At 52.9% G+C, this 57,671-nt stretch carries 43 protein-coding genes and 1 tRNA gene (2 of these 44 running past the window's edge); 23 read left to right on the top strand and 21 right to left on the bottom strand.

Annotated elements, in window-relative coordinates; all coding sequences use genetic code 11:
• Positions 1–1,303, bottom strand: partial view of an ATP-dependent Clp protease ATP-binding subunit gene (locus J3P35_RS08315; RefSeq protein ID WP_246850030.1) — the 5' portion only. The gene continues 1,295 nt to the left of window position 1, outside the view; 1,303 of the gene's 2,598 nt are visible here — the first part of the coding sequence; it begins with the start codon at positions 1,301–1,303; its stop codon lies off the left edge, out of view.
• 97 nt (positions 1,304–1,400) lie between these two features.
• Positions 1,401–2,018 (bottom strand): WbqC family protein, encoded by a 618-nt coding sequence (locus tag J3P35_RS08320; RefSeq protein ID WP_210463862.1) that lies wholly within the window; start codon positions 2,016–2,018, stop codon positions 1,401–1,403.
• A 509-nt stretch (positions 2,019–2,527) separates the two neighbouring features.
• Between J3P35_RS08320 and J3P35_RS08325 the strand changes: the two genes are divergently transcribed.
• Together J3P35_RS08325 and J3P35_RS08330 are read left to right on the top strand one after the other, a co-directional pair.
• On the top strand, positions 2,528–3,541 hold the full coding sequence (locus J3P35_RS08325) for an LLM class flavin-dependent oxidoreductase (RefSeq protein ID WP_210463863.1): 1,014 nt from the start codon (positions 2,528–2,530) through the stop codon (positions 3,539–3,541).
• Positions 3,542–3,736: 195 nt separating this feature from the next.
• Positions 3,737–4,663: a lysophospholipid acyltransferase family protein gene (locus J3P35_RS08330; protein ID WP_210463864.1), complete on the top strand. Its 927-nt coding sequence runs from the start codon at positions 3,737–3,739 to the stop codon at positions 4,661–4,663.
• A 169-nt stretch (positions 4,664–4,832) separates the two neighbouring features.
• Here the strand turns inward: J3P35_RS08330 and J3P35_RS08335 are convergent, their stop codons facing one another.
• Together J3P35_RS08335 and J3P35_RS08340 are read right to left on the bottom strand one after the other, a co-directional pair.
• On the bottom strand, positions 4,833–6,272 hold the full coding sequence (locus J3P35_RS08335) for a SusD/RagB family nutrient-binding outer membrane lipoprotein (protein WP_210463865.1): 1,440 nt from the start codon (positions 6,270–6,272) through the stop codon (positions 4,833–4,835).
• Between the two features lie 11 nt (positions 6,273–6,283).
• Complete coding sequence (locus J3P35_RS08340; RefSeq protein WP_210463866.1) at positions 6,284–9,499, bottom strand: SusC/RagA family TonB-linked outer membrane protein; 3,216 nt, start codon at positions 9,497–9,499, stop codon at positions 6,284–6,286.
• Positions 9,500–10,513: 1,014 nt separating this feature from the next.
• On the opposite strand from J3P35_RS08340, the gene J3P35_RS08345 reads away from it, so the two are divergent.
• The 4 genes from J3P35_RS08345 (at position 10,514) to J3P35_RS08360 (ending at position 16,902) form a co-directional block, all read left to right on the top strand.
• On the top strand, positions 10,514–13,693 hold the full coding sequence (locus J3P35_RS08345; RefSeq protein WP_210463867.1) for a SusC/RagA family TonB-linked outer membrane protein: 3,180 nt from the start codon (positions 10,514–10,516) through the stop codon (positions 13,691–13,693).
• 18 nt (positions 13,694–13,711) lie between these two features.
• Positions 13,712–15,238: a SusD/RagB family nutrient-binding outer membrane lipoprotein gene (locus tag J3P35_RS08350; protein WP_210463868.1), complete on the top strand. Its 1,527-nt coding sequence runs from the start codon at positions 13,712–13,714 to the stop codon at positions 15,236–15,238.
• A gap of 27 nt (positions 15,239–15,265) precedes the next feature.
• On the top strand, positions 15,266–15,859 hold the full coding sequence (locus tag J3P35_RS08355; protein ID WP_210463869.1) for a hypothetical protein: 594 nt from the start codon (positions 15,266–15,268) through the stop codon (positions 15,857–15,859).
• Between the two features lie 113 nt (positions 15,860–15,972).
• The gene (locus J3P35_RS08360; RefSeq protein ID WP_210463870.1) at positions 15,973–16,902 is read left to right on the top strand and encodes a M28 family peptidase; all 930 of its coding nucleotides are present in this window, start codon (positions 15,973–15,975) and stop codon (positions 16,900–16,902) included.
• Between the two features lie 227 nt (positions 16,903–17,129).
• Here the strand turns inward: J3P35_RS08360 and J3P35_RS08365 are convergent, their stop codons facing one another.
• On the bottom strand, positions 17,130–17,759 hold the full coding sequence (locus tag J3P35_RS08365) for an L-threonylcarbamoyladenylate synthase (protein WP_210463871.1): 630 nt from the start codon (positions 17,757–17,759) through the stop codon (positions 17,130–17,132).
• Between the two features lie 279 nt (positions 17,760–18,038).
• Between J3P35_RS08365 and mltG the strand changes: the two genes are divergently transcribed.
• From mltG to J3P35_RS08390, 5 genes are all read left to right on the top strand, one after another.
• Entirely contained in the window at positions 18,039–19,127 is a 1,089-nt protein-coding gene (gene mltG / locus J3P35_RS08370; RefSeq protein WP_210463872.1) for an endolytic transglycosylase MltG, read from the top strand.
• A 73-nt stretch (positions 19,128–19,200) separates the two neighbouring features.
• Complete coding sequence (locus J3P35_RS08375; protein WP_210463873.1) at positions 19,201–19,848, top strand: DUF6624 domain-containing protein; 648 nt, start codon at positions 19,201–19,203, stop codon at positions 19,846–19,848.
• A 121-nt stretch (positions 19,849–19,969) separates the two neighbouring features.
• On the top strand, positions 19,970–20,383 hold the full coding sequence (locus J3P35_RS08380; protein ID WP_210463874.1) for an acyl-CoA thioesterase: 414 nt from the start codon (positions 19,970–19,972) through the stop codon (positions 20,381–20,383).
• Positions 20,380–21,309 carry a YihY/virulence factor BrkB family protein gene (locus J3P35_RS08385; protein ID WP_210463875.1) on the top strand — a complete coding sequence of 310 codons (930 nt, stop codon included), beginning with the start codon at positions 20,380–20,382 and terminating at the stop codon, positions 21,307–21,309. The genes J3P35_RS08380 and J3P35_RS08385 overlap by 4 nt, the downstream gene beginning before the upstream one ends.
• Positions 21,310–21,528: 219 nt before the next feature.
• Positions 21,529–21,613: transfer RNA gene (locus J3P35_RS08390), tRNA-Ser, on the top strand.
• 607 nt (positions 21,614–22,220) lie between these two features.
• Here the strand turns inward: J3P35_RS08390 and J3P35_RS08395 are convergent.
• Positions 22,221–22,655 carry a response regulator gene (locus tag J3P35_RS08395; protein ID WP_210463876.1) on the bottom strand — a complete coding sequence of 145 codons (435 nt, stop codon included), beginning with the start codon at positions 22,653–22,655 and terminating at the stop codon, positions 22,221–22,223.
• A 428-nt stretch (positions 22,656–23,083) separates the two neighbouring features.
• On the opposite strand from J3P35_RS08395, the gene J3P35_RS08400 reads away from it, so the two are divergent.
• The 5 genes from J3P35_RS08400 to J3P35_RS08415 all read left to right on the top strand — a co-directional run bounded on the left by J3P35_RS08400 (position 23,084) and on the right by J3P35_RS08415 (position 31,400).
• Positions 23,084–24,754 carry a hypothetical protein gene (locus J3P35_RS08400; RefSeq protein ID WP_246850032.1) on the top strand — a complete coding sequence of 557 codons (1,671 nt, stop codon included), beginning with the start codon at positions 23,084–23,086 and terminating at the stop codon, positions 24,752–24,754.
• A gap of 170 nt (positions 24,755–24,924) precedes the next feature.
• On the top strand, positions 24,925–25,206 hold the full coding sequence (locus J3P35_RS21965; RefSeq protein ID WP_246850034.1) for a CehA/McbA family metallohydrolase domain-containing protein: 282 nt from the start codon (positions 24,925–24,927) through the stop codon (positions 25,204–25,206).
• Between the two features lie 990 nt (positions 25,207–26,196).
• The gene (locus J3P35_RS08405; RefSeq protein ID WP_210463877.1) at positions 26,197–26,646 is read left to right on the top strand and encodes a hypothetical protein; all 450 of its coding nucleotides are present in this window, start codon (positions 26,197–26,199) and stop codon (positions 26,644–26,646) included.
• Between the two features lie 9 nt (positions 26,647–26,655).
• Complete coding sequence (locus J3P35_RS08410; RefSeq protein ID WP_210463878.1) at positions 26,656–29,826, top strand: T9SS type A sorting domain-containing protein; 3,171 nt, start codon at positions 26,656–26,658, stop codon at positions 29,824–29,826.
• A gap of 1,388 nt (positions 29,827–31,214) precedes the next feature.
• A complete protein-coding gene (locus tag J3P35_RS08415; protein WP_210463879.1) occupies positions 31,215–31,400 on the top strand; it encodes a hypothetical protein in 186 nt (61 codons plus the stop codon).
• Between the two features lie 187 nt (positions 31,401–31,587).
• On the opposite strand, the gene J3P35_RS08420 is transcribed toward J3P35_RS08415, so the two are convergent.
• On the bottom strand, positions 31,588–32,547 hold the full coding sequence (locus J3P35_RS08420) for an Ig-like domain-containing protein (protein WP_210463880.1): 960 nt from the start codon (positions 32,545–32,547) through the stop codon (positions 31,588–31,590).
• A gap of 52 nt (positions 32,548–32,599) precedes the next feature.
• Between J3P35_RS08420 and J3P35_RS22185 the strand changes: the two genes are divergently transcribed.
• Positions 32,600–32,980 (top strand): hypothetical protein, encoded by a 381-nt coding sequence (locus tag J3P35_RS22185; protein WP_210463881.1) that lies wholly within the window; start codon positions 32,600–32,602, stop codon positions 32,978–32,980.
• Positions 32,981–33,494: 514 nt separating this feature from the next.
• Here J3P35_RS22185 and J3P35_RS08430 read toward each other — a convergent pair.
• The 8 genes from J3P35_RS08430 to J3P35_RS08465 all read right to left on the bottom strand — a co-directional run bounded on the left by J3P35_RS08430 (position 33,495) and on the right by J3P35_RS08465 (position 40,759).
• Positions 33,495–33,893 (bottom strand): hypothetical protein, encoded by a 399-nt coding sequence (locus J3P35_RS08430; RefSeq protein WP_210463882.1) that lies wholly within the window; start codon positions 33,891–33,893, stop codon positions 33,495–33,497.
• A gap of 27 nt (positions 33,894–33,920) precedes the next feature.
• Positions 33,921–34,433, bottom strand: coding sequence for a GAF domain-containing protein (locus tag J3P35_RS08435; protein WP_210463883.1), 513 nt, complete (start codon positions 34,431–34,433; stop codon positions 33,921–33,923).
• 520 nt (positions 34,434–34,953) lie between these two features.
• Positions 34,954–35,376: a hypothetical protein gene (locus tag J3P35_RS08440; RefSeq protein WP_210463884.1), complete on the bottom strand. Its 423-nt coding sequence runs from the start codon at positions 35,374–35,376 to the stop codon at positions 34,954–34,956.
• 5 nt (positions 35,377–35,381) lie between these two features.
• Positions 35,382–35,810 carry an STAS/SEC14 domain-containing protein gene (locus J3P35_RS08445; protein ID WP_210463885.1) on the bottom strand — a complete coding sequence of 143 codons (429 nt, stop codon included), beginning with the start codon at positions 35,808–35,810 and terminating at the stop codon, positions 35,382–35,384.
• Positions 35,811–36,098: 288 nt separating this feature from the next.
• Positions 36,099–36,431 carry a CZB domain-containing protein gene (locus tag J3P35_RS08450; RefSeq protein ID WP_210463886.1) on the bottom strand — a complete coding sequence of 111 codons (333 nt, stop codon included), beginning with the start codon at positions 36,429–36,431 and terminating at the stop codon, positions 36,099–36,101.
• A gap of 82 nt (positions 36,432–36,513) precedes the next feature.
• Entirely contained in the window at positions 36,514–37,809 is a 1,296-nt protein-coding gene (locus tag J3P35_RS08455) for a PAS domain S-box protein (RefSeq protein ID WP_210463887.1), read from the bottom strand.
• Positions 37,810–38,839: 1,030 nt separating this feature from the next.
• Complete coding sequence (locus J3P35_RS08460) at positions 38,840–39,262, bottom strand: hypothetical protein (RefSeq protein WP_210463888.1); 423 nt, start codon at positions 39,260–39,262, stop codon at positions 38,840–38,842.
• Positions 39,263–39,436: 174 nt separating this feature from the next.
• The gene (locus J3P35_RS08465) at positions 39,437–40,759 is read right to left on the bottom strand and encodes a hemolysin family protein (RefSeq protein WP_210463889.1); all 1,323 of its coding nucleotides are present in this window, start codon (positions 40,757–40,759) and stop codon (positions 39,437–39,439) included.
• A 305-nt stretch (positions 40,760–41,064) separates the two neighbouring features.
• Here J3P35_RS08465 and J3P35_RS08470 point away from each other — a divergent pair, with 305 nt between their 5' ends.
• Positions 41,065–42,321 (top strand): MFS transporter, encoded by a 1,257-nt coding sequence (locus J3P35_RS08470; protein ID WP_246850036.1) that lies wholly within the window; start codon positions 41,065–41,067, stop codon positions 42,319–42,321.
• Between the two features lie 268 nt (positions 42,322–42,589).
• On the opposite strand, the gene J3P35_RS08475 is transcribed toward J3P35_RS08470, so the two are convergent.
• A complete protein-coding gene (locus tag J3P35_RS08475; protein ID WP_210463890.1) occupies positions 42,590–42,958 on the bottom strand; it encodes a hypothetical protein in 369 nt (122 codons plus the stop codon).
• Positions 42,959–43,263: 305 nt separating this feature from the next.
• Here J3P35_RS08475 and J3P35_RS22290 point away from each other — a divergent pair, with 305 nt between their 5' ends.
• A complete protein-coding gene (locus tag J3P35_RS22290) occupies positions 43,264–43,431 on the top strand; it encodes a maltose acetyltransferase domain-containing protein (RefSeq protein WP_394371270.1) in 168 nt (55 codons plus the stop codon).
• A gap of 24 nt (positions 43,432–43,455) precedes the next feature.
• Here the strand turns inward: J3P35_RS22290 and J3P35_RS08485 are convergent, their stop codons facing one another.
• The 4 genes from J3P35_RS08485 to J3P35_RS08500 all read right to left on the bottom strand — a co-directional run bounded on the left by J3P35_RS08485 (position 43,456) and on the right by J3P35_RS08500 (position 49,591).
• Positions 43,456–45,399: a PAS domain-containing sensor histidine kinase gene (locus tag J3P35_RS08485; protein WP_210463892.1), complete on the bottom strand. Its 1,944-nt coding sequence runs from the start codon at positions 45,397–45,399 to the stop codon at positions 43,456–43,458.
• 386 nt (positions 45,400–45,785) lie between these two features.
• A complete protein-coding gene (locus J3P35_RS08490) occupies positions 45,786–46,175 on the bottom strand; it encodes a hypothetical protein (protein ID WP_210463893.1) in 390 nt (129 codons plus the stop codon).
• 387 nt (positions 46,176–46,562) lie between these two features.
• Entirely contained in the window at positions 46,563–46,775 is a 213-nt protein-coding gene (locus tag J3P35_RS08495; protein WP_210463894.1) for a hypothetical protein, read from the bottom strand.
• Between the two features lie 401 nt (positions 46,776–47,176).
• Positions 47,177–49,591: a TonB-dependent receptor gene (locus tag J3P35_RS08500; protein WP_210463895.1), complete on the bottom strand. Its 2,415-nt coding sequence runs from the start codon at positions 49,589–49,591 to the stop codon at positions 47,177–47,179.
• Positions 49,592–50,075: 484 nt separating this feature from the next.
• Here J3P35_RS08500 and J3P35_RS08505 point away from each other — a divergent pair, with 484 nt between their 5' ends.
• The 3 genes from J3P35_RS08505 to J3P35_RS08515 all read left to right on the top strand — a co-directional run bounded on the left by J3P35_RS08505 (position 50,076) and on the right by J3P35_RS08515 (position 55,382).
• Entirely contained in the window at positions 50,076–51,014 is a 939-nt protein-coding gene (locus J3P35_RS08505) for a DUF808 domain-containing protein (RefSeq protein WP_210463896.1), read from the top strand.
• Positions 51,015–51,537: 523 nt separating this feature from the next.
• Positions 51,538–54,372, top strand: a complete 2,835-nt coding sequence (gene galA / locus J3P35_RS08510) for a beta-galactosidase GalA (RefSeq protein WP_210463897.1) — start codon at positions 51,538–51,540, stop codon at positions 54,370–54,372.
• Positions 54,373–54,383: 11 nt separating this feature from the next.
• Positions 54,384–55,382, top strand: coding sequence for a family 43 glycosylhydrolase (locus J3P35_RS08515; RefSeq protein ID WP_210463898.1), 999 nt, complete (start codon positions 54,384–54,386; stop codon positions 55,380–55,382).
• Positions 55,383–55,476: 94 nt separating this feature from the next.
• Here J3P35_RS08515 and J3P35_RS08520 read toward each other — a convergent pair whose 3' ends face one another.
• Positions 55,477–56,325, bottom strand: coding sequence for an EamA family transporter (locus tag J3P35_RS08520; protein ID WP_210463899.1), 849 nt, complete (start codon positions 56,323–56,325; stop codon positions 55,477–55,479).
• A 519-nt stretch (positions 56,326–56,844) separates the two neighbouring features.
• On the opposite strand from J3P35_RS08520, the gene J3P35_RS08525 reads away from it, so the two are divergent.
• A protein-coding gene (locus tag J3P35_RS08525; protein WP_210463900.1) for a family 16 glycoside hydrolase crosses the window boundary here: on the top strand, positions 56,845–57,671 show its 5' portion. 1,018 nt of this gene lie beyond the right edge of the window; only the first 827 of its 1,845 coding nucleotides appear in the window; its start codon is at positions 56,845–56,847; its stop codon lies beyond the right edge, outside the window.

Here is a 57,671-nt window from a genome sequence, read left to right on the forward strand (position 1 = left end):
GCACCACAATGTTGTTGATGTGCACGCGGGCACCAGCCTCATCCAGAATGTCAATGGCTTTGTCTGGCAGGAAACGGTCGCTCATGTAGCGGTCGCTCAACTTCACACAAGCCTCAATGGCTTTGTCTGAATAGGTCACGTGGTGGTGATCTTGGTACTTGTCTTTGATGTTGTGCAGAATCTCAATGGTTTCCTCTGGCGTGGTTGGGTCAACCATCACAATCTGGAAACGACGAGCCAGGGCACCATCTTTCTCAATGTACTGACGATATTCATCTAGCGTAGTAGCCCCGATGCATTGGATTTCGCCGCGGGCCAGCGCAGGTTTGAACATGTTGGAGGCATCCAGAGATCCGGAGGCTCCACCAGCACCTACAATGGTGTGCAGCTCATCAATGAACAGGATCACGTCCGGAGATTTCTCCAGCTCGTTCATCACCGCTTTCATGCGCTCTTCAAACTGACCGCGGTACTTGGTACCCGCCACCAAAGAGGCCAGGTCCAGGGTTACCACGCGTTTGCCGAACAGTACACGGGATACTTTCTTCTGAATGATGCGCAACGCAAGACCCTCGGCGATGGCAGTTTTACCCACACCAGGCTCCCCAATCAGAATTGGGTTGTTTTTCTTACGGCGGCTCAGAACCTGAGCAACACGCTCAATTTCTTTTTCCCGACCCACAATAGGATCAAGTTTGCCTTCCTCGGCCAATTTAGTCAGATCACGACCGAAGTTGTCCAGCACCGGAGTGCGGGATTTCTCGGCACCCTTCTTGGCGGCTGAGCCAGCACCTCCCTTAGAGGAAGAGCCAAAGAGTTTGTCGTTATCATCGTTGTCATCGGTATCTGAGGAGGCGAGAGGGTTGTTAGCATGATAGTCTAACGAATCCCGGATAGCTTCATAGTTCACGTTGAATTTGGCTAAGGTTTGCGATGAAATATTATCCTCATCCCGCAAAATAGACAGCAGCAGGTGTTCTGTACCTATGATGTCAGACTTGAAGATTTTAGCCTCCAAATACGTTATTTTCAGGACCTTCTCCGTCTGTTTAGTAAGCGGAATACTACCAGTTATATTGGTGTTAGGGCTGGCGGTGTTTTTGGTTGCCTGCTCAAGCGCGTACTTAAGCTCTTCCATTGGTACCCCCAGTTTTTTAAGCAAAGCGATAGCCGTACCTTCTCCTTCGCGGATCATTCCCAGAAGCAAATGCTCAGTGCCAATATAATCATGCCCCAAGCGGATGGCTTCCTCGCGACTGAGAGAGATTACCTCTTTCACTCTATTTGAGAATTTGGCTTCCATGTAAGTTCTTGTCTAGTAAATAGTTGTTGTGCGATTACTGCAACTGTGTTGCCAAGGCTACGCATTAAAAAATTAACAAAATGAGTGGGGCAAATGTTCAACAGAAATCCACGGGATTCTGTAAATATATAGATGCCTCGGGGCCAAGGTTAAACAACAAATCCAGTATACTCAGGTTTATTGCAAATTGTTTGCCAAACACCTGCCGGTATGGCATAAGGCGCAAATTGTCAGGCTCCTTCTTGGGATGAAGTTCCCCCCGCCAATCCAACACCGGTGCCTCATAGGTTTTAACATACGTTTGAGTGAGGCCCAGGGGTTTCTTTAGCTTCAGGAATTTAACGAAAAGTTTCATCAAATCCATATTCAGCTGGAAAAGCAGAGCCGGCTTCTGGTCATAGATGTCCTTGAGGTAGTCTGCGTAGAACTCAAAGAAGGGCGCATTACCGTAGGCGCTCTGGATGGTACGCCAGTGGATGTCCATCCAGCGCTGGCTGTAGTCAATCTCCAGTTCTGTTACCAGCGTCTTGCTGTTGCCTTTCACCACGGGCACTGACAGCGGCACCACACCCTGCGCTGTGAGAATGTGGCACCGGTTGCGGTAACTCTGTTTCTGGTAATTCTCATGGGCCTCAAACAATAATTCATCGGCTTCAAAAGCCTTCTGAAAATAGAGGATGCTGGGGTTGTAGTGTAGCTCGGTTAATAACTGCATGCAATGGAATATGGAACGGCTGCAAGTAAGGGAAAAATCCCAGACTTGTATGGCCACCTACGGTGACTTTGAAGAAACTTCCCTGCTTTTGCCCGGCCTGGCAGTTCAGGACCTGGTTCATATTTTGCCCTGGCTTATGTTGGCCTAAGCCAGGAATAGAACTATTGCTGTACTCCCTGGTCTACAATTAGCGGATGAACCCTTATACAAGTAAAGAAACTTGTTTGGTCTTTGTTGCAGGTTCCCAGTGTTTTGGGACGGTGATAGGCGTTTTATGCCTGACTAAATGTAACAATATGGTGGTAGCGCTTGGTTCCCGGATATTTTCTATTTCTAAGGTGTTTCGTCTTTTACCTGTTTAAGGCCTGATTTCAGAAAAACAGGGCAGAAACCGATGGGTAGTTTCCTAAAGGTAACGGCCTTGGGCAGGCCCGGCAGAACTTTCTGCGGGTACATTTGCCTTTTAGAAGATCATTCGTACAAAAGGACTGACTAGATCAGATTACATTATGCCTACTAAAAAATTATCAGATATATCCGTTTCCGTGCTGGACCTGGTACCCATTCAGGAAGGTAAAACAGCCGCGGACGCCATCAAGAACGCCGTTGACCTGGCGCAACACGTGGAGAAATGGGGATACAGACGCTTCTGGATGGCCGAGCACCATAACTTTCCGGGTATCGCGAGTTCTGCTACCGCCGTTTTGATTGGCCATATTGCCCGGGAGACCTCTTCCATTAGGGTGGGTTCTGGCGGTATCATGCTGCCCAACCATGCGCCGCTGGTAGTGGCAGAGCAGTTCGGGACTCTGGCTACGCTTTACCCGGGCCGTATAGATTTAGGGCTTGGCCGCGCTCCTGGGACCGATGGCTTAACTGCCATGGCCCTGCGTCGTGACCAGCACCAGTCAGTAGACGAGTTTCCACAGAACGTGGTGGAAGTGTATAACTACCTGGGCGACCCAGACCCTTCTTCCAAAGTGCGGGCGGTGCCGGGCGAGGGAACCTATGTGCCCATCTGGATTTTGGGGTCTAGTACTTTTGGTGCGCAGTTGGCCGGAATGTTAGGGATGCCGTACGCGTTTGCCAGCCACTTTGCACCCACCATGCTGCACCACGCCATTCAGGTGTACCGAGACAGTTTCAAGCCGGTGGGTAGCCTGAAGGAGCCATACGTCATGGCAGGCGTGAACGTGATCGCCGCCGACACAGACGAAAAAGCTGACTATCTGGCTACTTCCATGTACCAGTCTTTCCTGGGTGTGATCAGGGGAACCGCTGGTTTAATGCAACCACCCGTGGAAAGCATGAATGGCCTCTGGGATGCTTCTGAGCAATATGCGGTGCAGAACATGCTGCGTTGCTCTTTTGTAGGCAGTCCCGAGAAAGTGAAAGACGGCTTGCAGAAGTTTGTGGATCAGACGCAGGTAGATGAGGTGATCGTGGCCAGCAGTATTTATGACCATGCCGCCCGCCTGCATTCTTATGAGCTCACCTCAGATTTTTTCAAGAAGTCTGTCTAACGTTGCAGATAAAAAAAGATGAATACGGCTCTCTGCACAGGTTGGCGATAACCAAAGACCTGCGCAGAGAGCCGCTTTGTTTTACAAACAGGTTAGGTAGAATGAATCAGGTTCTATCAAGGGAAATCTGCAGGAGGGTATTACCTTTGCAGGCGTTGAAAGCGGCTTGGCTGTTTTCGGCTTGTTTTTCAGAAAATGCAGTTAAAACCAGCCACATCCTCTTTTACCCGCCCCAACCTTAAACCCAGCCAGCTTCCGCTCTGGTGGCTGTTGAAGGGGATTTCCCTTTTGCCGTTTCCGGTGCTGTACGCCTTTTCCACGTTCCTGTACCTGGTGCTATACCAGCTGATTGGGTACCGGAAGAAAGTGGTGCGGCAGAACCTGGAAAGGTCTTTCCCGGGTAAAAGCCCCGCCGAGCTCCAGAAAATAGAGAAGCAGTTTTTCCTGAATCTCACTGATCTTATTGTGGAGTCGCTGAAGTTGATTTCCCTTACCCCGGCTCAGTTGAAGGAGCGGCTCGTGTACAAGGGCCATGAAAAGGTGGAGGCGCAGGTGGCCTCTGGCACCACGGTGCTCATGCTGGGTGCTCACCTGGGCAACTGGGAATACATGTCGGCAGCGAGCCAGATCATTTTCAAGGCCTCCGTAGACGGCGTGTACAAACCTCTGGCCAGTTCTTTCTTTGATGAGTTCATGAAGTTCATGCGGGGGCGGTTCGGGATAAATCTAGTGCGCATGAAGGACACCCTGCGACATCTGATCCGGCACAAAGCGGAGCACCGCATCTTTACCCTGCTCTCTGACCAGGTACCGCCCTATGGCGAAATCCAGTACTGGACCACCTTTCTGCACCAGGATACGCCCTTCTACGTGGGGGCCGAGAAACTCCGTACTTCCTTTAAATTCCCAGCCTATTTTGTGGGGATGCGCCACCTCAAGCGCGGTTACTACGAGATAGAATTTCAGGAACTGTTGCCGGCCCCAACCCCCGAGGAACCACAGGACGGATTTCTGCTTACCGATGCCTTTGCCCAAAAGCTACAAGCCTGGGTAGAGCAGTATCCGGCAGACTACCTGTGGTCACACAAACGTTGGAAGCACAAGAGACCTGCCACAGTTTAGCGGCTAATAAAGTGGAAAGTGCCAGAAACTTCCAAATCCTTTTTGGTGCTGTTTTCCCAAAATCAGGCTGTAAATGCCATCAACATTACTGTATCTCTCTTTGACAAAAAAGCCCCGGCTGCCAAAACAGCCGGGGCTTTTTACACTTGGGTTTAGTTTGTCTCCAAAATCAGTCTACATCCCAGAAAACCCTGGTAGTAACCACATCACCGCCAATGGCCGCAGCGGCCGCCGTGTAGTTGGCGTTGTTCAGGTTCTGCTCGGTGGCCGGATATGGGAAGCGGAGCGGAATCTCAGACTGGGCCAAAGGCGGAGCCACCAATTGAGGGTAGTCTAAGCGCCGCCATTCTTTCCAGCCTTCCACGGGTTGGTTATACAGCGCAATCCATTTCTGCATGCCTATGCTTTGTCTCCAGTTGGTGGTGTTGAGCATAACCTCGGGTTGTTGTAGATAGGCGGAGGCCTCGGCCTGGGTGCCGCCCCAGTCATTCACAATAGAGGAAGTGATGGCCGCAGTGTAATGCTCCTCAGGGTTACCGGGTACATTGAAGCCTCTCAAGGCCGCCTCTGCCAGTAGAAACTCCACCTCGGTATAAGACAAGAGAATGCCAGGCGCATCTGGCTCCCGCACCAGGTCACTGGGCTGGGCCACATCTACGTAGTTGTTGAGGTCTCCGTAGACACCGCCCACAAACTCACCTTCGTTTTCCCCTTCAGGGGCAGGTCTGAAAAACTCATCCAGCCGGGGATCTTGCCAATCAACCAGGACATCAATGAAGGTGTTGGCCGCTACGTTGTCGTCCCGTTGGCGCAACTCGTCATAGACGGGGTTGGCGGTTGGCACGTTGGGCGTGTAAGGCAACTCAGCATCATCGTCGCTGGAGGTAAACACGTTGGGCGCGGCCTCTTCCACTATGGTTCGCGCTTTGGTAGGGTTGGCATCGGCAATGGTAATGCCCATTCTCAGCTTGAGGGAGTTCGCGAATTTAAGCCATTTCTCCAGATCTCCGCCGTAGAACAGGTCGGCGTTGCCCAACCCGGCATTGTCTGAGTTCTGGGAGAGGCTGTTGATGGCGGCATCTAACCGGGTGAATAAATCATTGTAGATGGCCACATCATCGTCAAACACTGGCTGCACGTTGTTAATGTCCAGGGCCTGGGAATAAGGGATGTCACCGTAGGTGTTCACCAAGACGGTCCAGGCATAGACTTCCAGCACCTCAATACAGGCTAGTTGGCTGGCTTTTAGATCAGGGGCCAGTACATTATTGGCCGTGATAAGGGTTTTGGCTTCCCTTAGGTCAGAAAGAACATCGCGGTAGAGAATGGTCCAGAAGAACCGGTTGATCTCGCGGGTGTTGATGTTGTACTGGCTCTCATCTGGGTACTGGGCCGCGGCCCAATGTTGCACATAATACCTGAAGACATTGGTATTATAGTCTGGGGTAGTAATGACATTGGTTAAGTTGAACTGCGCATTGCTCACCAGGGTGCCGGGTGGCACGTCTGTGGCCCGTTTGGGGTCTAAGTTGTAATCGTCGTCCAGGTCGTTTACACAGGAGGTGGCCAGGAACAGAGACGCTAAGCTGTATAGAAATATCTTTTTCATCGTCTTCATCATTAGAATTGGAACCTTAAGTTGAAGCCTATGTTGCGGGGAGTTGGATAAGCACCGCTCAGGTAGCCCTGGCCTAAGTTACCAGCTCCAAAGCCTGCTTCCGGATCAGAATATGGTACATCTTTGTCAATGATCCAGAGGTTACGGCCTACCACAGACACATCAATGCCCTTGAAGACTTTCAGGCGGGAGATGAGCCGCTGGGGTAGGGTGTAGGTCAGAGAGGCCTCGCGCAATTTCACAAAGCCGGCACCGTAAACGTGGAATTCGTTAGGAGTATAGTACCCCAGCACCCCTTCGGTGTTTTCTACCCTTATGTCATTGGGCGATCCATCTTCCTTCACACCAGGTAAAATGATACCCCCGCCCTCAGAGATGGGAAGCCGTGAAGGATTACCCAGATCATTCAGGCCTGCCGTTTCAGGGTAGAGCCCGGTTCCAAACCCATAGTAGGTATCCAGGTTGAACAGTTCGCCTCCCTTGCGGATGTCAATGAGGAAGTACAGGGAGAGCCCTTTGAAAGAGAAGGTATTGGAGATACCGCCCAGCCAGTCTGGGTTAGGGTTGGCGATTTCTTTGGTAGGGTCTGACAGCATATAGGCACCATTTTCATCTACCATGCGGCCGCCGTTTTCATGCAGCACAAAGCCTTGGCCCCGGAGAATACCAAATGGCCGCCCTACCGCGGCGTTGGAAGTGATACCGCTTTGGTAGTTAGCCAGAATCATATTTTCTCCTTCGGCCAGCGCCACCACCTCGTTCCGGTTGTGGGTCCAGTTAAGGTTCAGGTTCCAGGAGAAGACATCGTTCTTGATGGGTTGGAACCGGAGGGCTGCCTCCACGCCGCGGTTTTCCACTTCCCCGGCATTCACGTATTTGAAGGTATACCCCGTAGACGCAGACACAGACACAGGCAGTATCTGGTTAATGGTATTGGACTTGTACACCGTTACCTCAAAACCTAAGCGGTTGTCTAGGAAAGCCGTTTCCAGCCCTATTTCTGAACTTTTGGTTCTTTCTGGTTTCAGGTCCGGGTTATAGCGGGTATTGGGCACGGAGTACAGCGGAATGCCCCCGAAGGTGCCAATAGGTTCGTCTATTTCCTCGTCCTGCTTGTTGTAGTACTTGTTGGTGGCGGCAAAAGGCGCGTCATTGCCCACTTCTGCATAGTTGGCCCGCAGTTTAGCATAAGATAGCCAGTCTTGTTTGAGCACTTCAGAGAAGACAAAGCTCAACGCCACAGAGGGGTAGAAGTAGGAGTTATTGCCTCTTGGCAGGGTAGAGGACTGGTCTCTTCTGGCAGAAAGATCCAGGAACACCATCTCCCGGTAACCTAAAGTGGCGTTGGCGAAGATGCCATCCACGGCCCGTCTCAGTTCACTTTCCAGAGGTGGTTGGAGCAGGTTCAATGAGTTGGACAAGGCATATAGCCTGGGCACCACCAAGCCCCCACTGGTAGATGCCCGGATAGAGTTCAGTCTTGACCTTCTCAGGTTAAGACCTACCAGACCCCTGATGTTGAAAGCCTCCGTGAAGTTGCGGTCAAAGTTGGCGAACAGATCAAAGTTGAACTCCCTGAAGGTTCTGTTAAACCGGGTGTAGTTAGGGTCCTGGTCATTGGTAGTACTTCCTATGGCAAAACGCTCTTCCTGCAGTTCATCATAGGTGTCCAGAGAAAAGCGGGCGGTGAGATCCAGCCATTCGGTGAACTTGTAATTGGAAGCTATGTTCCCAAAGGTGCGGTACCGCTCATCGTTCTGGAAGTTTTCATAGCGGGTCCAGTACACGTTGTCATGGTACGCAGCGGTGAGGTTGGAAGGGCTTCGCCAGTTCCAGGTTATATTCTGCCGGTTCCGGAAATAGGCTTCTTCCTGCTCTTTAAGGTCAACGTTGGTCTGGAACCATTGCCGGAAACCCAGCATAGGGTTGATGGAGTTGTACCCAGACCCATAGCGTCCCAGGCCTTCCTGTTGGGTGAAGTTCACTCCGGCGCTGGCAGACAGTTTACTGGTCAGGTTCAGAGAGCCGGCAAAGTTGATCATGTTCTTGGAGATCTCGCTGTTAGGCAGAATCCCTTTGTCTTCGTTGCGGGTATAACCTAGTTTGAAGTTGGCTTTTTCATTGCCCCCGTCAATAATGATACTGTTGTTGTAGGACACCGCAGTCTCAAAGAAATATTCGGGTCCGTTTTCGGCGGCTACCCAGGGGCGGGGCTTTTGGTAGTTTGGCGAGGCGGGATCAAAGGCATCCCACTGGTACACCAGCAGGTTGGGGTCAAACGGGTAGCCGTAAGAGGCATCATCGCCCATGCGGACCACATTATCCAGGGTGCCGTCTCCGTTCACATCAAACCTGGACCATCTCATGACATAGCCTGCCCCGTATTCCTTTTGGTATTCCGGGAAGGTCTTTTTGTCAATGGTGCCAATGGTGAGGCCGTTGTTGAGGGTAACCCCCAAACCCCGCTTGCCTTTTTTAGTGGTGATGAGGATCACCCCGTTGGCAGCCCTGGATCCATATAGGGCGGTGGCCGCGGCGCCTTTCAGCACACTCATAGACTCAATGTCATCTGGGTTAATGTCAGAGGCAGGGTTACCGTAGTCAAAACCACCCCGTCCGGTGCTCTGGTCAAGCGTGTTGGAGACATCGTTGCTGATAGGAACCCCATCAACCACAAACAAGGCCTGGTTATTTCCGGTCAGGGATTTGGTGCCCCTGATCACCACGTTGGCAGAGCCGCCCATGGTATTGGTTTGGGTTACCGCCAGGCCTGCCACTTTCCCGGAGAGGGAGTTGACCATGTTGGGGTTGCGGGCCGCCGTAACCGTATTGCCTTCCAGCTGGGTTGCGGCATAGGGGAGGGAGTTGCGGCTTCTTTCTACACCTAAGGCGGTCACCACCACCTCGGTGAGCTGGGTGGCATCAGAAACCAAGGCTACGTTGATGGTGGTAGCACCGCTCACGGCCCGTTCCAAGGCCTTGTAGCCAATAAAGCTGAAGACAAGCGTAGCGTTCTGGTCTGGTACCGTGAGCGAGTAAGTGCCCGTAACGCCGGTGGAGGTTCCAACCTGGGTTCCTTTTACAACAACTGAAACTCCAGGAAGAGGGGTTCCGTCATCTGCGGAAGTCACCGTACCTGAAACAGTGACGGCTTGTGCCCACACCTGACTCATAAAGCAGGCAAGGACCAGCAGGGTAAGTAGTAAGCATTTTTTCATGGGGGTAAAGAGATTTTGTAAACATTGTGTGTTTTGGTTTGGATGGAAGAGGATTGAACAGGTCCCGGTTAGATAGTGCTAACCGGTGGGGAGGAGCCAATGAGAGGATATGGATTTTACATAAAATCCATATCGTTCTTTTTTAAGCCATATAAATCTATAGATTTTTTTAATGAGATAAAAGTTGCACGTGTGGATAAATAAAATAAAAAATATATAGTGATTGCTTTGTGTTTTCTAAGCTGGTGGTGGGCTATGTGCTTCAAAAACAAACAGTTGTTGTGGCAGCGTGAAGCGTTTTGGTTTGCGGGCTGTTTTTGGAAAATGTCTCTTAAACGAAGTTTATCAGGATGCAGAACGGGAAAACAGGCTCTGTGGGTCTTTAGACAATCAAATCTTAGGGCTTAAGAAATTTAACAATTTCTGTGCGTATTCCTTATAACTTTTTTCTGAAAATATGGTAATAGGAGTATAGCTCTAACTATATAAAGCTAAAAGTTTCCAGATCTGGGAAGCTTTAACGGGCAAACAATAACCAACATCAACACTCAGTACAGTAATAAGTAAAGGCCAGTAAGAAAGCAACTGCGCCAGATAGCCACCAAAAAGCCCGTAAGTTCATATTGGACCTCCGTATTGGTGCCCTCTCTCAAAGGGGGACGGATGGATAGCTGCGGAAAATAAGTTTCACTACCCCAACTCAAAAATCATGGAACGCCTGGTTTGAAACAGGCCTGCCAATGCCCGGTATGGGCATTGTGGCTTCCGTTATCCGGGACCAACCGGGGCAGGTGCCTCTATGGCTTCTGGCCTGCCCATGATGTTCAGGACCGGTACCCTTCTAAACCCGTCATCTGCTGACCCCGCGTCTATGGCTCGCTGAATCATCTCTGAAAGTAATTCAAAGCAAGGGTACTTGTGTGTGTCTGTAAGTTCTGTCTGTATTCATTGCGGACGCACGGAAGATGCCGGCACTTCTTACCCAAATCCAACCTATTGAGCAAAGCCTTTATTATGAAGAAAATTTTACTCATCCAGTTTGTCTTGATGTTCTGCCTGATTAGCCAGGTCTGGGCGCAGACACGAACCGTAACGGGCAAAGTCACCACTCCCTCTGGTGAGGCAATGGCAGGCGTTACGGTGCAACTAAAAGGAACCACCACCGCATCCCCCACAGACGCAAACGGCAATTACTCCATCACAGTCCCCGCGCAAGGGGGCACGCTGGTGTACACCTTTATTGGTTATGTAAACCGGGAGGTGGTCATAGGAACCCAGAACACCATTAACGTGACCTTGGCCGAAGACGCTGAGCAGTTGAGCGAGGTGGTGGTGACGGCGGTGGGGATTGAACGCCAGAGAAGGGAGGTAAACTACGCGGTGCAGGACGTGAAAGGCGACCAAATCGCCCAGAAATCTGAGCCCAACGTGGTGAACGCCCTGCAGGGGAAAGTAGCCGGGGTGGAGATCATTTCCTCCAGCGGTATGCCCGGGTCCGGAACCCAGGTTTTTATCCGGGGGCTTTCCTCAGCTACGGGTAATAACCAGCCGCTTTTCGTGGTAGACGGGGTGCCTATCAGCAACAACACGGCGTATTCTTCTAACCCTACCGTAGGCGGGGCTTCCTACTCAAACCGGGCGCTGGATATCCACCCCAATGACATTGAGTCCATGACTGTCTTGAAAGGGCCAGCCGCCGCGGCCTTGTACGGGGCCAGGGCCGGGAATGGGGCCGTGATCATCACTACCAAACGGGGCCGGGCCGGGGATGTGGAGATAACCTTTACCTCTTCCTTTAACCTCCAGGAAGTGTACGGGCTACCCAAATACCAGAACGAATACGGGCAGGGCATCAACGGTCGCTACAACCAGTCTTCCACAGACAGCTGGGGCCCTAGGTTCGGGACGCCGGGGCTGGACTCCGTGCCCAACGTGGCCGGGAACCCCATGACCAAGCTGGCCTACCGGGCTTACCCAGACAACGTGAAAGATTTCTTCCAGACCGGTAAAATCTGGGACAACGGCATCACGCTCTCCAGCGGGAACGAGAAAATGCGCTATATCTTCAGCGCCAACACTACAAACCAGGAAGGGATTATTCCGGAAAGCGGCCTGGACCGGTACACCCTGCGGGCGGCCGGTAATGCCACGCTGGGGCACGGCTTCTCCATAGACGCCTCGGTGCTCTATGCCAAGACAAACCAGGAGGGATCCTTGCAGGGTAACTCCGGGTCCAGCCCATGGTTCACGTTGCCCTTCATCCCCCGGAGCTTTGACATCCAGAACGTACCCTATAAACTGCGGGCCGGGGTGCAGGCGCCTTCCTTGTTCACGCAGCTGAACCGTGACAACCCTATGTGGAGCGTGAAAGAGTCTTTCTATGACAGTGAGGTGAACCGCTCCATTGTGAGTGCCACGTTCAACTACAACCCCACTTTCTTCAAAGACTTCACCGCCACTTACCGCGTAGGTATTGACCAGTACTCAGATGACCGGCTGCAGGCCTACGGCTACGGCTCCTACAACTCAAACGGGAACACCGCCCTGAACCGCCGTGGATCCCAGCTCTATGAAGACAACCGGTTTCTGTCTGTGAACCATGATCTGTTTGGGGTGTACCAGAAGGACCTTTCCCCGGATTTCAACGTGAGGGCCCTGGTGGGAACCCAGGTCAATATGATAGACACCAAGCGCAATTCTATACGCGCAGAGGACCTGTTGGTGCCGGATTTCTACAACCTGGCCAACCATTTGCCTTCCACCACTTTTGCCACCAACTATCAGACGGAGCGGCGTTTAGTGGGCGTTTATGGGCAATTGGGCCTGAACTTCAAGAACTGGTTGTTTGCCGAGTTCACCGCCCGTAATGACTGGTCCTCTACGCTGCCCACTGCCAACAACAGCTATTTCTATCCGTCGGTTAGCTTAGGATTCGTCTTCACAGATGCCCTGCAGCTTGGCAATGATGTGTTGAGCTACGGTAAACTCCGGGCCAGTTTCGCCCAGGTGGGGAACGACACCGATCCTTACCTGACCAACACCTTCTACATTACCCAAAGCTTCGGGAACAACGTGGCGGGCCTCAGTTTCCCCTTCAACGGTACCACGGTGGCCTTTACCCGCAACGACCGGCGGGGCAACATGAACCTGAAGCCTGAGTCAAAGAAATCTTACGAAATAGGAGCGGAGTTCACCTTCTACAACGGCAGGGGAAGCCTGGATGTCAATTACTTCAACAACCGCACCACAGACCAGATCCTGAGCTTGACCGTGCCCAGCTCCACCGGGTTCACTGATTTTACCACCAACGCCGGTAGAATAGACAACAAGGGGTGGGAGATTTCTGCCAATGCCACGCCGCTGGCCATGGAAACCGGACTCCGGTGGGACATAGGCGCTAACTTCACGCAACTGGAGACCGAGGTGGTAGAACTTGCCCCCGGGCTGGACCAATTCAACCTTTCCACCGGGTACATTGACCCCAGCTCAGGAAGCAGCGGAGCAGGGTTCTCGGGCCTGAGTCCGTTGCTGCAGCCAGGTCAGCCTTTCGGGGTATTGCAGGGCACCAAGTTCAGGAGAACCGATGACGGCCAACTCATCATTGACCCCACCAACGGGCTGCCCATTATTGACACCAACCCCCAGATCATAGGAGACCCTAACGCCGATTGGTGGGGCAGTCTGACCAACACGTTCTCATTCAAAGGATTCAGTCTGAGTGCCCTGGTGCAATACGTACACGGCGGCGACTTCTATTCAAGGCAAACCCAGATTGCCCGTTTCAGGGGTGTTTTGGAGGAAACCGCCGAAAACCGGGATCAGCCGTTCATGTTCCAGGGCGTGCTGGCCAACGAGCTAGGGCAGCCCACTACCACGCCCAACAACATCCAGATCACGGCGCAGCAATATTGGACTACCTTCAACAATGCCTCTGAGTTTGCCGTCTTTGATGCTTCTGTGTTGAGGCTGCGGGAGGTGAGCGTGGGCTACACTTTCCCCGCCACACTGCTGGCCAAGACCCCGTTCAAAGCTGCCAGTGTCACTTTAACGGGTCGCAACCTGCTGTTCTACGCCCCCAACCTGCAGCACGCCGATCCGGAATCGAACCAACTGGGCGCCAATACCCGGGGGTTTGAGTTCAACTCTCCGCCATCGGTGCGCAATTACGGGGTTAACCTTCGCTTCACTTTCTAAACCTGGGAGGACAATGTTATGAGACAGTATCTAAAAATATGCAAGACCCTCTGGTTGGCCCTGGCCCTTGTGGTGGTCAGTTCCTGCGATGATTTCCTGGATGTGAACACCAGCCCCAACAACCTGCCGGCCTCAGATGTGCAGTACATCCTGCCCGGAGCAGAGCTGGGGATTGGGTTCGTGATGGGGAACACCATTCAGCTCGTGAATTCCCTTTGGGTGCAGCACATGGCCGGCACCGGTACCCAGTCAGACCCCTATGACCGCTACAACATAACCCCCGCCGATCTGGACAATGAGTGGGATGTAATGTACGCGACCTTGCTGGATGACCTGCAGCAGGTGAAAGTGCAGGGAAGGGAGGAAGGCAACTTCATCCATGCCGGCATGGCGGGCGTGCTGCAGGCCTACGTCTGGGCCGTCACCTCTGACATCTGGGGCGATGTGCCCTTCTCCCAGGCGCTCAACTTTGACCAGTCTGCTACACCCGCCTATGATCCGCAGCAGAATATCTACGCCGGCATCTTCACCATCCTGAATGACGCCATTGCAGATTTGGGCAAGACCAACGTAATAAGCGCCGGAGATGGCGATTTGATCTACGGCGGAAACGTGGCCAAATGGACCAGGGCCGCCAATTCCATCAAATTGAAACTGTACCTCCAGAGCCGGAAGAAAAACCCCGCTGAGGCCACCACCGGTATCAATGACCTGATTGCCTCAGGCCAGCTCATCACCTCCAACGCCGATAACCTCAACGTGCCGTTCTTCGCTTCCTCCGGGGCGCAGAATCCTTTGTATCAGTACAACCATCTCACCCGACCAAACGACATGGTGGCCAGTACCCGGTTCCTGGATTCTTTGCAGGCTCTGAACGATCCCCGTCTGCCCGCCATCCTCACCCAAGTTGGCGGAACGTATGTAGGCTATGATAACGGCTTGCACACCCTGCAGAACTTCACCAACCCTAACCGGTCCCGCTGGGGGCTGTACATTGTGGGCAAAGGGCAGAACGCGGCAAATGGAACCATTAACGTGGCCGTGCCCGGTGACCAGGCTCCTTTCCGGCTGATTACGGCTTACATGGTGCATTTCTGGCTTGCGGAGGCGGCGCTTACCTTAGGCACCACCGGTGATCCGGCGGCCCTGTACCGGCAAGCCCTGCAGGCGAATTTTGATGATATCTCCTCTTTCCTGGGGGCCACGTATACCCCGGCCAATTTTGCGGCAGACGCCCAGACTTACATTGCTGCCCGGGAGGCCGCTTTCAATGCCCAACCCACCACCGAAGGAAAGCTGAACGTGCTCATCCGGGACAAGTGGGTGTCTTCTGCGGGAAATGCTTACGAAGCCTATAATGATTACCGCCGGACCGGCTATCCCAGATTGGAATTGCCGCAGAATGCCTTGGCGGGCGTGAACCGCATTCCCTCCAGATGGCCTTATGTACAGGGTGAAATACAGTCTAACAGAGACAACGTTCCCATCCCCAATGATGAGCCTTATCCTGCTGCTTTATTGATACCTGTCTGGTGGATGGAGTAAATAAAAGACCTAACCCAATAGAAAGATATGAAAACCAGAAAGCTATACCTCAGCCTGCTAAGCATTGTGCTTGTGGCTTTTAGTGCGTGTGAAAACGATGAATATGATGGATTGCTGAACACAGATCCCCTGCCCTCGGCCGCCATCACTTTTCCACAGGCAGTAGAGGCTAACGGCGAAGCCCGGATAGAGGACAATGCCTACATCATCAAGCAGAACTCCATTGCGCAGGGACAGATCTCGGTGCAGATAAAGGTGCCGGAGGGCCGCACCATTCAGGAACTGACGCGGGTCACCGGCCAGCGCTTCCGGAACGGTACGCCGGTGGCACCCAACTACAGCCCTGCGCTTCCCACCGGGTCCACAGCCGCCGCTAACATGGCGCCTAATTCGGCCATCAGCCGAAATACGGCCGGCAACCTGCCCAATACCATTACGGGCGGGCCCGGCAACACCGTGACCTACACCATCTCCACCACAGATTTACCAGCCGTCCTGGCCGACGCTGAAATGCCCACTATTGCAGTAGGTGACGTGATTCGGTTGTTCTTCAGGGTGATGGTAGACAATTCGCCTCAGGAGCAGCGGGCCATTGAGGTGAGGGTGTACATCACCGGTTAACCTGGGAGAGGCGTATAATCCGGCCTTAAACAAAAGCCCTGCATAAAACTGCAGGGCTTTTGTTTAAGGCCGGATTTTTATAAATCGGGTCAGAATCATAATCACCTCTCTCTATGAATAAAAATTCCTGCTGCGCTTTGCTGCTGTTGTTGCTTGCGCCACTTCAGTCTATGCAAGCGCAGAGTGACACCACGCTTATCCGCTCGCACTTCCGCCAGATCCTGCAGACGCCCGGTTTTCGGCACCACGCCAACCCTGCGGCCCTAAACCAGGTAGCCGATTACGTGCATGCTACTTTCCGGAGACATACTGAGCGGGTAGAGCGGCAGGTGTACCAGGTAGACGGGCAGTCATACCAGAATGTCATCTGCTCCTTCGGGCCGCAGGAGGCGCCGCGGCTGATTATTGGCGCGCACTATGATGTCTGCGGGGAGCAGGCCGGGGCCGATGATAACGCCAGCGGTACCGTGGGTTTGCTGGAACTGGCCCGTTTGCTCCAGGGACAATCTTTGCCGTTCAGGATAGACCTGGTGGCGTACACCCTGGAAGAGCCGCCGCATTTCCGGTCCGAGGACATGGGCAGCCACGTGCATGCCAAATCCCTGGTAGACCAGAAGGTGCTGGTGCTGGGCATGCTGAGCCTGGAGATGCTGGGGTATTTCAAAGACGAGAAGAAGACGCAGGATTACCCAGTAGCCCCTTTGAAACTGTTCTACGGCAGCCGGGGGAACTACATCACGCTGGTGCGCAAGCCCGGGAACGGCAGTTTTCCCCGGCGGTTCACTCGGCTCTACAAGAAAAATGCGCTCGTGAGAACCAAGTCTATCGCGGCGCCGGCTTTCATCCCGGGCATTGACTTCTCTGATCACCTCAACTACTGGAAATACAACATGCCGGCCCTCATGCTCACCGATACCGCTTTCCTGCGCAACAAAAATTACCACGAAAAAACCGATACCCTGGAAACCCTGGACCTCCCCCGTATGGCCCTGGCCCTGGATGGGGTACTAAAGACGGTTCTGGCACTTGCCGCGGAAAAGTAAAGTCAGCCCAAATACATCATTCCCGGCAGGCCTGGGGACAAGCACCTACCACAGGTGAGTTCCCAGAAACGACCGCGTTATGGCTGAATGAAAATCATCACTGCGCATTACAAACAGGAAAGGCTTGCTGATAATTATCCGCAAGCCTTTCCTGTTTATTTTCCTGAAAACAGGCCCAAAACTGACTCAGAACTCAAGACTCAGAACTCAGGACTTATAGCCTCCGGCTATAAAAACTCCTCAATATCGCCGGCGCCGGCGCGGAGCACCTCAAATTCATCGTTCTCGCAGTTGACCACCGTAGAGGCCACGTTATTCCCGAAACCGCCATCAATGACCAGGTCTACCAGATTGCGGTATTTCTCATAGATAAGCTCCGGATCAGTGGTGTATTCTACTACCTCGTCCTCGTCATGGATGGAGGTGGACACAATGGGGTTGCCCAGTTCCTGCACCAGTTGAAGCGAGATGTTGTTGGCCGGAATCCGGATGCCTACGGTTTCTTTCCGCTTGCCGCCAATCTTGGGTACCTTGCTGCTGGCCTCCAGCACAAACGTGTACGGACCGGGCAGCGCTTTTTTCATGACTTTGTAGGTCTGGGTAGAGATGCGGGCGTAGTCTGAGATGTGGGTCAAATCATGGCAGATAAAAGAAAGATGGGCTTTGGCCGGGTTAATGCCTCTGATCTGGCAAAGCCGCTCCACGGCGCGCGCGTTGTGCAGGTCACAGCCTAAGCCGTAAATAGTATCTGTGGGATAGATCACCAAACCACCCTTTTTGAGGATATCCACTGCCTGCGCAATGCTTTTGGGTTGGGGGTTGTCTGGGTGAATCCGGAGGAAAGATGCTTGTGCCATGGTTTAATGAATGAGTGATTGAATGAAGGAGTGAATGAATGCAGAAAGTTTAAGGGCCTTTTGGTGCGCAGGTGAACCTATGGTTTCACCTGCAAAAAAATCTATGCCATGCCTTCCCATACGCTTGAATCAAAAATTGCGTTTTCAGGCCGGATTTCCAAAATTAGGCCCGGAGCGGAATTTGTGTGCCCCAACGCCTGAACCTCTTGGGCCAATGAGGCAACATTCACTCCTTCACGCAATCTCTCATTCACTCATTAATTTGTACCTTTGTCTCCTATGTCAGAACAAAATATACCTGTCACACGTGGTCCAAGAGGGCCGCGTAAGCCTCGCAAGACAAGCAAATGGACCTATGTCCTGGTGGTGCTCATGTTCCTGTTTGTGTGCTTCTCTTACTACGCCTACCAGATTGTCTATACTGCCAACGTAGAGAACAAGGGAGAGCCGGTGTATGTGCTTATTCCCAACGGCGCTACCTATGAGCAGGCCATGGATTCCATTGACTCCAAGAAGGTGATCATTGATCGGCTTTCTTTCCGGTTTATGGCTAAACTGATGGACTATGATAAGTTGGTGAAACCCGGCCGATATGAGCTCAAAAACGGCATGACCAACTATAGGCTCATCGCCAAACTGCGCTCCGGCGACCAGGACGCGGTGAAACTGACCTACACCAACGTGCGCCTGAAAAAGGATTTGGCCAACAAGCTGAGCACCTTCATCAACTCCACGCCCGCCGAGATAGACTCTCTGCTCAACAGTCCCTCGTTTACCAAGAAATTGGGCTTTGACACCACCACCATCCTCACCATGTTCATCCCCAACACCTACGAGATATACTGGACCACCTCGGCCCAGGACATGATGGAGCGCATGAAAAAAGAGTACGACAACTTCTGGACCGAGGAACGCAAAGCCAAAGCCAAAGACGTAGGCCTCACCCAGCAAGAGGTGTCCATCCTGGCTTCCATTGTGCAGGCCGAGCAGTCTGTGCACGCCGATGAGCGCCCGCGCATTGCCGGCGTATACCTCAACCGTTTAAAGAGAAACATGGCCCTGCAGGCCGATCCGACGGTAGTGTACGCCACCGGCGATTTCACCATCCGGCGCGTGCTCAACGTGCACCTAAGAACACCTTCGCCTTATAACACTTACCTGAACAAAGGCTTGCCGCCGGGACCCATCAATTTACCGGCTATCTCTTCTATCAACGCGGTCCTGAACCCCGAGCACCACGAGTACCTGTACTTCTGCGCGAAGGAAGATTTCTCCGGTTACCACGCCTTCGCTGTGACCGAGGCTGAGCACAGACGTAACGCTGCCCGTTTCCACGCGGCGATGAACCAGCGCAACATCATGCAGTAGCCTGTTTTCGGGCCTTTTTCTTGAAACCGGCCCGGAAACAGCCAACCGCTTACGCTTGTAAAAACCTCTTTGTATGGGAAAGGCTTTCTCCTTAGTTCTTCTTTTCTTTTGCGTCTTGATGACAGCCTGCGGGCAGTCTCAACAGAAAGCGCCGGTGCCAGTTCCGTATGATGCACTGCGGGCAGAATTAGAGAAAATACATGACACAGACCAGGCCGTAAGGCAAGGATTTGACCAGGTAAAGGAAGAGGACCGGAATGCTTTTTTTACGAAGATGCAGCAGGTAGACTCTGTGAATCAGATTGCGGTTATTAAGATGTTGGAGAAGTATGGCTGGTTGCCCCAAAGCAAGATAGGAGGGAAGGCCGCCGATGGTTTATTTCTGGTGGTACAGCATGCTCCGGCCCGGGTCATCAGAAAGTATTTGCCCTCTTTGAAAAAAATGGCCCAGAAAGGGGAAGCCAGTCCCACCGATGCCGCCATGATGGAAGACCGGCTGCTGATGTTTGAGGGCGAGAAGCAGATCTACGGCACGCAGGCTACCTCTATGGGCCGCGAAGACGGAAAGATGTATATCTGGCCTATAGAAGATAGCAAGCACGTGAACGAGCGCCGCAAGGCCGCCGGGTTCAGAGTCACCGTAGAAGAATACGCCAAACTCATGAACGCCGCCTATAACCCAGAAGAGCCACTGCCAGCGAAAAAGCAGGTGATTCACTAACCCAATACCTGGTCATGAAAAGACATTGCTTTTCATACCGGGCAAATCACTCCCTCATCCGTTTTAAAGGCAGTTTCTTAAAAGGAGACCCTAAACGGGAAGTACCTAAAGAAGAAAGACTGTGTTTGAATCTAACGTGCAGATACGCGTACGCTACGCCGAGACCGACCAAATGGGATACGTCTACTACGGGAACTACGGGGCCTACTATGAGGTAGCCCGTACCGAGACCTTCCGGCAGTTGGGGATCAATTACAAAGAGATGGAAGCCGAGGGCGTGATGATGCCCGTGCTGGAACTGCGGTGCAAGTACATCAGGCCGGCCCGTTATGATGACCTGCTCACCGTCAAGCTTCTGCTCAAAACCAAACCTCACGGCGCGCGCATCAAGTTTGAGTACGAGGTCTACAATGAGGCCCAGGAACTCCTGAACATAGGCGAGACTGTCATGGTGTTTGTGGACATGAAAAGCGGCCGACCTACGGCTATTCCTGCTTATATTCATGCCAAAATAGATCCGCATTTCACGGCATGAACATTTACCAGCGCCTGGCCCAGTACCGGTGGTACCGCAAACTCATTGTCCTCCTGAAGCGGATGCGTTTCGGGCAGGAGCAGGTGTCTGTGTACCATGTGCTCAAGGTGATGATAGACGAACTGAAGATGGACTCGCTCACCAAGCGGTCTTCTTACATGGCGTTCAACTTTACGCTGGCCATTTTCCCCACCATCATCTTCCTGTTCACGCTCATTCCCTACATCCCGGTTGGCCACCTGGACCGCGACATCCTCACCTTGCTAGGCGATGTGATGCCCGCCGAGATCTACACCGTGGCCGCCGATACCATTGTGGACATCGTAAACAAGCCCCGGGGCGGGTTGCTGTCCTTCGGTTTTCTCTTCGCGCTGGTGCTATCTACCAATGGGATCATGAGCCTCATGGATGCCTTTGACAAGAAGTACAAGACGTTCAGGAAGCGCACCTACCTGCGCAAGCGCCTCATTGCCACTTTGCTCACCATCGCTTTGGCCCTGATCTTGTTTCTGGCCATCGGGGCTATCTTCTTCGGGACGTATATTCTGGATGCGCTGGTGTTCTACGAGGTGGTGACCGAGGCCTTCACCTACGGTCTGATTGTCTCGGTTAAATACGTGGCCGTGGCCTTGCTCTTCTTCCTGGCTACTTCCATGATCTATTACTACGTGCCGGCGGTCCATGACAAGTGGCCTTTTGTGAGCGCGGGATCAGTGGTGGCTACAGTGCTCATTTTCCTGGTGTCCTGGCTTTTCTCGCTCTACATCGGCAAGTTTGATTCCTACAACAAGTTCTACGGCTCTATCGGCGCCCTCATAGGTCTGATGGTCTGGTTGGATTTTGTGTGCATGAGCCTGATTGTAGGCTTTGAGGTGAACATCAGCATTGACGCCCTCACCAAACGCCTAGTAAGAGGGAAGGTGTAGCCTGTTTAACGCCTGTTTTAGATAAAATACCCTCAAAACAGGATTGGACTACAGCAGGAGCAGAAAAAAACGTACTTTCTTAGAAATTTTTTTGTCTTCTAGGGCTTTGACTTTCAAGGGTTAAAATCGGTAGACGTTAGAAATTGCCCCGAAATTTAGAAAAATACGAGGCTGGCACTTGACAGGTACCTATTAAGCCATTACTTTTGTATCACATTTAGAGAGATGGCAGAGTGGTCGATTGCGGCGGTCTTGAAAACCGTTGACCTTTGCGGGTCCGGGGGTTCGAATCCCTCTCTCTCTGCGAGTAAATAGAAAAGCCCTGTAGGTGAAAACTTACAGGGCTTTTTGTTTTAGTCGGACATATATCGGACCCTTTTGGGTAGCAGATACCTTTGTTACCTGCTTCAATTAACTATGGAAAAGCTTTTAAGTAATTTAAGTGGAATAAAAGGGAAGGCACCTTCAAGTTAACAGATGCAGCCTTAGAGAATACATAAAGAGAGGGGCTACGCGGTCACATCGAAATTCAAGAACGCCTGTGTTGTAAAACATTACAGGTGTTTTTCTTTCAATTCGTACGCATATACGTACAACTTTTGCTTCCCTGCTGCATTTCATCCGTTAGAAAGCCATGTCTTAGCTTGCCTCCTTGATCCCCGAAACCAACCAGTTCCTGTCCTCTCAGGAGGAGTACATAGCTCAATGTATCGTAGCCAACCTCAGGTCAAAGGCCTTCGAAAGGGAGCAAAGGAAAAAGGAACCAAGAGTCAAGGACACCAAGGCAAGAAGACGAGCAGGAGGCGATGGAAGTCTTGGTAGTTGAGGGTTCAGACAAGCAATAACCAGGCCTGCCAGACCATTGCTTTATTTGCCTGACTCAATGGGCTGAATTCCGTCGCGCAGCAGGGCTAAGCCGGCAGCCCCTCCAACAGGCGCTCTATAGATTCCGGGCGGATGGGCTTCACCAGGTACCCGTCGGCCTGCAGCATCCGGGCCCGCTCCCGGTCGATGGGGTTTTCCGAGGAGGTGAGCACCACCACCAGGGGCTTCGAGGGAAGGGGTAGCCCGCCCATGGCCTCAATCATCTTGAAGCCGCTCATCACCGGCATCTTCAGGTCCACCAGGATGAGTCCGGGGAACTCTTCCGCCGGCCCTCCGCATGCGGCTTTAACGGCCAGGAACCCCTCCAACCCGTTCACGGCGGTGGCCACGTCCTCGGCGACCTCCATCCTCATCAAGACCTTTTTGGCCACGAACAGCGCCGAATCGTCATCATCCACCAACAGGACTCTTTTGAATTTTCTCACGTTATACACCTTGTTATTCCTTGGGCAGGTGTCCATACCTGACCAATACTCCCGACATACCGTTAAATCAAGAGGAAGGTTGCCTGCACCCTGCATAAGGGTATATGCATCCGTAGTTTGTATTTGATGGACGGGGTATTTCCGGGATGGAAACGCTTTGGGTTTGACCGGGTAGGTCTGTTTTGACGCTCCTACATTCCTATGACACAAATATGTAAGCCACTCCTAGAGTAGGTTTTTAAGGAAACAGGACTTTGGCTTCTTTAAAACTCATAGACCTCCATGGTTTGGGCTTAGGGGCTGCCTTATTTAAATTGGATGGGCTCAGTTGCACTCTCCGTATTTAAGGCAAGTGTTTTATGACTCATATCCAGCATTTTGCATTACAAACGATTTCAATTAACTTGAACGGCCCGGATAGTATCGTCTGTAATCTCTGCACTGACTATAAACCCAATCACCTGATGATCCTGTTCCAACAATACCTGAGAATCTATTTGCTAAAAGGTTTTAGTACATTTTTTCTAATTTTTGCCTTCGCCTTAAGCTTGCGGGCGCAGCAGTTGGTGGATGTTTCTCAGTTGGTTAAACGGAATGGGGCCAAGGTGCGGGTGGAGGGCGAGTTGGTGGACATTACCTGGCTTACGGGTAGGAACGGGAACGGGAGGTTGGTCCTGGACCTTAATAAGGGCATGCCACTGTTTAAGAGCATAGGTTTAGGGTCCAAAGCCGAGTTTAAGGAGATCGCAGCTGGGCTTGACCCTGCCTTCATCCTCACGGTAGGCAAAAGGACTCTGGATCCGAAAAGCGGGGGGTGGGACGTGTTCTTTGACCGGGTTCCCCAAAAGCCCTATAAATCCCATTTGGTTAACTTCCATAAACGTTCTGCAAGCGTGAGCAGCTCTGGCGCCCATACTGTCATCCGTATCCCCGGCATGCAGGCGGCCTCCTTCAGGGGAGAACTTGAAATAACACTATACAACGGAAGCCCTCTGTTCAACGTGGCGGCAGTGATGGTTACGGAGGCTGATTCCACCGCGATCCTCTATGATGCGGGTCTGGTGAGCAAAACCCAGGCTTGGCAGAACATTTCCTGGTCAGATGTGAAGGACGTGCTTCAAACCACAAAGGTGGTACACGAAACTGACGCGGTGAACCAGGAGGTAAAGTACCGCACCATCATCGGACAGGGCAGAGGGGGGAGCCTCGCGCTGTTCCTGCCCCCGCACCAGTATTTCTATCCCTTGGATGAAGCTTTCAACCTTAAGTTCACCTGGTGGGGGCAGGGCTATGGAGGGCTGATGCCCGGCTACGGGATCGGTATCCGCCAGGACCCGATAGGGGGCCGACGTTATGTTCCGTGGTTCAACGCCCCACCGAACACCAGGCAGCGCCTGAATTTCTTCTGCCTGTTGGATCTCGGCAGCCCCGCAAAAGCCCTGGAGGAGGTAAAGAGATTCACCCACGGCGATTCCTATGTTCCGCTTCATGGTTACAAGACCATGGCCAGCCACTTCCACAACGAGTTCACCATGGATGTGGTACTGAAGGGAGTGCCGGTGCCGGAGAAGCCTGAGTTCAAAACGGTCTTCGAGAAGGCCGGAGTGAATATCGTCCATCTTGGGGAGTTCCATGGGCCAGGCCATCCCAAGGGGCCGGACGAGGAACGGTTGAAGGAACTGCATGCGCTCCATGAGCAGTGCGCCCAGCTTTCAGATGGCTATTTCCTTCTGCTGCCGGGCGAGGAGCCCAACAACTTCTACGGGGGACATTGGCTCAGCTTTTTCCCAAGGCCCGTTAACTGGATCATGTCAAGGAAGCCAGATATGCCTTTTGTCTCAGACCATCCTAAATACGGGAAGGTGTACCGTATAGGGGACAAGGAAGAGATGCTGAGACTGCTTGAGCTGGAGAACGGACTAGCCTGGACCGCGCACGCTAGGACAAAAGCTTCCACTGGCTATCCTGACGCTTACAAAGGAGAACCGTTCTTCCAATCCGAAACCTTTATGGGCGCGGCCTGGAAAGCTATCCCGGCGGACCTTTCCCTTCCTACCCTCAGCAAGCGCGTACTAAACCTAATGGACGACATGGCCAACTGGGGCCTGAGGAAGCATGTGATTGCCGAGAAGTGATATCTTCACTATTACGGAGCAGAACGAGATGTACGCGCATTTGAACGTGAACTATCTGCAGCTGGATAAGCTGCCCGACTTCAAGGAAGGTTGGCAGCCGGTGCTGGATGCGATGCGGCAGGGGGAAGTTCTTCGTCTCGACCGGGGAGGTGCTGCTCCCGGGGTTCACCGTGAACGGAAAGGGGGCCTGCGAGACGGCCAAGGTCCCCCGCTCCGGCAAAGCGAAGATCGCCCTCTCGGCCGCCTGGACCTTCCCCTTGAACTTCGCGGAGATAGTGTCGGGCGACGGAAAAGAAGTGTTCCGTGAGCGGATAAACCTCAATAATACCCTGGCCTTCGGGAGAAATCAGTTTGAATTTACTGTGGACCTACGCAAGCGGAAATGGGTAAGGCTTGAGCTATGGGACATCGCGGCGAACGGTGCCTTCACGCAACAGGTTTGGTTGGAGTAGTTTCAAAAATGCCATAGCTTACAATGATACACCTGAATTTTGCTTAAGGTTGCCTCTGTTGAGGCTGAGACGCGTCTGTATTTACTATACTTTTTTGATACGGCACACAGTACCCAAGTCACTATTCATTACAGCATTTATCAGATAGCCAAAAGATGCTAACATACCAATTTGCCAATCCTTAAAGGAGCTTTCATCCCTTCCATAGCAAGGTTCAAGGCTACCCCATTAAGCTTTTGGAAAACGCAAGTAGCCAAGTTTATATAGACTTATTGCCATTCATAAGCAGCATAATACTTACATGTTGGTATTGGTTACAGGTTATTTTAATATAATATTTACAAAATTTATTTACAAATTTATATAGTTAAGATTTCTTTATCCTATAATTTCCATAAATATAATTTACCCAAACAAACATAAAACTTATTCTATATGAAAAAAATTATACTCCTCATTACAGTTGCCCTATTCCTAGGTGAGTTACAGGCTAAGGTTTTAACCGTCAGCAACAGGGCCGGCAACTCCGCCCAGTATCAAACAGTCCCTGCAGCCATCACCGCGGCGTCAGCGGGGGACACTATTTATATTCATGGGTCGGAGACCTCATACGGCGACATCACCATCGACAAGAAACTCACCATCATAGGTTCTGGCCACAACCCAAAAAAGGAACTGGCGCTCGTCTCAACCTTAGGTACGGTTTCGATAGATGCCTTCAATGGAGGGGCGAGCGGCACCTCCCTCATAGGCCTTAGGATCGCGGCCGTGAACAGCCCCAATTACGGGCAGAAGGATGTCACGATCAAGAGGTGCAGGGTGGATTCTTATATCAGTGCTTTCGGAGCAACGGGCGGAATCTCCACAAATTGGGTAATAGAGAACTGCATCTTCCCGTATGTGCAAATTCCCCATGATGTTACCAAGGTCTCGAATTTTCTTATTAGGAACAATATCATCACGCAGGGGCTTTTCGGAACCAACTCATGCGTGATCGATAACAATGTCTTCATCGGGTCCAGCGCGGCCTTTTCGGATGTCCACTACGCCATTATCCAGAACAACGTCTTCTACGGGGCAACGCCTAAAGGGGCTTCCAACTCGACCTTCAACAACAACATCACCTTCTCGGCTTCGGACTCTGCGCTTCCCTACGGCAACAACGGCGGTAGCCAGAACAAAGTGAACGTGGACCCCAAGTTCACCAAGTTCACGGCCAACATGGGATTCAGCTACGACCATGATTACCGGCTGCAAGCATCCTCGCCGGGTAAGAACGCCGGTACTGACAAAACAGACATAGGGATATACGGGGGCATCGGCTTCTCGGAGACCGGGGAGCCCCCCGTGCCGGTTGTCCGGGTGTTCACCATCCTGAACGGCGTGGTCGCCCCCAACGGCAAACTCAACATAAAGATCAGCGCAGAAGCCAAAAACTAGGGCGTTGCCATGAAGCTACTGAAAACTATCGGGGCAATCGGCATCTTGCTGCTTTTCTCTGCTCTCCAAGCCTTAGGCCAGACGGTTGCAAAGGGCGAGTACTTCTTCGATACCGACCCGGGTCTGGGCAAGGCAAAGGCACTTGCCGTCTCCCCAGGCGGGCTGGTGGACGTCACAGCCGAGGTGGGCACCGAGGGGCTTACTCCCGGTTTCCATACCCTCTTCGTGCGCTTCCAGGACCAGAATAGACGCTGGGGGCTGAGCGAGGGCCGTACCTTCCTGGTGGAACAGCGGCTGGCCGCGGCCAACAGCGCCATCGCTAGGGCCGAGTATTTCTTCGACTCCGATCCGGGTCTGGGCAAGGGCAAGGCGCTGCCAGGAGGCACCGGCGCCGTGGTAGATGTCTCTGCTGAGGTAGGCACCGAAGGGTTGGCCGACGGCTTCCACACCCTTTTCGTCAGGTTCCAAGACCAGAAGGGACACTGGGGATTGAGCGAGGGCCGCACGTTCCTGGTGGAGCGCAGGTTGGACCCCGCCAACACCGCTGTTGCGAAGGGAGAGTTTTTCTTTGACTCGGATCCGGGGCTGGGCAAAGGCAATGCGCTGCCAGTGGGCATGGGCGGGCTGGTGGACATCACGGCGGAAGTGGGCACCGAGGGACTTGCCCCAGGTTTCCACACGCTCTTCGTGCGTTTCCAGGACAAGCAGGGCCGCTGGGGCCTGAGCGAGGGGCGGGCTGTTCACATCCGGAAAGGTGAGGATGCTTCCGCCACCATCGTCGCCGCCGAGTATTTCTTCGACAATGCCAACCCGGAACCTGGCAAGGGAACGCCATTGGTGATAGAGCGGGGTGCCATGCTGGAGACGGAGAGGCAGATAAATACGGCTGGCCTCGCCTTGGGTAAGCATCGCCTTCAGCTGCGCCTGCGTGACAGCAGGGGCACTTGGGGCCCACCTGAGATCAAAGAATTCACGGTGGCCAATCCGCGGCTTGACAATATTACCCCGGCATCAGGGGGCAACCTAGGGGATGTGACCATGAATATCCTAGGGGCCAGCTTCGACCCAGGAACGAAGGTGAGGCTCAAGCGTACCGGGCAACCTGACATTGCCGTACCGGATTCGATGGTTACAACCTTCAACGGAGACCAAGTACAAGCGGTATTAAATCTTAGGGGGAAGGCCACCGGAGATTACGACGTTGAGCTTACCCTGGGAAACGGCACCGTGTTGACCAAGCCGAAGGGATTCACCGTCATAGAGGGTGTTGCTGCCCACCCTTGGGCCGAGATTCTCGGCTTCGACAGGATTAGGATCGGCCAATGGCAGACCTATACCCTTTCCTACGGGAACAAGGGAAACGTTGATGCCCATGGGGTGCCGCTGTACTTCGCAGTCTCGGATGAGGCAGAAATCAAGACTGACTTTGCGTTCGAAAAACCCTCTGAGTCTTTTAATGTCGCCCCGAATGCGATTTATGACTCTATCCCTGATTACATCGTCGTTGATACGCTCATGGGGTATACCAAAAAGATGAAGCTGGTGAGCATCTATGTTCCGGCGATTGCAGGTAACTCCACCAACAGCCTCTCCTTCAAGGTGAAGGTGAACTCTTCCAAACCTATAGAGGTCTTTGCATGGGCGGGTGAGCCGCTATTCGGTTCTCCCCTGAAAGGGTGGGCCTCTGAGTGCATGGACAACCTTTTCGATCTTGCCGCCGGGACGAACCCTATAACCAACTGCTTGAACAATGCATTTAACACAGGGTATGAGGCCGGGAACGTTATCAACAAAGCAATCGAGAAGGAAAGCTGGGGGCATTTGGCCGCAGGTATTTTTTTGAAGATGCCGGCTGTAATTGTATCAAACACTTTGGATTGTGCCCTGAGTCCAATCAAAGCGACTACCGTGGCTATGAAAATGATAAAAACGGTTATAAAGGTTGCAGCTGAAAAGACCACCGGGAATTCAGGTATAGGTATTCCTGGGACAGGGGGGCTCAATCTTGACATATTAGAGAGCTGCCTTCCACCGCCGGAGCCACCCAAACCGCCCAAGCCGGTTCAGCCCGTCAACTCCTTCGACCCAAATGACAAGATCGGGCTGGCAGGGGCCGGGCCCCTCAACTTCATAACGGGCACGGAGGTGTTCCCCTACGTCATTCGGTTCGAGAACAAGGCCTCCGCCACGGCCGCGGCGCAGACCGTCAGGATTGTGGATACCTTGGACATGAACACACTGGACATCTCCACGCTCCAGCTGGGCTTCTTCAGCTTCGATGATGTGATCGTCAATGTGCCCCCGGGAAGGAAAAATTACACGGTGGATGTGGACCTGCGCCCGAAAAACAACCTGATCGTGAGAATTGAGGCCAAACTGGATGAGCAGAAGGGGATACTCACCTGGCTGTACTCCTCCCTGGACCCGGCCACCCTGCTGCCCACCGAGGACCCAGAGGCTGGGTTCCTTCCGCCAAACAAAACGGCTCCCCAAGGGGAAGGCGGTGTTTTCTATACGATCAAGCCCAAGGCCGACTTACCTACCGATGCCAAGATCAGGAATAAGGCTTATATCTTTTTCGATAACAATGAGGTGATCCCAACCCCAACTTGGGCAAACTCCGTTGACAAGACACCGCCTGTGAGCAAGGTGAAAGAACTGGCGCAGACCCAGAGGACAGAAGAGTTCAGGGTTGAGTGGGGTGGCGCAGACGAGGGGGCAGGCATCGCCGAGTATTCCGTTTTCGTGGCGGTAAACGGCGCGCCCTACAAGCTTTGGCTGGACGGGGTGACTACTGCGTCAGCCCTGTTCAAAGGCAAACAGGACTCCACTTACCACTTCTACAGCGTGGCTACGGATAGTGCCGGGTACCGGGAGTCGGCCCCCGTGGTCCCAGACGCCACCACGAAAGTCTCACTTGTGACCGGCATGGAGGAGGAGTTCGGCAACCAAATCACTGTTTACCCGAATCCGGCATCGCACACCCTGGTGGTTGAGTTGCCTGAAGAGATGCGCAAAAGCAGGTTTGGCATGTTCGACATCTCTGGCAGGCTGAAAGTAGACTTGGCGGCTGAGAGCCTGAGCACGAGCATTTCGGTTTCCCACCTGCCGAAAGGCATATACCTGCTCCGCATCTCCAACGGAGGCTTGGTGGTTACCCGTAAAGTGGTGCTTAGGTAGATGCCGTCATTGCAACAGGCTATACTGTTGGTTTAAGATTAGTCTATACTCTATCTTATGGTCAAGAGCTGTCCTGAACCCGGTGGCTCTTGACCATTCTCTTTTGCGGCTGTACCGCCATCTTGTCTGCCTCTAGCGGGGATCCCTTTTGGGCACAACCTAGGGGAGCTCAAGGGCCCTTTTAGTATGGGGCGATCAGGCCTTCAGGAATGGATACTCGGCACAGCAAGCGTATATCTTTGATTGTAAGGGTAGATGGGGTGTTTGGCACCCGGAAATGTCCCTATGATTTCGTGATTTCAAGAATGGGTGTGACTGTTGTACCAAGAGATTGTTAATTCTGGGAGCCATACATGTTACTGTTCCAGCAACCTTCCGATCCCATCCTTTTACAACCCCTATATCGCATGAACATCCTCATCTCGGACATCTCCGGTATCCTGGCCGTGCAGCACCTCTCTCTGCGAGTAAATAGAAAAGCCCTGTAGGTGAAAACTTACAGGGCTTTTTGTTTTAGTTCGGACATATATCGGACCCTTTTGGGTAGCAGATACCTTTGTTACCTACTTCAATTAACAATTGAAAAGCTTTAAAGCAATTTAAGTGGAATAAAAGGGAAGGCACCTTCAAGTTAACAGATGCATCCTTAGAGAATACATAAAGAGAGGGGCTACGCGACCACATCGAAATTTGAAAACGCCTGTGTTGTAAAACATTACAGGTGTTTTTCTTTCAATTCGTACGCATATACGTACAACTTTTGCTTCTCTGCCGCATTTCATCTGTTAGAAAGCCATGGCTTAGGGTGCGTAATTTTCTTCGCATCTTCCCTTTTTACGCAGCAACGGACTATGCCCCGGTAGCTTGTATTTGAAGGGGGAATATATTACCCTGATTGAAATGCTTTGGGTCAGACCGGGTGGGCTGGATTTAGACAGGTCTCCATAACGTTGTTCCAAGCCAGATTGGAGACCGGGAGCGGTAATGAGCAAAATTACACAAACTTCCTCTTTCGCGCCGTATCCTCAGCGGATTAGGGTTGAGCGGCGGTTACTTAGCCGTCCGGCCGCCGTGCCGTACCGTAGATCGGGTTATGAATGAGGGCGGACATTCCGGAGAATCCTGGTTGCCTGTTCCGTTTTTAGGTTTGTTCCGGCCGGTTGGTTGCCTTTCTGAGAGGGATTTCACCAAGCGGTGACGTAAGGGGCCTAATGATTTGAAGGTAGCCCTTGCTTTAACCCGCCCTTGGCAGGAAGCGTGAAAATATGGAGATATGCGAGCGGCTAATACCGGAAAGCCGTAGATTTCCGCTGAATCACGGGGCATTCCGAAGCTCCGTTTGTCAACAGCGGGTATCCCAGCAGATGAGCAGATGGAGAAACCACCCTATGATTCTCCTTGACTACCCAGCCTCGGAAGGCACAGGCAAGTGGTACCTGCCCAGTCGGGGGCAGTACTCAGTTACCAGGGGGATTGTCACCGTGGATGGTTTCGACTCCTTCTTCGAGGCCTACAGGTACGCCCTGAATCGGTTCGGCTCAGAGGACTTCCTGGTGAGGAAGAAAGGGTGGTGAGCCTACCACCCTCCAAGGTAGGGAATTCGCTTCGGCTGAAACCTTTTAGGGTGGAGCCCCAGAGTGATGAACGCCCGTTCGGGGTAGCGAAACCTGGCCACTCTGGAGCCCGTCTAGTGACACGGACTTCCCTGCCGGAATGCAGCCTTTGTATAGCCAGCATAAATTCAGACTAGAGAGGAAAGGCCTAATACCTGATTACCCGCACCGCCGCATGGCCGGCGGCCGTCTCTACCTGTGCGAGGTACATGCCCGGTGCCTGGCCGGAGAGATCCAGGGCCAGCTCCTGTCCTTCCCCCAAAAGGCGCCTTGAAATCACCCGGCCATTCGCTTGGGAAAGGGTGAGGATGGCCGGTCCCGCTTGGGGCCTCCCCATGACCAGAATGGCCTTGCCCTGAGTGGGGTTGGGCCGTGCCGAAAGGGAAAGCAGGGCTTCCTTGGCGGCCTTCACCGCCACTACCTTCGACAACTCTTCCTTCCCGTCCGTGTCTACCTGCCGGAGGCGGTAATAGGCGGTGCCCGCCAAGGGTGACCTGTCCTCGAAGGCGTAGGTCTGGGCCACGCTGGAGGTGCCGTGCCCCCTTACCTGTCCCAAGGCTTGGAAAACCTTCCCGTCGGCGCTCCTCTCCACACCGAAGAAGTCGTTGTCTTTCTCCGAAGCCGTCGCCCAGGAAAGGGTCACCGCTCCAGGGGAAGGTTTGGCGGAGAAGGCGGTCAGCTGCACCGGCAGGGTCGTTGGTTCCGTCACCGGGATGGAGTAGGTGGCAGGCTCCGAGTACCGGGCGCTCCTCCCGGCAGGCGCCGCCATCCTTGCGGTGGATGAGGCGGCTGCGTCCCTTGCCACGTACGTGAAGGAGGCTACCCCTGAAAAGGAAGGGTTTGGCGTGAACACCAACTGGCCGGCCTGCCCTATGGTCAAGTCATAGGACCCGGCCTCGCTCACGGGAATATCGGCCAGGCCGCCCGGCACCCTCAGGCTCAGCTTCCCCTGCGCCGGGGCGGGAAGGGCCGTGACCCTGTATCCTGCGACCTGGCCTCCGCTGGCCTCCAGCGTGATCTCAGCCTGCCCACCGATGTTTGGGATTGGCTTGGAGATCTTGCTCACGGCCGAGGGCACGGGCACTGCCCCTATGTATATGCTGTACACGGCCGGAACGGCCGACTCCCTGCCGCCGGCGTCGATAACGGCGTAGGCGAAAGTGACAACCGTGCCGCCGGTCTTGCTGCCTACTTTGAAGTATAGCTGTCCGGTGCTCACCACCTGGCCTGCCGAGAGTTCGACGGCGGTGCCGTTGCTGCCGGTAGACAGGGCACCGGAGGAGGGCAGTGATAGGATGCGGTACCTGAGCGCCTCGCCCTCCGCGTCGGTCCCCTCCAAGGGGGAGATCGCCTGCCAGGAACCCCATGCCCGGTCAACGGCGAATGACACGTTGCTGGCCACTGGGGCATTGTTTGCCTGTGCCAGGGAGGGAGCGGAAAAGGCAAGTGAAAAAAGCAGAGAGGCCGAAAATAGAAGCAGTCTAGCTGATTTGGGTACAAAGGGAAAATTCAAAAAAGCCAAAAACTCCATGGTAAGCTAAACAGGTAAACGCAATTATTGTAATATTCTTTTATCCTCGTTGGACAGTGTAAAGGTATGCCCACCCTCCCCGTAGCCAACAAGTAAACGACAGAGCCCGGCATATGCGGTGTGAAAGCGGAATTATGTTGGCTGAAGCAGCCTTCTGCGTGCGTAGGGAAGCACTTTACCCTAGCCAACCGGGTGAGGCCTCCGCTGGGGCAAGCGGTCACTTCTCAGTGGCCAGGCCTTCCCTGACGGAATGCCTCCTCTTGGGAATGTGGGTTTTCTGCAATTCCGGGGCCGTCTACCAAGCTGGGGAGGCCTTGGAAACTGCCTTCCTTGAAGTGCTCCGTAGCCCGGCCCCTGAAGTGCCGCCCAGCTCAAGGGGATTGCATTCTCCCTGCACGGAGTGCGTGGATGGACATAGCCGCCCCGGCGTGACCGGGCCGGGAGGGCGGGTAAAGCCGCTTCACCCGCCCTCCTTCAGCAGGTTGGAGAGGATGATGTTAGCGTTATAGAGCGCCACCAACGGGTCACACCGCCCGAAGCCACTCCTCGGCGGCCTCCTTACCTTGGAAGGTGGTCACCATCACTCCCCTGACCCCGAACCCGAGCGCTTTGTCGGCCGAGAGCCTGGCGTACACGTCAGGGGAGTAGACGTGGGCCAGAAAACGGCACCCTGCCCGGTGCATCCGCGGGATCCAGTCCAGAGCCACCCACTCGGCCGCGTCCGACCACATGCCTGTGACGCGGGTGTTGTCGTTGAGGAGCTTGTGGCACTGGTGGAAGGCCAGTACCTTCAGTATCCTCTCGCAGCCGTCCCTGACAGTTGCTTCCGTCTGTTCCCCGACCCAATCGGCGTAGAGGAGGTCACCCGCCATGCTGTGGCGGATGGCGATGTGGGGTTCGGAGATGAGTATTCTTCCGTCCATTCTTGAGGTCTCTTCGTTGTCAATGTCTTAGGTTGTACCCCGCTCGATGCTCTCCATCACCACGGAGGCGAGGCTCTCCAGCGCCCGCCGGTCGTCTTCGGAGAACTCCCTCGGCTCCCTGTCCACGAGGCAGAGAGCGCCGATGTTGAAGCCGTCCATGGTGGTCAGCGGCGCTGCCGCGTAGAAGCGGAGGCCGAGGCCGCCCGTCACCAGGGGGTTCGCCAGCAGGCAGGGTTCAGCGAGGGCGTTCTCGAAAACGGTGGTATCCGATCGGAGCACGGCCAGCGAGCAGAGGCTGGTGCCCCGGGGTACGGACGAAAGAGGCTCGGGCATGCCAGAGCTGCCCTTTGCGTGCACGTACTCGCGGTCCACCAGGTTCACTAGGGCAATGGGTACCTTGAACACGCGCGCCGCCATGGCCGCGATGTGCTTGAAGGTGCCTTCCTCCCGGTGGGTGTCCAGGAGGTGCAGGCTGCGCAGCTTGGCCAGCCTCTCCTCTTCGTTGTCGGGAATGAGGGGTATTCCAAAGGTATTCTCCATTAATTGCTGTTAGGGTAAGGGACCGTGGCCGGTTTGCCCGCGGGTGTTCCTTCTAACCTGTTTCCGGGGGGGTGGGTTACAAAAATAAACATGGGTACGATTTCCTCCGCGGGTTTTAGTGCGTGATCTTCCCCCAAGCGCCGTAATCAGCATGCCCCCGGGCCCTCTGTCCTGCAACCCACATAGGGGGATTCTGCCGGCCTACCGCCAGTAAAGGGAGAACCGAAGCATGGTGGCGCCAATTCCCCTTCCTTTTATTGGACAGCCGACAAGTGACGTATGAAAGGCACTCCTAAGCCATAGAGGCAAAAAGCCTTATTGTATTCTTCCGATCTTTTTATTTTCTCTTACGTGAAAAGAGGTGATCGGCGGCAAGGCGTGACCAATACCCTCTTTTACACCAAACTCCGTAAACTTATGGGTTGTCTTCCTGGGCTCTTTCCCTCTTGTCGTGCCCTTGGTGTTTCGGTTTCCCGGAACTGTTGTGACCAAGCCTCCAGAATGGGGAAGCGCATCCCCCTCAGGTACCGACGGACTGAAGCCACGCCTCGGCCTTCCGCCGGTCGTCGAACGTTCTGATCTCGAACTCATCGCCGATCCGCTGTATCAGCGACTCCACCGTCATGGTGGCGTAGATGCTGGTCGGCACGACATAGGCAAGGTATCGCAGGCCCGCCTTCCGCATCTGGGGCGCCCATTCTTTCTCGGCCCACTCCAAGGCCATGTCCCAGGACCCGATCACGTGCTCGTTGCTGTTGAGGAGCTTGGTGAACGGCTCCTCCCTGATCATTTCCAGGTACTTGTGGCCGCCGCCCTTCACAGTTTCCTCTGACTGCGCCCCGTACCAGTGGCCGTAGACGATGGCGCCGAAGGTGGCCCTCCTGGCTCGAAAGTACACCTCCCCGAAAACTCTCTTCAATTCCACCTGCCATACCTGGTCCATTCCCCCTAGGCCCATCTATTTGTGTTTTGGATTGAAAACTGCCGCAGCCATTGGCGGGCGGCGCTTATATTGTCGAACACCCTCGCCTCGAAGGCCTTCAGGTTGGAGTAGAAGGCGGAGGCGGAGGACTCGGCGAAGGTCTGCGGGGTGGTCACCATCGCGAAGTGCCGCAGCCCGGCCCGGGCGGCCTGCGGCGCCCACTCTTTCACGACCCACTCCACGGAGTGGTCCCAACTCCCGATCACCTTGCTGGTGTCATTCAGCACGCAGTTGAACCCTGCTTTCCGCAGGGCGTCGGTGTAGGCCAGGGCGCCTGCCTTGAGGCTCTCCTCCGTCAGGTAGCCCATCCAGTCGGTGTGTACCCATTTGTTCTCGCGGTCCACCGTCACCGTTAGGTAGACATTGCCGAACGCGTTCCTGTACTCTTGTGTCATAATGCGTACCTAGACGTAGGCTGTCGGCAAAGGTTGCGGGGAATATTGATAAGTAATATTGATAACACGCCTTCTGCAATCACCTGGGTAAGAATTGACATTCATGGGATCCGAAATCCCTTACTTAGGGGCTGGCCGGCATTCCCCGATACTCTTCTCTGTAAAATACCGGGCTGCTGTTTATGGAGTAAGTCCATTTGCCAAGGGCGCCTCAATCGGCTGCCGTTTGAAAGGAGTCGGTGACGCCAGTTGCCCACTGATATCTCGCAGGTACTTGCAGGCATGTCCTCAGGCATTGCTTTCGATCTCCGTCAGCAGCCTGATCAGTTCTTTTTCGCAGCCGTCAAGGTGGGATAACCCCGTTCGGGCCTCCTCTATCTTGCCTCCCTTATATAGGTTGACCAAACCCTTGGCGATGCTGGTGATGGACAGGTTTATTTTCTCGATCTCCCTTATCTGGGGAAGGTGACCGTAGTTCTGCAGGGCGGAGCTGTACAGCCACTGCCCCAGGGAGTTCTCCCGCGCAGAGAGGACTGAGCCGTCTGAAGGGCTCCCGTACAGGATAGACCGAAGCTTTGATTTGAACAGGATGAACTTCACCCTAGCCTGCCGTATGTCCATACTCTGAAGATTATCCTGGCTGCCTAACATGGTGGTGGGATGGTGAAGTGGGAACGCAAGCTGGACTGGTTTGTTCTTTACTTTATGGTTTTCCCTGGATGGCCTGCTTGGCCAGAACTAAATCCGTCACCTCAAACCCGAAGGTCACGATACCGGCTATTCTCCCGTCTTCCTCGAATGCCTGGTACACGAAGTTATAGTAGGTGTCGGCCATCTGCCCATCGCCAAGGCGGTCGATCTGGGCGAGCATCTCGTTGCCTACGAACGGTTCGCCGGTTTGGTACACATGGTCCAATAAGCTGAAAAAGCCCTGCCCCTCAAGTTCCGGCCAGGCCTGCGCGACCGTTCTCCCCAGGAACCCCCTTCCGGGGGCCAGCCTCTGGTAGTTGGGGTTCACCAGTTCATACACATGCTCAGGGCCCCTTTGTATGGCCACCAGCGCGGGCGCCTGCATGAACAGGCCATGCAGCATCCGGCGCTGGGAGTCGGCTTTCCGGGTGGCCTCCACCTCGCGGTCGAAGGAGGCCGCCAGTTCCTCGTTGGTCGCCACTAGCTCCTCCACCAGGCTTTTCTGCTCATGGTAGTCGGTGGTGCTGCCCACCCACATCACCACTTCCCCGTTCTGATCCACACGGGGCAAGCCCTTGGTCAGGTGCCAGCGGTAGACGCCATCGTGCCGGCGCACCCGGTACTCCACCTGGTAGGGGGCCTTAGTGTCCACCGCTTTGCTCCAGGCACTACTGGCTTTCTGGGCATCCTCCGGGTGTACGACCTGTAACCACCCGTAGCCATAAAGCCGCTCCAGGGGGATCCCGGTGAACTCAGCCCACCTCTGGTTGTAGTAGTCGCAGTAACCGTCCGGCCGGGTGGTCCAGAACATCTGGGGCATGGACTCGGCCATAAACCTAAACTTCTCCTCGCTATCCCGCAGCGCCTTCTCGGCCGCCTTCTCCTCCGTAAGGTCCTTCACCTCGATGACCGTGGCCACGGGCAACCCGTTCTCGAAGATGGGGCTGGCCGCGCAGCTCACAGGGAAAAACGTGCCGTCCTTCCTGATGAACACATCCTGGTGGGCCCGAATACTGTTGTTTGTGGGGAGAGCCCGGTCGATGGGGCAGTCAGCCATAGGGTAAGGGGTGCCGTCCGGGTGATGGTGGTGGATGATATCATGCAGTGGCCTGTCCTGTACCTCAGCGAAGGTGAATCCCGTCATCTTCTCGGCCGCCGGGTTCATGAACGTGCAGTAGCCCCTGTCATTCATCATGAACATGGCCACCGTGGCATTGTCGGTGATGGTGTTGGTGATCTTCAGCTGTTTCTCCAGCGCCGATTCAGATTCAATCAGGTTGGTCGTCTGCCCAGACATTATATTTTCCATTAGGCACGGGATAAATGGTCAACCGATTTTTTATCGGGGAGGCAATATAAACATATTACGCATAGGCGTCCTTTAAAATCTTTCCGAATGGAATAGTCAGCATATAGGTTTCGGTGGATTGTATCCTATGGCTTCAACTTAAAGAGAATATGACTGGCCGGTCGGCGGGGTTATATTTATATATAAGTGGTGCAATCACCTTCACTCTGTTTAGGCCCATTCTGCTGGCAACATTGGCGGATGTAATCTTTAGGGTGCCTAATATTCTTGGAGTTTATTCCAGTTCCATCTGAACCAACTTTATCTACATACAGACATCTTTTGAAAATTTCTTCTGCCTGTACTATTTCCTCTGTTGTAGGTGTAAAGCTATTTAATCCACCTTCTACCGACTTATCCATTAAGACACCACCTGTAAATTCCTTTGAATAAATTAGAATATTTTTAAGTTATCTGTTGGTGTTATAGGTAAGTTTTCTTTTGCTGTTAATTATATTTTCTTGGTTTTAGTGTCACAAGAAGATAGAAGAAATAATAAAATGAATCTTACAATTAAGTTATTTATGGTTTATCTAATGAAATGTTGAATCTTTATGATAATGCTATAAACTCATTAATTCCACAAAATTATTTATAATCTGACTCTATAAACCTTGTCCTTTGAATACCATTTGATTAAAGTATATAAGGAGCAGTTCCGGTTATTGGCGCCTGGGCTGGAGTACCTGGATCTGCTTTCCATAGACCCATTACACCAAACCCCGGTCTCCAATCGCATCCGCAACATACTATTTGCCTTGATATATATACCAGCTAATATAACCTTTGCTTCCAGTTTGTCAAGCCGGCTAATGATGCCTCTCTGTTCTATGAAACCACTGTCGGTTTTCACGTAGCGGCTTACCTGTTGCAGGTTCACCAGGTGCAGGGATCTGTCATTTTGCGTGTCCCTCGTCTAGGGTAGGAGCGGGCTATTGATGGGTAGCCAATCTTCTGTGCTTGAAGTGTAAAATCTCTGCAGCTTATGTCTTCATTCCTTCAATTTGGTCCACTTTTCCTTTGCCTTGGTGCCGTTGATGTCTCCTTCCTGCAGCAAGGTGCCATCTGGTTGGAGTTTGAACTTGAAGGTAAAGGTTTTGCCAACCATTTTGACGCCCGTATTGCTCTCGTTCAAAATGGTTTCTGTCAGTACCCCGTTGGCAACTTTGTAGGTCCCGAAGAGTGCTCCCAGAATCTCGTTTGTCCTGGCATCCATCTGCAGCACCGTAAAGTGAGTGGGAGAGAAGATCTTAAACCTGATAAAACCCTTCTGCTGAGGTGTGGCCGGAAGGCTGTCACCCATGGTGAGTTGAGATAGGTTCCAGGTGCCATTGAGGCTTAAGGATTTGGTTTGTGCCTGGGCATCCGTAAAGAGGCACATCAGCACGAACACGGCAGTCAGGACGTTTTTCATGGCCCAATCTCTATCTAGTTGCACATAGTTTAATTTAGAAAAACTATCTCCTAAATCCTAGATATATGTATTGGGAATCAGTGGGTTAAGAAAATGAATAGTAAACGGTGATACAATGTCGTCCCCTCATGGCTGTGGATGAACAGCATCCTCAAGGCCAAATCCGGGAAGAAATCAGGCATTCACCTGGTTTAAAGCTTCACTGTCTTCGGCTGGTTCAGGGATGCTCCACATGAGGACCTTGTCTATCCTGACCCCATCCATGTCCACTACCTCAAACTCGTGGCCCGCGTGCGTGAACCTTTCCCCGGTGGCAGGAAATCGGCCTAAGATAAAAGAGATGAAGCCGGCCAGCGTGGAGTAGTTCTCCTCATCCCGGGGCACAACCGCCTTTTTCAATGCCCTGTTTAGAGCCTGCACCTCTATGGAGCCGCTGACCAGCAGGGAGCCGTCCTCCCTTTTCACGATCTCTGGCTCGTCTACCTCGTGGGCATCGGGGATGTCTCCCACAATTGCCTCCAGAATGTCGTGGAGCGTAAGAATGCCCTCTACGGTGCCATACTCATCAATCACAATCCCCAGGTACTGCTTACTACGCTTGAACAGGTTCAGGGCTGTGCTGGCCGACATGGACTCTGGGAGGAAGATGGGCTTCAGGACCACGTCTCTGAGATTGCCTCCTTTACCCTTTGCCAGGAATTCATAAAAGTCTTTGGCCGTCAGTACACCCACCACGTTGTCCAGGCTGCCCTCAGTGACGGGGAACTTGGAGTGGGCGCTGGCCTGGATGGCCTCCCTTATAACCTCCAGCGGTTGGGTAATGTCCAGGTACTCCACCTCTCGGCGGTGGGTGCGCAGGTTCTTGGCTTTCTGGCCCGCAAAGGAGAATACGTTCTGGTGCAGCCGTGTTTCCTCCTTGGCCAGCACGCCCTGCCGGCCTGCCGTCCGGATAATCTGGCGCAGTTCTTCGCTGGAGAGCCTTTCTTCTGTCTGCTCCTTCACGCCTAGGGCTTTAGTTACCAGGCTGGTGGAGCCTGAGAGGAGTTTCACCAGGGGCATGGTGAGGGCGGTAAATCCTTTGATGATAGGTGAGACCGCTAGGGCGATACCGTCTGCGTTGCTCAGGGCGATAGACTTGGGAATCAGCTCCCCGATGACGATGGAGAAGTAGGTGATCAGCCCGATGACGAGCACCACGGAAAGGGTATGGGCATAGGGAGCGAAAAAGCTGAACCCCATAAGCCAGCGCTGCATGTCATCAGACAGGGCCGCCCCACCGTAGGCTCCCGAAATAATCCCGATGAGCGTGATGCCCACCTGAATGGCAGAGAGGAAGTCCTCGGGCGCCTCCAGGAGCGCCACGACAGTTTTAGCACGACCACTTCCGTCCTTGGCCTTCTGGGCCATGCGCGATTTGTTTGCGGAGATGATAGACAGCTCAGAAAGGGCGAAGAAGCCGTTGAGCAAAGTCAGAAGCAGGATGATAAGGATTTCCATGGGGACGGTTACGTGCGGAGAAACCACTAAGTTAAATTAAACGGGTGGGTTATCTGTGACTTATGGCTAATTGCGGCCATTTACCACAAACCATCCTGCAAGATTCCTGGTAAAGGGATAGATTCTAAATTCTTTTCCTGGCGAGTAATTCAACTAATGAGAGTAACATAGGCAGCCTGCCTGGTTACGGCCTTGCCTTTCAAAAGCGGGGCACATTCATTCCTATTGATTGATAGGAGTTAACTGGTAAAGTCTTGTACAACAAACTGGGCACCTGGCTTGTTAAAGCTTTCCAACCTTCTGTTATGCTGCCTTCCGTTCAACAGAATGCCCCCATTAGGTACTTCACCTTTTTCTACCTGTACTTCATGCAGGGGGTTCCCTCGGGCTTTGCCCTGACGGCGCTTGCTAATTTTCTGACCGGGCAGCATGTTCCGCCAGCGGCAATAGGGGCGTTCGCCAGTGCCGTGGGGCTTCCGTGGGTGATTCAATTGGCTTGGGGACCTTTAATTGACCGGTTCAGTTCCTCTGCGTCGGGGCCCTACAAACGTTGGGTGGTACTCACGCAACTGCTGGCCTTTGGTGCCTCTTTGCTGTTGCTTACCATCCGGGATCCCGCCCACCAGACAGGCTTGCTGGCGGCCATCTTCTTTACCCATAGCCTGTTTGCCTCCGTGCAGGACGCCAGCGTGGATGCCCTGGCAATTTCCCTCGTGGCCGACCATGAGAAGGGAAGGGTGAATGGCTTCATGCGGGGCGGGTTGCTGCTGGGGATTAGTTTTGGGGCGGCAGTGCTTTCTCACTTGTTGCATGCCTGCGGGTTTGCGGTGGCTACTGGCGCCATGTCAGCGGTGCTGCTGCTGTTCACGCTCGTTTTTATAGCTACTCCTTTGTACGGCAAGGAAAACCCTGGTTCTTTCATAGAGGACCAGGTAGCCTCGGGTTCTGCGTTCAGGCAGGTGTTTACCCGGCTCATTCAAAACCTGCTGAGCCGGGAATCGCTCTCGGTGTTTGGTTTGGTGTTTTCCTCTTATCTCTGCTTCAGCCTGTTTGCCCGGTCTCTATCTTTTCACCTGATCCAGTTTCTGGGCTGGAGCGACAAGCAACTCTCGGTCTTTCAGGGAAGCTGGGGAGCCGCAATCACCCTTGCCGTGGTGCTGGGGGGCGGTTACCTGGCAGATAGGGTGCACCTAAGAAAAATGTATTACTGCACCATCACGGGCCTGGCGCTTTTCCTGGTGCTGTTCAATGGTTATCTCATTGGGCACAGCAGCGAGGGCTGGGTTAAGTTTGGGCTGGTGTTCTGGGGGCTGGCGGACCCACTCTTCAGTGTCTGCAGTTTCCCGCTGTTGATGGCTATCTGCGACCGGAGGATTGCAGGTTCTCAATTTACCGCCTACATGGCATTGATCAACCTTTCTGATGTGGTGGGCTCGTTTCTCTGTGGATGGCTTCTGCAGGTGGTCTTTCCGCCTTTGATAGGCCTTGCCGCGGGTTTCTTGTTGCTGGTAGCTATCTCCAGGCAGCTTCTGGCGCGGGCAGGAAAATTTGCCGGATTGTAGAAACGAGGGTGATTAGGCAAACGTCTTTGCCAGGCTGTTCAACTGAAATTCAAGGTTGGGTAAAAGAATGGCATTTCACCATCATGTCATCAAAAAAGCCGCTGCCTTCTTTTCGGCAACGGCTTTTCTTCCACTATTAGGCGTTTTAGGGCTTATTTTCCATTTTCAAGGCTAAATCTTAAGATCTCTGCGGTTTCTAGATTTGCTTCCGCCTTATTCGATAGTAGGGAAGCATAAACCATAAAAAGAACCTTGGGCAGAGGATATATCAGAATCTGTCTGAGGTGTTGGCTTTCCCTACTGGTTCAAAGTGCGTCGCCTGTTTGATGGTTTTGCCTTTTCCTTCAGCGTCTTCATAGGAGCGTTCCTCCACTTCCACCGAAAGGGTCTTGCCCTTCAGTTCCTTGGTGTCTACCTCGGTTTTATCTATCCCCAAGGCCTTCAGGAAAGAGGCCAGGATGGGTTGCCCCGGTTCGCTCAGGTAAAAGCGCTGGTTCACGAAACCGTCTTCGTTTTCCAGGCGGCAGTTGATAAAAGGAATTTCCTTGTTCTCGCTCTTTCCTTCTTCAACTTCCGTGACGGTGACGGTGTGCCGGCCTTCCGACAAAAATGGCTTTTCTTCTATCTTCAGTTTCATAACCTATTCTTTGTTTTGCTAATTATTTACGCATAATATACTTGTGGGTTTTAGAAACTTACGAATTAAGGCTGTTTTTGCTAATATAATTAGTTTAAATGCATATAAAGTAAGAATAATTGTTGCCCCTATGAACATTGAGCTTGTCTATTATTTAACCCACTTAAATATTCTGTGTCTACCGCGGGGGAGAGAGACAACCATGAGGGCTTAACCTGAAGGAATGGAAAAAGCTATCTTGGATGATGGAAGAGACCTGGAAATGATCTGATCAAAAAACGGGATAGAAAAGCGAGTTGCAGAAAATGCCGGACAGGGAGCTTTACCGGGCAGGAGACCAGGAGTTGGTGCACATGCGTAAGAAGGCCAGGCAACTTCTCGTTAGGTACAATCCCATAATGGGAGCTTCCCTGGGAGAAAGGAACCTGGTACTTCATGATTTGCTGGGCAGATGGGCTCTTGCCGTACAATAACAAAAATCGCCGTGTGGGTGCGTCTTAACCTGGCTGACTGTTGCCGAAAAGTATGGTAAAGGTAGTGCCCACGTTCACCTCGCTGGCCACCGAGATACTACCGCCCATGGCTTTTAGTTGTTCCTGCACCATAAAGAGCCCTATTCCTTTGTTGCCGGCTTTGGCCTGAAAGCGCTGGTACTGGAAGATCTTGCTTCCGTACCGGCCCAGGTCTATCCCCACACCGTTGTCAGTGAAGTTGAGCTTGAGCTTGCTGCCCTGGGTTTCGGTGCGAAGTTTGATCACCAGTGGCCTTTCCGGGGAACGGAACTTCACTGCGTTGGTGAGCAGGTTCAGGAGGATGTTGCGCAGATATTCCCGGGAAAAGAAAAGGCTGTCGCCACGGGAGAAATCAGTCTCAATGGTGGCATTGGCTTGGGTGAGTTGATCTCCCGCGGCCTTTACGGCCTCGCCCAGGGTTTCCTGCAGGCTTAGGTTTTCGGCACCGGCGGGGCTGTTACTTTTCACCACAAGAATGTCAGAGAGATCTTCCACAATGTTATTCAACTGGTGAGCCGATTCCTTTATTTTCCCGAGGATAAAATTGGTTTTGGTATTCTGGGTAGGTTCAGGGTTCAGGAGATCCGTAAGCCCGACCAAATTGGAAACTGGGGCCCGTAGGTTATGGGAGGTAATGAAGGAGAACTGCTCCAGTTCATTGTTGCGCTGGGTGAGATGGGAGATCAGCAACTCCCGCTCGGCCTCATGTTCCCGGCGCCTGGTCTGGTCCTGCATGGCGCCCACCAGCCGGATGGCATTGCCATTGTTGTCCCGGATGGCGAAGGCACGGTCGGTTACGTAGGCGAAAGTGCCATCTGCCCGGCAGAACCGGTAATCACATTCCCATTGCTCCTGCCCAGGGTCTTTCAGGAAAGACGTCAATGATTCGTTTACAGCCGCACTGTCTGCCGGGTGCAGGTGGCGCTCCCAAAAGCTGATCCCGGTTCCGGGCTCAGCGGTGCCGTACCCGAACAGTTTCTCTAACCCCTCACCCCAATGGATATCACCGGTAATAATATTCCAGTCGTAGATGGCGTCACGGGTGGCCTTGGTGGCATATACAAAGCGCTCATTGCTGACTTCCAGGTCTTTTTCAGCGGCCCTTATTTCGGTGATATCGGTAACGGTACCCAACAGGTTAGTGCAAGTGTGTTGCTCATTGTAGAGCGGCGTAATGGTTACCAGGCCGGTTTTTACCCCAGTGGGGTAGGGGGTCACTTCTTCCCATTTTACCGTGTGGCCGGTCTCAATGGCCTGGGCGTATTTTGACCGCACCAACGTGAGTGAAGGTTCTGGGATGACTTCTTCCACGTATCGGCCCACCACCTGGTCTTTCCTGAGGCCTGTCACGTTCAGGAACGCCTGGTTAACCGACTCAAACCGGAAAGTATTATTGTCCTTGACCTCGTACATGTAGATCACCTCCCCAAGGTTGTCATAGATCTGGAGCAGTTTCCGAAGGTTGGCTTCGTCCTGTAACCCGAAGGTGAGTTTTGAGCTGCCCAAAGAAGGAGAACCGTTAATGGCCTTGCTCGTTTCTGCGGCGTTGGTAAGGGTGGGCGCTGGTATCTGCGAACCATTTTTATCAGTTGAGATGGTGCAGAGAAAGGCCTTTCTACTGCCCTCGTTTACCGGCATTATTGAAAATCTGCACGGAAAACGCCCGCCATCCTTCCTTATTCCGGTCAGTTCCAGGGTGGTGGTGTCCCCGGCAGAAGACTGAAGCAGGAAAGACGCAAGCCTGGAATCAGAAGTGTCTACGAGCGAGAGCCAATCTTTTCCAGCCATTTCTGAGTCTGAAAAACCAAAAGCAAACTGGGCTGCCCGGTTCATCTCCAGAACAAGGCGGTCGGCGCCAATCAGTAAACCTGGTTCAGGGGAGTTTTCGAAAAAAACTTTGTAAAACGCAATGGAGTCACTGGCATTCATTATGTGGACAGGGGGCTTTTCTATAAAGTCAGTGGTGTAGTCATAGAGGATTGTCTATGGTGCACTAAAAAGCAGGGGACTGCCCGGCTAATTTAAGGTGAATTTTGAATTATTTAAACTCTAATTATGAGTTTTTCAGACCCTGCGCAGGAATGTGGACGGTAAAGGTTTAGGAGGGCCAGGATCCTGGGCAAGGCCAGGAGCAGACTTATTGCTTCAGCCGGTAGTGTGGGCACCTGAACCTTTTCCTGGGGGAGAAACAAAAAATAAGCTCCTAACCTGGCACCGGGGGACGGGGGTTAGGAGCAATAGGGATTTGTACAGAGAAGGGTAATGGTTGCAGATTGGCGAATTCCCTGGGTAGCGACAGCAGGCTTTTCGCCGGGTTATTGGTCCAGAAGCCAGCGCATGCCCTCAGGCCTGGTGGCAAAGTCACGGAAAAAGGGTCTGGCTATGGTTTGGGGCTGGGTGGATTCCTGCAGGCCCAGGGCATCTGCGGTTCCTACGCGCGCCACTTTCCGGACGCAGGTGCTGCCCAGTTCCTCGGTGAACCGGCGGGCCAGGTCTCCGTTGGCTCCGTCGCCCGCCCCTTCAGGTGACTGGCTGGCGTCCAGCAACAGGCCTCCTACATGAAAGCCCCTGATACTGTCCAGGATGACATCGAGGCAAAAACCTACCTCAGGCGGCGCCAGGTGGGTGACATCCGGCATTTCCGTGACCAGGATTTCAGTGTCTGGATCGAAATCCAGGGTGACAATTCCGCTGTGTATGATCATAGGTTGATATGGGAAAAAAGGTTGAAAATGTTTCTGATCTGATGCCCGGCCCGGAGGCTTCCTTCCACCCGGGGGGAGCGGGCAGAACCTGGCCGATTCCTGGAAAATGAGCCTAAAACAGGAGTTGCATGTTTAGCCTTTTCAATTTTCCCTTTGGAGTTGCGGTATCAGCCGGTTGGCTGGTTGCGTGCAGAAACCAACTTCCTGGTACGGCGCCAGTTCGCTGATCAAACTCTGTTTTCCTGTGGCACAGATGAAAGCACAATGATGCGCATTGGCAGTGGGTAAGAGTGCGGAGTCATAATCAAGTAACAACCTGTAAGTTATTTTGTTATGAGGTTTTCTCCATGGGTCTGGGGCAAAGGTAGCCAGGTTCGGGAATCAGGTTTACTCTATCTCCCGCTCAAGGTAGTAGGAGATGATCGCGAAGGCGTACTCATTCCGGTCGCCCACAAAATTAGTGTCGTTGAACTCTACCAGCCCTTCTTCGTTCAGGTAGGTTCGTACATTGAAGCGCTCCAGTAAGTAATGCAGCTCCACCATCTCCACAATTTTCGTAAACTGGAGGTCATCTGGGTTGAATTCCCATAGTTCATCCATGAGCCAGATAGTTTAGTTTGTTACAAATTATATAAGTTAAAAGCCGATATAGGTTTTGGCTATAAATACTGAATTTGAGGTGTAAGTTCTTGTAATCCAATTGAATAAGTACGATATGCCAAAAAAGAATAGCCCCGACCAGGTAATTAGGTGCTCTTTCTGGGGCTATCTGCCTCGGAGGCTAGAAGTAAGGCTTGCAGTTATCACCTTCCCTGCGTTTAGAGACCGTTCTCCCAGAAACAAGCATTAAACAAACTTTCCCCATCAAAAAGTGATGAACCCATTCATTTTGGGAAAGACCAAATCCTGCTAAAAGACTGGTAAAAGAAAAACCGATCCTCCTGGTTTCCACGGGGGAAGACCAGGAGGATCGGTTTCAACAAGGAAAGTTTTATGCTCCTCTAGAACTTATAGGCAACGGTAGTCACAAACTGACGCGGCGGAATGGGGTTCACGCTATAGTTCTCGTGTACCAGGTAATTCAGCTCGTTGGTGATGTTGGAGAGCTTGCCCAAGATAGAGAATTGCTTGATAGCGTAGCCCAAAGACACATCAAAGGTGGTGTAGCCGGTAACCGGAATCAGGCGGTTGAATTTCTGAGCCTGACCCACCTGGTTGTTCCAGCCCGCGTTCCGCTCCCCGGTGTAGAACCCAGAGGCACCTATTTTCAAGCCTTTGAGGGCAGTGGTTTTCAAGGTATAAAACACCGTGGCATTGGCGGTATGGGCCGGGTTGCTTACCAAACGCTCTCCTTCAATATAGCTGCCGGTAGTGCCGGGGGTATCTGTGTAGCGCATGTAGTTGTAGCTATAGCCCGCCAGGAAGGTTAAGCCTGGCACAATAGAACCGTTCAGGTCCACTTCCACGCCGTCGCTGGTGGTCTGGCCAGTAAATTCTTTGATGGTGGCATCTGTGTTGAGGGTCACGCCATCGGCGAGGTACTGCGCCTGCAGGGCCAAGTCATTGTTCACAATGCGGTATACCGTCACATTCACCGATAACCTGTCTTTTACCAGGTCGTTTTTCACGCCAACCTCATATTGGTCAATGAGAGACGGTTTCAGGTTCTGCTGGTATACGTCACGGCCGGTATTGGGCGTAAAGTTGTTGGAGTAGCTGGCAAAGAAAGAGGTGGTGGCGGTAGGCTGGTACACCAAACCTAAACGCGGTGAGAAGGCCCGGTCATACTTGGTGGTGGCGGTGGTGCTGTTCTTCACCTCGCCGGTTTCCAGGTTGTACTGTTTAGCCACGGCAACTTTCTGGTAAGACCAGCGCAAGCCTGCCAGCACCTTGAATTTCTCTGAAACGTTGATCAAATCCTGCACATAGGTCCCGAAACGGTACGTAGGGGTCTCGGTGCGCATGGTGGCCGTAGCCAGAGGCTCATCGGTGCGCGGCGTGAATTTAGTTGGGTTCAGGATATTGATGGAGTCATAGACGTTTCCTTTGCCCAGGGAGGAGATTCTGAAAGCATGGGTTGTGTTCAGGTATCTTTCCGCGTCTGCGCCAACCAAAATGGTGTGCCCCAGCCCAAAGGTTTTGAACTCGCCATTCAGGTTAATCTGGCCGGTGTGGTAGTTTTCTGAGATATCGGAACGGGTGAGGAGCCGGCCCCAGTCTCCGTCAGCATCGGCCTGGATACGCTCGGTTGAAAAATAGTCGCGGTCAAACGTCTGCTGCGAGCCAATGAAGTTCAGTTTCCAGGTGTCGTTTAGTTGGTGATCAACAGTGGCCGAAGTGGTTCTCTGTTTCACCTTGTTGTAAGCCCAGGGCGCATTAAAGAAAGCAGAGCGGTCAATGGTGGTGGGGATTTGACCAGCCAAAGTCCCGATCCCGAAATCTGGGGTGAACTCATTGTTGAGGTAATCTCCCTGTACCAGGATGTTGGTTCGGCTGCCCAGTTTGTACAGCAATGAAGGGTTTACATAGAAGCGTTTAGACTCTACGCTGTTGCGGTAGCTATCAGCAGTCTCATAGGTACCAATCAGGCGGAAAGCCAGGTTCTGGGAAACCGGTCCGAAGACATCGGCGATAGGTTTGAAGAGGTTGTAGCTGCCTGCACGCAAAGACACCTCGCCCCCGTACTCAAACCTTGGTTGCTTGGTGACCATGTTAATGATGGCGCCACCGGATACGTTGCCATATAATAAAGCCGCGCTTCCTTTAAGTACTTCCACCCGCTCCAGGGTGCTGGCCTCGGGGATCACGGCTGAGTTGGAGCGGGCACCGTTCTTGAAGATGTTGTTGGCACCCAGGTTATATCCGCGGGCGAAGAAAGTTTCTGAAGTGCTGCCGCGGGTTGTGCCCAGGGCTACTCCGTTCACGTTTTTAATCACGTCGCTCAACTTGGAGGCCTGTTGGTCTGCAATGACTTCGCTGTTGATGATGGACATGCTTTGTGGCATATCCAGCGGTGAGATGGCTATTTTGCCAATAGTCAGCGGCTTCTTGTTCTGGGTTTTGCCCGCGGTTACCACTACCTCTGAGATTTGGGCCGCATTCTCGGCTAGTTCAAAGTCTACGTGCGTGGTTTTACCAGCTGTAACGGTTACCTGACTCTCCTGGGGCTGGAGACCCACAAAGGAGCACATCACTGTGTAAGTGCCCGGAGTAACTCCCTGAATGGTATAGAAGCCGTCTTCTCCGGTTACCGTGCCTTTGGTAGTGCCGGCCAAGCCTACGTTCACATAAGGAGCACCTTTGCCATCGCTGGACTTAATTCTGCCACTTACCCGGCCGGTAGACTGGGCAAAGGAAACGTGGTTAATGGAGCATATAAGGAGACAAAAAAGGAAAAGGGGGTAGATCTGTCGCATATTTATCTTTATTTAGATTTATTCTAATCTGATGCAAAGATAGAAGCGACTTATTTTTAGGCAAATTTTATTTAGAATTATTCTCAATAATAATTCTGGGAACTTTTCTGAAGAGTTTCAAATCACATCATCTTTTTTTTGTATTTCATTTGGCCTTCTGTTACTTAGGTAAGAATTTGGTTTGCAAAATCACAGGCATTTATCTAGAAATGTGATTAAAAGATAAGTTTCCTTTTGTGGGCGCCACACCTTAGTTTTGCCATCTGCCGGGGCTAATGTTATAGATACAGAAGTCCGGCAAGTTTAGGGTGGTGAGAATAATCCCCAACTTTCACCCGGCAAGGACACGGGTTTGGTCGATTTCGGTTTTAAATGACCGTTCGCCTGGCAGACCTGCAAGCCATTCATCCGTAACAGGGGAAGTAAAACGTTCAGCTAACATGAATGCAGAAATGAAGTATTCCCTAAACCTGGAGGATCAATAATGGCATCAGGTCTTCTTGCTCTTTTAGATGATGTGGCGGCCCTGGTGAAAGTCAGCGCGGCCAGCCTGGATGATGTTCCCACGCAGGTAGCCAAAACCACGGGTAAGGTTTCAGGTATTGTCATTGATGACACTGCCGTGACGCCCAAGTACGTGGTAGGGCTTGACCCCTCGCGCGAGCTTTCCATCATCTACCAGATCGCTAAAAAATCACTCATCAATAAAATCATTTTCTTGGCGCCGGCCGCCTTGCTGCTGGGCTTTTTTGCACCTTGGGCTATTACCCCCATTCTAATGCTGGGAGGGGCCTTCCTTTGCTTTGAAGGCTATGAGAAAGTGCACTCCATGTTCAGCAAGCATCATGACGACGGGCACGAGGCGAAGGAAGTGAAAGTGACCACTCCGGAGGAATTGGAAAAGGAGCGGGTTACCAGTGCGGTGCGCACAGATCTTATCCTTTCCTCAGAAATTATCGCCATCACCTATTCTACCGTGGCAGACAAACCGCTGGTAACCCAGATTGCGGTACTGTTTTCGGTGGCGGTATTTATCACGGCCGCCGTGTACGGGTTTGTGGGCCTGGTGGTGAAAGCAGACGATATAGGGTTGCACATGGCCCAGGAGAAGTTCCACCCGCAGACCAGGAGAATAGGCCGCGGTATTGTGAAATTCATGCCGCATTTCCTGTCTATTCTAGGCTACGTGGGGACGGCCGCCATGCTGTGGGTAGGCGCTGAGATTATTGCGCACGGCATTCCGGTGCTGGGCCATTCCCTGGAAGCAATGGAACATTCCCTGGCCAGTATTCCCGCATTAGCCTGGCTGGCAAAAGCGGTGGTTTGTGCCATTGGAGGATTGATTCTGGGTTTCGTGATTGAGAAAATAGTGACGTTTACCCGCCGTTTTTTCAAATCTACAGGCAAAAGCGCGAAAGCCTAATAAACCCTTGGGCGTACTGTAAACATGATTACAGCCCATATGGGTAAATAAAAACCAGTGGGGCGGACTGAAGCTTTTAGTCTGGCCCACTGGTTTTTATTTTAAGGGCAATGGGGCAAAGTGCAAGAAGCCAGCCTTTTGAAAGATGGTGTTGGCTTTCCTTTAAGCAGCGGAAAAGAAAGTTAGCGCCAGTTCTTACTATTACCCGAGGCAAGTGATGCCCTAAGCTGGTTTATTTAAATCCAAAATATTATATATTTAAAGCAGAATCCTGGTTGACCCGTTATGCCTTTATCTGACTGGGAGGCAGGGTAGAAAGAGAAAGGTAGTTCGGGTTCCCCAGTGATGGCCGACACCTGACTGAAGTGGAATACAGCGGTTACCTATAGCGCTTCTATGATTTGGTTTGGGCCCGATTTCCAGAAAAGAGGTCTAAAACGCTGCCTCAAGATTTACCAAAGGATTAATCTTCTGTTTTATGCCCGTTTTTAAGAAAAGCATAATAATTTGTTTTCTGTTGCTCATGAACCTCTGGGTTCAGGCCCAAGTGATGCCCGGCAATGGAAGGCAACGGCTGCTGATGGACTTCGGGTGGCGCTTTGCTTTCGGGCACCCGTCAGATCCCAAGAAAGACTTCAACACGGGCACAAGTTACTTTTCTTATTTGGCCAAAGCCGGTTACGGAGACGGGGCCGCTGATCCCAAGTTTGATGACCGGGCCTGGCGCAAACTGGATCTGCCGCATGATTGGGCAGTGGAGCAGGAGTTCAGCAACCAGGCCAGCTACAGCCACGGGTTCAAAGCCATCGGAAGAAACTTCCCGGATAGAAGCGTAGGCTGGTACCGCAAAACCATCACCATTCCGGCCGCTGATCTGGGGCGCCGCATTTCTATTGAGTTTGACGGTGCTTTCCGCAATTCCATGGTATGGGTGAACGGGCATTTTGTGGGCGTGGAGCCCAGCGGGTACAACAGCTTCCGGTTCGATATCACCGAATACCTCAACTACGGCGGAAGCAACCTCATTGCCGTGCGGGTAGACGCCACCATGGAAGAAGGCTGGTTCTACGAAGGCGCCGGCATTTACCGGCACGTGTGGCTTTCCAAAACCCAGCCCCTGCACGTGGCGGCCAACGGCATTTCTGTTACTTCTGATGTCGCTAACACCTCGGCCACGGTCACCGCCAAAACCACCATCCAAAACGATGACAAAGCCGCCAAAACCTTCTCCATCGTGCAGACCATTCTGGATGTCGAAGGCAAAAAGGTGGCCAGTAACTATAAGGATAAACTCAGGCTGAAGCCGTTCCAGACAGTAGATGTTCCGGTGGAGATTCCGGTGGCCAACGCCAAACTGTGGGACCTGGAAACGCCGTACCTCTACAAACTGGTGACCACTGTAGTAGCCGACAGCGTGGAGACGGACCGCTTTGAAACCAACTTCGGGATCAGGACCATCCGTTTTGACGCCAAAGAAGGCTTTTTCCTGAACGGCAAGCACGTGAAACTGAAGGGCACTAACAACCACCAGGACCATGCCGGAGTAGGCGCCGCCATGCCCGATGGGCTGCAATACTGGCGCATCAAAGCTTTGAAAGCGATGGGTTCCAACGCGTACCGCACCTCTCATAATCCGCCTACCCCTGAATTGTTGGACGCCTGTGACAAACTAGGCATGCTGGTGATTGACGAGAACCGCCTCATGGGTACCTCTGAGCAGCGCATGGAAGATCTGAAACGGATGATCCTCAGGGACCGCAACCATCCAAGCATCATCAGTTGGTCTATCGGGAACGAGGAGTGGGCCATTGAGAACAGCACCACCGGCGCCCGCATCGCCTCCACCATGCAAGCCTACGCCAAAAGCCTGGACTCCACTCGTGCCGTCTCGGCGGGCATCAGCGGCGGTTTCCAGAGCGGTATTTCTGATGTGCTGGAGGTAATGGGCTACAATTACATGGGCAACGGCAACATTGAACTGCACCACAGCCGCTTCCCCAACCAGCCCAGCATGGGCACCGAGGAAGGCTCCACCCATGCCACCCGCGGGATATATGTCACTGATCCAAAGCAACAGCATATTGCGGCCTATGACAAAAAACCGCGGCCCACGTTCTACTCCATTGAAGAAGGGTGGACCTTTTACGCCAACCGGCCCTGGCTCGCGGGCATGTTCATCTGGACCGGTTTTGATTACCGCGGCGAGCCCACACCCCACGGCTGGCCCTCGGTGACTTCGTATTTCGGGATGATGGACCTGTGCGGCTTCCCCAAAGACATCGTGTGGTACCTGCGGTCCTGGTGGTCAAACCAACCAACTTTGCACCTGCTGCCGCACTGGAACTGGACCGGGAAAGAAGGGCAGGAGATAGATGTATGGGCCTACAGCAACTGCGACGAAGTGGAATTGTTTCTGAACAAAAAGAGCCTGGGCAAGCAGACCATGAAGGTAAACTCGCACCTGGAGTGGAAAGTGAAATACGCCCCCGGTACGCTGGAGGCCATTGGCTACAAGAATGGCAAAAAGGTGCTTGTGGAGACTGTGAAAACCACCGGAGAACCTGCGGCCCTGCAGTTGACGCCGCACCAGGCCGCCTTGGAAGGCAACGGCGAAGACATCTCGGTGATTACCGTCTCAGTGAATGATAAAAACGGATTGGCCGTACCCACCGCCGATAATGAAGTTACCTTTTCCCTCACTGGTCCGGGCAAGATCATTGGTGTGGGCAACGGAAACCCAACATCGCTGGAAAATGAGCGATTCATTGAGGAGATCAAAGCCGTCAGCATCACGGGCCTGAAAGAGGAACCTGTGGCCAGCCTGGAGGACGCCACCGCGTACGTGTCCAAACCCGAGGATGCCAGCTGGAAAGAGGCCTTCACCACCCGTGACTACAAAAACCTGAGCGCCGCCTACCACCACCGCGGTTCGTTTGAGCTGCCCCAGGACTTTGCCCAATCAGAAATCACCTTCTTTTACAAAAGCATCGGGAAAACGCAGAGCGTGTTTGTGAACGGGAAGGAGATTGCCAAAGAACTGAAAGATACCCCCGAGGGCAACGTCTTCAAGTTGGACCCGGCGCTGCTCAAAGCCGGCAGAAACCAGATTGACATCGTGGCAACACCTATCCCCAAGAAGAACGACTGGGACTACGTGAACACCAATCCGGGCACCATCCAGATCCTGACGCCGGCCGCGCCTTGGAAACGGAAACTCTTCAACGGCTTGGCCCAGATCATCATCCAGTCCACCAAACAGGCGGGAGAAATTACCCTCACTGCCACCGCCAACGGCCTGAACCCCGCCGTACTCAAAGTGAAAACCACCGAGACCACGGCCCGACCCTCCGTAGATTAATCTATTTACCCATGTATATTCCAAAGATCCTCCGCTTACTTTTTTTGATTGCCTTTCTTGCGGGCAGTGGCTTGCATGCTTACGGCCAGAAAAAGGACTTCATTACCAATCCTATTCTGCCGGGCTATTTCGCAGACCCGGCCATTATCAAGGAAAAAGATACCTATTACATCTACGCCACCATTGATCCCTGGGGCGGGGAAGAGCTGGCGGTGTTTGAGACCAAGGATTTCAAGAATTTCACCCGCCGGCATTTGAACTGGCCTACCAAAAAAGCGTGTACCAGCCCCACCTCGGCAGGCGCCATGGTGTGGGCTCCCTCGGTGAAGAAGGCCCCGGACGGGAAGTTCTACATGTATGTTTCCGTGGGGAGCGAGATATGGGCCGGGGTGAGTAAATCGCCTTTGGGGCCCTGGAAGAACGCCAAACCAGACAATACCCCTTTGGTGGCGCAGAACCAGTTCCCTGTGGTCCATAACATAGACGCCGACCTTTTTATTGACGATGACGGACAGGCTTACCTGTACTGGGGCTCGGGGTTCAACTGGGTCAACGGGCACTGCATGGCCGTGAAGCTCAAGAAGGACATGATCTCCTTTGACGGTCTGCCGCAGGAAGTAACGCCTCCCCAGTATTTTGAGGGGCCGCACATGATCAAACGCAACGGCAAATACTACCTCATGTTCTCTGAGGGCAAAGCCATCGATGCAACCTACCGCGTGGGCTACGCCGTGGGCCATACCCCCTTCGGGCCGTTCAAATACGGAGAGAACAGCCCTATTCTCTCTACCTCAGCCGACAGCACCACCAATGGGCCGGGGCACCATACTGTCTTCCAGGAGAAAGGCCAGGACTACATCCTCTACCACCGCATTTTCCCGCAAAAAGAGGAATACGTGCTGCGGCAACTCTGCCTGGACAGCCTCAAGTATGATGCAAAAGGGAATTTCCTGAAAGTAATACCGCAGGGCGTGCAGCCCTGGATTCAGAGTAAAAAGAAAAGCAAGTAAACTTCCTCTGCCTGCAAGGCAAAGCCACCGTTTCAGGGCAGTTTTCCGCAAAACTGCCCTGAAACGGTGGCTTAAGTTTTGTTTAACCGGAAGGCTATTTCTTAGAAAAGAGGGTAGCGCCCACACTGGCCGAGATCACGCAGGCGATTGAAAGCCACTGCGTCAGGCTAAGGTACTCCTGCAGGAAAATCAATCCAGACAAAGCCGCAAACGCCGGGTGCAAACTCATAAGAATGCTGAAGTTCTTAGACGATAGCTGCCGCAAAGCGCCCATGTCTAAAGTGAAGGGGAGGGCACTGGTCAGCAGCGCGACGGCCACCCCGATCAACGCCAGGGGCCAGGTCAAGGCACTCAGACCTCCGCTCCCAATCCCGAAGGGCAGGATCAGCAGCGTCGCGAAGACCATGCCTACGGCCACGGCATCGCCGCCTTTCATGAGCTTGGAGACTTTGCCTCCCAGTACAATGTAACCCGCCCACAGCCCTCCGGCCAGCGCCGCGCAGAGCACGCCAATTAAATCCACTTTATTGTTTTCCCAGGGAGCGATAAGCGCGATACCTAGACAAGCGAGCGCCACCCAGACCAGATCCAGCAGTTTCCTGGAGCCCAGCAAAGCCAACGCCAGTGGCCCGATGAACTCTATGGTCACACCCAGACCTAGCGGAATCCGCTTGATGGCCACGTAGAAAATCAGGTTCATGGCGCCCAGGCAGGTGCCGTAAGCTAGGCAGAACAGCCATTGTTTTAGGCTTAGTTTTTTGAAATCAGTCCGGAAATAGGTCAGCAGGATAATGGCTGAGAACCCGATCCGGAGCGAAGCCGTGCCGCTGGCGCCCAGGACCGGGAACAGGTGTTTGGCAACGGAGGCGCCCACCTGCACGCTCATAATGGAGAGCAGCACCGCTGGTACCGCCGGAAGGGTGAATTTCTTTATTGAAAGCACTATGTATGGCTAAGCTTAACTTCTCTTGGTGCATTCCAGACGCAACCTGCATTTGGGTAGGTTTCTGGCGATCTTAACAGGAAGCCCACCTTTCTTGGAATTTTAGCCAAGGTACGGGAATAAAAAGTGGAATTTATTTTTAGCCTTGTCTGCCACCGTGAGCACAACCACCTTAGAAAAGAGAGAAATGAGGCAATTGCCTGTAAAATAGAAGAATAGTGAGGTTCCGCTGAGAAAAACCAGTCTGCTGGAATGGGAGCGGAGTTAACATCTTGGTCACCTACCGGAAACAATTGCGCAGAACAGGCCGAGGTCACTTCTTAAGCATTTTTAAAAAAGTGTCCTGTAAACGGTTTTTCCTTTAAGAATAAGATTTATTCTTCAGGTATTTTGCTTAAAATTGGTAAAGATTGTGAAGAGTGTCCTGCCCCATAACCCCATAGCCTGGGTAAATTTCTATGGGTAAGCGGCTAACGGAGGGGTAGAGGATCAATCATTTTGCAAAACTTACGAATCATAATGCTCAATTCGCGGATTTTACCTCTTAAAAGGGGAGCGCTGGCTTTCGGGTTTCTGGCCTCTCTGGCCCTTGCCCATCCTGCCCAAAGCCAAAGCAGCCAAATTCCATTGAATGACCTGTCGGCCTTCAAGAATCCCGGGAAAAGCTGGCAGGTGGCCGGCGGCGTCTCCGCAGATCTGCAGGAAGCCAACAAGCTGCTGCCCTCCAACGGCGGCGGTATCCTGGTGAACCTGCCCGGCAAGAAGGTTAAAGGTGAGGATCTGTTCACCAACTTTGAGCACGGCGATATGGACCTGGAGCTGGACTACATGATGGCCAAAGGCTCCAACTCCGGTATTTACCTGCAAGGCCGCTATGAACTGCAACTGTTCGATGGCTGGGGATTTACCGATGTTTCCTCGGGCAGCAACGGCGCCGTGTACGAGCGCTGGGATGACAGCCGCCCCGAAGGCCAGAAAGGTTATCAGGGGTACGCGCCGCGCCAGAACGTCGGCCGCGCGCCCGGGCTTTGGCAACACCTGAGAATCGCTTTTCAAGCCCCACGCTTTGACGCCAGCGGCAAGAAAACCCAGAATGCACGTTTATTAAGAGTAGAGCTCAACGGCGTCACTATCCATGAGGACCTGGAGCTGTTCGGGCCCACCCGGGGCGCCATCAGCAACGAAGAAACAGCCATGGGACCGCTGCGCATCCAGGGCGACCACGGCGCGGTAGCGTTCCGCAACATCAAGGTGAACCATTTCAGCAAACCCCGACCCGAGCTCAAGAATCTTACTTATAAGATATACAAAGGGAAATACCAGCAGGAACCCGCCTACGGCAGCCT

This window comes from Rufibacter roseolus (genome assembly GCF_017916365.1).
GTDB classification, from domain to species: domain Bacteria; phylum Bacteroidota; class Bacteroidia; order Cytophagales; family Hymenobacteraceae; genus Nibribacter; species Nibribacter roseolus.

What these genes read in the sequence shown, in the direction of transcription:
- J3P35_RS08320 (WP_210463862.1), bottom strand. Translation starts at nt 2,018, where the DNA reads ATGCAGTTATTAACCGAGCTACACTACAACCCCAGCATCCTCTATTTT.
- J3P35_RS08325 (WP_210463863.1), top strand. Translation starts at nt 2,528, where the DNA reads ATGCCTACTAAAAAATTATCAGATATATCCGTTTCCGTGCTGGACCTG.
- J3P35_RS08330 (WP_210463864.1), top strand. Translation starts at nt 3,737, where the DNA reads ATGCAGTTAAAACCAGCCACATCCTCTTTTACCCGCCCCAACCTTAAA.
- J3P35_RS08335 (WP_210463865.1), bottom strand. Translation starts at nt 6,272, where the DNA reads ATGAAAAAGATATTTCTATACAGCTTAGCGTCTCTGTTCCTGGCCACC.
- J3P35_RS08340 (WP_210463866.1), bottom strand. Translation starts at nt 9,499, where the DNA reads ATGAAAAAATGCTTACTACTTACCCTGCTGGTCCTTGCCTGCTTTATG.
- J3P35_RS08345 (WP_210463867.1), top strand. Translation starts at nt 10,514, where the DNA reads ATGAAGAAAATTTTACTCATCCAGTTTGTCTTGATGTTCTGCCTGATT.
- J3P35_RS08350 (WP_210463868.1), top strand. Translation starts at nt 13,712, where the DNA reads ATGAGACAGTATCTAAAAATATGCAAGACCCTCTGGTTGGCCCTGGCC.
- J3P35_RS08355 (WP_210463869.1), top strand. Translation starts at nt 15,266, where the DNA reads ATGAAAACCAGAAAGCTATACCTCAGCCTGCTAAGCATTGTGCTTGTG.
- J3P35_RS08360 (WP_210463870.1), top strand. Translation starts at nt 15,973, where the DNA reads ATGAATAAAAATTCCTGCTGCGCTTTGCTGCTGTTGTTGCTTGCGCCA.
- J3P35_RS08365 (WP_210463871.1), bottom strand. Translation starts at nt 17,759, where the DNA reads ATGGCACAAGCATCTTTCCTCCGGATTCACCCAGACAACCCCCAACCC.
- mltG (WP_210463872.1), top strand. Translation starts at nt 18,039, where the DNA reads ATGTCAGAACAAAATATACCTGTCACACGTGGTCCAAGAGGGCCGCGT.
- J3P35_RS08375 (WP_210463873.1), top strand. Translation starts at nt 19,201, where the DNA reads ATGGGAAAGGCTTTCTCCTTAGTTCTTCTTTTCTTTTGCGTCTTGATG.
- J3P35_RS08385 (WP_210463875.1), top strand. Translation starts at nt 20,380, where the DNA reads ATGAACATTTACCAGCGCCTGGCCCAGTACCGGTGGTACCGCAAACTC.
- J3P35_RS08395 (WP_210463876.1), bottom strand. Translation starts at nt 22,655, where the DNA reads ATGGACACCTGCCCAAGGAATAACAAGGTGTATAACGTGAGAAAATTC.
- J3P35_RS08400 (WP_246850032.1), top strand. Translation starts at nt 23,084, where the DNA reads ATGATCCTGTTCCAACAATACCTGAGAATCTATTTGCTAAAAGGTTTT.
- J3P35_RS08410 (WP_210463878.1), top strand. Translation starts at nt 26,656, where the DNA reads ATGAAGCTACTGAAAACTATCGGGGCAATCGGCATCTTGCTGCTTTTC.
- J3P35_RS08415 (WP_210463879.1), top strand. Translation starts at nt 31,215, where the DNA reads ATGATTCTCCTTGACTACCCAGCCTCGGAAGGCACAGGCAAGTGGTAC.
- J3P35_RS08430 (WP_210463882.1), bottom strand. Translation starts at nt 33,893, where the DNA reads ATGGACGGAAGAATACTCATCTCCGAACCCCACATCGCCATCCGCCAC.
- J3P35_RS08435 (WP_210463883.1), bottom strand. Translation starts at nt 34,433, where the DNA reads ATGGAGAATACCTTTGGAATACCCCTCATTCCCGACAACGAAGAGGAG.
- J3P35_RS08440 (WP_210463884.1), bottom strand. Translation starts at nt 35,376, where the DNA reads ATGGACCAGGTATGGCAGGTGGAATTGAAGAGAGTTTTCGGGGAGGTG.
- J3P35_RS08445 (WP_210463885.1), bottom strand. Translation starts at nt 35,810, where the DNA reads ATGACACAAGAGTACAGGAACGCGTTCGGCAATGTCTACCTAACGGTG.
- J3P35_RS08450 (WP_210463886.1), bottom strand. Translation starts at nt 36,431, where the DNA reads ATGGACATACGGCAGGCTAGGGTGAAGTTCATCCTGTTCAAATCAAAG.
- J3P35_RS08455 (WP_210463887.1), bottom strand. Translation starts at nt 37,809, where the DNA reads ATGGAAAATATAATGTCTGGGCAGACGACCAACCTGATTGAATCTGAA.
- J3P35_RS08460 (WP_210463888.1), bottom strand. Translation starts at nt 39,262, where the DNA reads ATGAAAAACGTCCTGACTGCCGTGTTCGTGCTGATGTGCCTCTTTACG.
- J3P35_RS08465 (WP_210463889.1), bottom strand. Translation starts at nt 40,759, where the DNA reads ATGGAAATCCTTATCATCCTGCTTCTGACTTTGCTCAACGGCTTCTTC.
- J3P35_RS08470 (WP_246850036.1), top strand. Translation starts at nt 41,065, where the DNA reads ATGCTGCCTTCCGTTCAACAGAATGCCCCCATTAGGTACTTCACCTTT.
- J3P35_RS08475 (WP_210463890.1), bottom strand. Translation starts at nt 42,958, where the DNA reads ATGAAACTGAAGATAGAAGAAAAGCCATTTTTGTCGGAAGGCCGGCAC.
- J3P35_RS22290 (WP_394371270.1), top strand. Translation starts at nt 43,264, where the DNA reads ATGCCGGACAGGGAGCTTTACCGGGCAGGAGACCAGGAGTTGGTGCAC.
- J3P35_RS08485 (WP_210463892.1), bottom strand. Translation starts at nt 45,399, where the DNA reads ATGAATGCCAGTGACTCCATTGCGTTTTACAAAGTTTTTTTCGAAAAC.
- J3P35_RS08490 (WP_210463893.1), bottom strand. Translation starts at nt 46,175, where the DNA reads ATGATCATACACAGCGGAATTGTCACCCTGGATTTCGATCCAGACACT.
- J3P35_RS08495 (WP_210463894.1), bottom strand. Translation starts at nt 46,775, where the DNA reads ATGGATGAACTATGGGAATTCAACCCAGATGACCTCCAGTTTACGAAA.
- J3P35_RS08500 (WP_210463895.1), bottom strand. Translation starts at nt 49,591, where the DNA reads ATGCGACAGATCTACCCCCTTTTCCTTTTTTGTCTCCTTATATGCTCC.
- J3P35_RS08505 (WP_210463896.1), top strand. Translation starts at nt 50,076, where the DNA reads ATGGCATCAGGTCTTCTTGCTCTTTTAGATGATGTGGCGGCCCTGGTG.
- galA (WP_210463897.1), top strand. Translation starts at nt 51,538, where the DNA reads ATGAACCTCTGGGTTCAGGCCCAAGTGATGCCCGGCAATGGAAGGCAA.
- J3P35_RS08515 (WP_210463898.1), top strand. Translation starts at nt 54,384, where the DNA reads ATGTATATTCCAAAGATCCTCCGCTTACTTTTTTTGATTGCCTTTCTT.